General features: G+C 68.3%; 56 protein-coding genes (1 of these 56 running past the window's edge). 39 read left to right on the top strand and 17 right to left on the bottom strand.

Annotated elements, in window-relative coordinates:
- Positions 1–1,339: the 3' portion of a MinD/ParA family ATP-binding protein gene (locus tag ACFXQA_RS12190; protein ID WP_394520108.1), read on the top strand. 404 nt of this gene lie to the left of the window's left edge; only the last 1,339 of its 1,743 coding nucleotides appear in the window; its start codon lies off the left edge, out of view; it ends in the stop codon at positions 1,337–1,339.
- A gap of 2 nt (positions 1,340–1,341) precedes the next feature.
- Complete coding sequence (locus tag ACFXQA_RS12185) at positions 1,342–1,833, top strand: peptide deformylase (protein ID WP_394520107.1); 492 nt, start codon at positions 1,342–1,344, stop codon at positions 1,831–1,833.
- Between the two features lie 28 nt (positions 1,834–1,861).
- Here the strand turns inward: ACFXQA_RS12185 and ACFXQA_RS12180 are convergent, their stop codons facing one another.
- Positions 1,862–3,688 (bottom strand): AMP-dependent synthetase/ligase, encoded by a 1,827-nt coding sequence (locus ACFXQA_RS12180; protein WP_394520106.1) that lies wholly within the window; start codon positions 3,686–3,688, stop codon positions 1,862–1,864.
- A 133-nt stretch (positions 3,689–3,821) separates the two neighbouring features.
- On the opposite strand from ACFXQA_RS12180, the gene ACFXQA_RS12175 reads away from it, so the two are divergent.
- From ACFXQA_RS12175 to ACFXQA_RS12165, 3 genes are read left to right on the top strand one after another with little or no spacing between them, the layout of a single operon-like run.
- Positions 3,822–4,757, top strand: coding sequence for an ROK family glucokinase (locus tag ACFXQA_RS12175; protein WP_394520105.1), 936 nt, complete (start codon positions 3,822–3,824; stop codon positions 4,755–4,757).
- A gap of 2 nt (positions 4,758–4,759) precedes the next feature.
- A complete protein-coding gene (locus tag ACFXQA_RS12170; RefSeq protein WP_394520104.1) occupies positions 4,760–5,473 on the top strand; it encodes a lysophospholipid acyltransferase family protein in 714 nt (237 codons plus the stop codon).
- Between the two features lie 9 nt (positions 5,474–5,482).
- Complete coding sequence (locus ACFXQA_RS12165; RefSeq protein ID WP_394520103.1) at positions 5,483–6,820, top strand: class II 3-deoxy-7-phosphoheptulonate synthase; 1,338 nt, start codon at positions 5,483–5,485, stop codon at positions 6,818–6,820.
- 121 nt (positions 6,821–6,941) lie between these two features.
- Here the strand turns inward: ACFXQA_RS12165 and pknB are convergent, their stop codons facing one another.
- Positions 6,942–8,897: a Stk1 family PASTA domain-containing Ser/Thr kinase gene (gene pknB / locus ACFXQA_RS12160; protein WP_394520102.1), complete on the bottom strand. Its 1,956-nt coding sequence runs from the start codon at positions 8,895–8,897 to the stop codon at positions 6,942–6,944.
- A 98-nt stretch (positions 8,898–8,995) separates the two neighbouring features.
- On the bottom strand, positions 8,996–9,901 hold the full coding sequence (locus ACFXQA_RS12155) for a lytic transglycosylase (RefSeq protein ID WP_394520100.1): 906 nt from the start codon (positions 9,899–9,901) through the stop codon (positions 8,996–8,998).
- A 123-nt stretch (positions 9,902–10,024) separates the two neighbouring features.
- Between ACFXQA_RS12155 and ACFXQA_RS12150 the strand changes: the two genes are divergently transcribed.
- Positions 10,025–10,366, top strand: coding sequence for an Rv2175c family DNA-binding protein (locus ACFXQA_RS12150; protein ID WP_394520099.1), 342 nt, complete (start codon positions 10,025–10,027; stop codon positions 10,364–10,366).
- Positions 10,367–10,396: 30 nt separating this feature from the next.
- On the opposite strand, the gene ACFXQA_RS12145 is transcribed toward ACFXQA_RS12150, so the two are convergent.
- Positions 10,397–11,494 (bottom strand): polyprenyl synthetase family protein, encoded by a 1,098-nt coding sequence (locus ACFXQA_RS12145; protein WP_394520097.1) that lies wholly within the window; start codon positions 11,492–11,494, stop codon positions 10,397–10,399.
- Positions 11,495–11,557: 63 nt separating this feature from the next.
- Here ACFXQA_RS12145 and ACFXQA_RS12140 point away from each other — a divergent pair, with 63 nt between their 5' ends.
- The 10 genes from ACFXQA_RS12140 (at position 11,558) to ACFXQA_RS12095 (ending at position 22,438) form a co-directional block, all read left to right on the top strand.
- Complete coding sequence (locus tag ACFXQA_RS12140; protein ID WP_394520096.1) at positions 11,558–11,941, top strand: DUF3040 domain-containing protein; 384 nt, start codon at positions 11,558–11,560, stop codon at positions 11,939–11,941.
- 284 nt (positions 11,942–12,225) lie between these two features.
- Entirely contained in the window at positions 12,226–12,657 is a 432-nt protein-coding gene (gene mraZ, locus ACFXQA_RS12135; RefSeq protein WP_394520094.1) for a division/cell wall cluster transcriptional repressor MraZ, read from the top strand.
- 103 nt (positions 12,658–12,760) lie between these two features.
- On the top strand, positions 12,761–13,714 hold the full coding sequence (gene rsmH / locus ACFXQA_RS12130; RefSeq protein WP_394520093.1) for a 16S rRNA (cytosine(1402)-N(4))-methyltransferase RsmH: 954 nt from the start codon (positions 12,761–12,763) through the stop codon (positions 13,712–13,714).
- Positions 13,711–14,286 (top strand): cell division protein FtsL, encoded by a 576-nt coding sequence (gene ftsL / locus ACFXQA_RS12125; protein WP_394520092.1) that lies wholly within the window; start codon positions 13,711–13,713, stop codon positions 14,284–14,286. Before rsmH ends, ftsL begins: the two co-directional genes overlap by 4 nt.
- Positions 14,287–14,290: 4 nt before the next feature.
- Complete coding sequence (locus ACFXQA_RS12120; protein WP_394520091.1) at positions 14,291–16,078, top strand: peptidoglycan D,D-transpeptidase FtsI family protein; 1,788 nt, start codon at positions 14,291–14,293, stop codon at positions 16,076–16,078.
- Between the two features lie 20 nt (positions 16,079–16,098).
- Positions 16,099–17,511, top strand: coding sequence for a UDP-N-acetylmuramoyl-tripeptide--D-alanyl-D-alanine ligase (locus tag ACFXQA_RS12115; protein ID WP_394520090.1), 1,413 nt, complete (start codon positions 16,099–16,101; stop codon positions 17,509–17,511).
- Positions 17,508–18,611, top strand: coding sequence for a phospho-N-acetylmuramoyl-pentapeptide-transferase (mraY, locus tag ACFXQA_RS12110; protein ID WP_394520089.1), 1,104 nt, complete (start codon positions 17,508–17,510; stop codon positions 18,609–18,611). The genes ACFXQA_RS12115 and mraY overlap by 4 nt, the downstream gene beginning before the upstream one ends.
- Positions 18,608–20,167 (top strand): UDP-N-acetylmuramoyl-L-alanine--D-glutamate ligase, encoded by a 1,560-nt coding sequence (murD, locus tag ACFXQA_RS12105; protein WP_394520232.1) that lies wholly within the window; start codon positions 18,608–18,610, stop codon positions 20,165–20,167. The genes mraY and murD overlap by 4 nt, the downstream gene beginning before the upstream one ends.
- Positions 20,115–21,320: a putative lipid II flippase FtsW gene (ftsW, locus tag ACFXQA_RS12100; protein WP_394520088.1), complete on the top strand. Its 1,206-nt coding sequence runs from the start codon at positions 20,115–20,117 to the stop codon at positions 21,318–21,320. The genes murD and ftsW overlap by 53 nt, the downstream gene beginning before the upstream one ends.
- A 44-nt stretch (positions 21,321–21,364) precedes the next feature.
- Positions 21,365–22,438, top strand: a complete 1,074-nt coding sequence (locus ACFXQA_RS12095) for a UDP-N-acetylglucosamine--N-acetylmuramyl-(pentapeptide) pyrophosphoryl-undecaprenol N-acetylglucosamine transferase (RefSeq protein WP_394520087.1) — start codon at positions 21,365–21,367, stop codon at positions 22,436–22,438.
- 7 nt (positions 22,439–22,445) lie between these two features.
- Here the strand turns inward: ACFXQA_RS12095 and ACFXQA_RS12090 are convergent, their stop codons facing one another.
- On the bottom strand, positions 22,446–22,817 hold the full coding sequence (locus ACFXQA_RS12090) for a GntR family transcriptional regulator (RefSeq protein ID WP_394520086.1): 372 nt from the start codon (positions 22,815–22,817) through the stop codon (positions 22,446–22,448).
- Positions 22,814–23,761 (bottom strand): hypothetical protein, encoded by a 948-nt coding sequence (locus ACFXQA_RS12085; protein WP_394520085.1) that lies wholly within the window; start codon positions 23,759–23,761, stop codon positions 22,814–22,816. Before ACFXQA_RS12085 ends, ACFXQA_RS12090 begins: the two co-directional genes overlap by 4 nt.
- A gap of 123 nt (positions 23,762–23,884) precedes the next feature.
- Here ACFXQA_RS12085 and murC point away from each other — a divergent pair, with 123 nt between their 5' ends.
- The 10 genes from murC to ACFXQA_RS12035 all read left to right on the top strand — a co-directional run bounded on the left by murC (position 23,885) and on the right by ACFXQA_RS12035 (position 32,218).
- On the top strand, positions 23,885–25,297 hold the full coding sequence (murC, locus tag ACFXQA_RS12080) for a UDP-N-acetylmuramate--L-alanine ligase (RefSeq protein ID WP_394520084.1): 1,413 nt from the start codon (positions 23,885–23,887) through the stop codon (positions 25,295–25,297).
- Positions 25,298–25,302: 5 nt separating this feature from the next.
- Positions 25,303–26,313, top strand: coding sequence for an FtsQ-type POTRA domain-containing protein (locus tag ACFXQA_RS12075; RefSeq protein ID WP_394520083.1), 1,011 nt, complete (start codon positions 25,303–25,305; stop codon positions 26,311–26,313).
- Positions 26,314–26,540: 227 nt separating this feature from the next.
- Positions 26,541–27,698 (top strand): cell division protein FtsZ, encoded by a 1,158-nt coding sequence (gene ftsZ, locus ACFXQA_RS12070; RefSeq protein WP_394520082.1) that lies wholly within the window; start codon positions 26,541–26,543, stop codon positions 27,696–27,698.
- Positions 27,699–27,752: 54 nt separating this feature from the next.
- Positions 27,753–28,442, top strand: coding sequence for a YggS family pyridoxal phosphate-dependent enzyme (locus ACFXQA_RS12065; protein WP_394520081.1), 690 nt, complete (start codon positions 27,753–27,755; stop codon positions 28,440–28,442).
- Between the two features lie 31 nt (positions 28,443–28,473).
- Positions 28,474–28,950, top strand: coding sequence for a cell division protein SepF (locus ACFXQA_RS12060; RefSeq protein ID WP_394520080.1), 477 nt, complete (start codon positions 28,474–28,476; stop codon positions 28,948–28,950).
- Positions 28,951–28,956: 6 nt separating this feature from the next.
- Positions 28,957–29,256 carry a YggT family protein gene (locus ACFXQA_RS12055; RefSeq protein WP_394520079.1) on the top strand — a complete coding sequence of 100 codons (300 nt, stop codon included), beginning with the start codon at positions 28,957–28,959 and terminating at the stop codon, positions 29,254–29,256.
- A 145-nt stretch (positions 29,257–29,401) separates the two neighbouring features.
- The gene (locus ACFXQA_RS12050; protein ID WP_394520078.1) at positions 29,402–30,037 is read left to right on the top strand and encodes a DivIVA domain-containing protein; all 636 of its coding nucleotides are present in this window, start codon (positions 29,402–29,404) and stop codon (positions 30,035–30,037) included.
- Positions 30,038–30,046: 9 nt separating this feature from the next.
- Positions 30,047–30,670: a signal peptidase II gene (gene lspA / locus ACFXQA_RS12045; protein WP_394520077.1), complete on the top strand. Its 624-nt coding sequence runs from the start codon at positions 30,047–30,049 to the stop codon at positions 30,668–30,670.
- Positions 30,671–30,672: 2 nt separating this feature from the next.
- Positions 30,673–31,593 carry an RluA family pseudouridine synthase gene (locus tag ACFXQA_RS12040; protein WP_394520076.1) on the top strand — a complete coding sequence of 307 codons (921 nt, stop codon included), beginning with the start codon at positions 30,673–30,675 and terminating at the stop codon, positions 31,591–31,593.
- Between the two features lie 52 nt (positions 31,594–31,645).
- Complete coding sequence (locus ACFXQA_RS12035; protein ID WP_394520075.1) at positions 31,646–32,218, top strand: GNAT family N-acetyltransferase; 573 nt, start codon at positions 31,646–31,648, stop codon at positions 32,216–32,218.
- On the opposite strand, the gene ACFXQA_RS12030 is transcribed toward ACFXQA_RS12035, so the two are convergent.
- Complete coding sequence (locus ACFXQA_RS12030; RefSeq protein ID WP_394520074.1) at positions 32,215–32,694, bottom strand: NUDIX hydrolase; 480 nt, start codon at positions 32,692–32,694, stop codon at positions 32,215–32,217. The genes ACFXQA_RS12035 and ACFXQA_RS12030 overlap by 4 nt on opposite strands.
- A gap of 105 nt (positions 32,695–32,799) precedes the next feature.
- On the opposite strand from ACFXQA_RS12030, the gene dnaE reads away from it, so the two are divergent.
- The 5 genes from dnaE to ACFXQA_RS12005 all read left to right on the top strand — a co-directional run bounded on the left by dnaE (position 32,800) and on the right by ACFXQA_RS12005 (position 40,443).
- Positions 32,800–36,270 carry a DNA polymerase III subunit alpha gene (gene dnaE / locus ACFXQA_RS12025; protein WP_394520231.1) on the top strand — a complete coding sequence of 1,157 codons (3,471 nt, stop codon included), beginning with the start codon at positions 32,800–32,802 and terminating at the stop codon, positions 36,268–36,270.
- Between the two features lie 143 nt (positions 36,271–36,413).
- Positions 36,414–37,547: a hypothetical protein gene (locus ACFXQA_RS12020; RefSeq protein WP_394520073.1), complete on the top strand. Its 1,134-nt coding sequence runs from the start codon at positions 36,414–36,416 to the stop codon at positions 37,545–37,547.
- Between the two features lie 32 nt (positions 37,548–37,579).
- Complete coding sequence (gene hisD, locus ACFXQA_RS12015) at positions 37,580–38,881, top strand: histidinol dehydrogenase (protein ID WP_394520072.1); 1,302 nt, start codon at positions 37,580–37,582, stop codon at positions 38,879–38,881.
- Between the two features lie 12 nt (positions 38,882–38,893).
- Positions 38,894–39,382, top strand: coding sequence for a transcriptional regulator NrdR (nrdR, locus tag ACFXQA_RS12010; RefSeq protein WP_394520071.1), 489 nt, complete (start codon positions 38,894–38,896; stop codon positions 39,380–39,382).
- Positions 39,383–39,405: 23 nt separating this feature from the next.
- Positions 39,406–40,443: a quinone-dependent dihydroorotate dehydrogenase gene (locus tag ACFXQA_RS12005; RefSeq protein ID WP_394520070.1), complete on the top strand. Its 1,038-nt coding sequence runs from the start codon at positions 39,406–39,408 to the stop codon at positions 40,441–40,443.
- Here the strand turns inward: ACFXQA_RS12005 and ACFXQA_RS12000 are convergent.
- Positions 40,418–40,990, bottom strand: coding sequence for a DUF3043 domain-containing protein (locus ACFXQA_RS12000; protein WP_394520069.1), 573 nt, complete (start codon positions 40,988–40,990; stop codon positions 40,418–40,420). The two genes, ACFXQA_RS12005 and ACFXQA_RS12000, sit on opposite strands and share 26 nt — an antisense overlap.
- Positions 40,991–41,035: 45 nt before the next feature.
- Here ACFXQA_RS12000 and ACFXQA_RS11995 point away from each other — a divergent pair, with 45 nt between their 5' ends.
- From ACFXQA_RS11995 to ACFXQA_RS11970, 6 genes are all read left to right on the top strand, one after another.
- Positions 41,036–42,430, top strand: coding sequence for a dipeptidase (locus ACFXQA_RS11995; protein ID WP_394520068.1), 1,395 nt, complete (start codon positions 41,036–41,038; stop codon positions 42,428–42,430).
- Positions 42,431–42,497: 67 nt separating this feature from the next.
- A complete protein-coding gene (locus tag ACFXQA_RS11990) occupies positions 42,498–42,884 on the top strand; it encodes a HesB/IscA family protein (protein ID WP_394520067.1) in 387 nt (128 codons plus the stop codon).
- Positions 42,885–43,092: 208 nt separating this feature from the next.
- Positions 43,093–44,001 (top strand): aa3-type cytochrome oxidase subunit II, encoded by a 909-nt coding sequence (gene ctaC, locus ACFXQA_RS11985; RefSeq protein ID WP_394520066.1) that lies wholly within the window; start codon positions 43,093–43,095, stop codon positions 43,999–44,001.
- Positions 44,001–45,767 (top strand): aa3-type cytochrome oxidase subunit I, encoded by a 1,767-nt coding sequence (gene ctaD / locus ACFXQA_RS11980; RefSeq protein ID WP_394520065.1) that lies wholly within the window; start codon positions 44,001–44,003, stop codon positions 45,765–45,767. The genes ctaC and ctaD overlap by 1 nt, the downstream gene beginning before the upstream one ends.
- Entirely contained in the window at positions 45,768–46,199 is a 432-nt protein-coding gene (locus ACFXQA_RS11975) for a cytochrome c oxidase subunit 4 (RefSeq protein WP_394520064.1), read from the top strand.
- A 3-nt stretch (positions 46,200–46,202) separates the two neighbouring features.
- On the top strand, positions 46,203–46,991 hold the full coding sequence (locus ACFXQA_RS11970; protein ID WP_394520063.1) for a PP2C family protein-serine/threonine phosphatase: 789 nt from the start codon (positions 46,203–46,205) through the stop codon (positions 46,989–46,991).
- On the opposite strand, the gene ACFXQA_RS11965 is transcribed toward ACFXQA_RS11970, so the two are convergent.
- From ACFXQA_RS11965 to ctaE, 5 genes are all read right to left on the bottom strand, one after another.
- Positions 46,961–47,419, bottom strand: coding sequence for a rhodanese-like domain-containing protein (locus ACFXQA_RS11965; RefSeq protein ID WP_394520062.1), 459 nt, complete (start codon positions 47,417–47,419; stop codon positions 46,961–46,963). The two genes, ACFXQA_RS11970 and ACFXQA_RS11965, sit on opposite strands and share 31 nt — an antisense overlap.
- A 161-nt stretch (positions 47,420–47,580) precedes the next feature.
- A complete protein-coding gene (gene qcrB, locus ACFXQA_RS11960) occupies positions 47,581–49,440 on the bottom strand; it encodes a cytochrome bc1 complex cytochrome b subunit (protein ID WP_394520061.1) in 1,860 nt (619 codons plus the stop codon).
- Positions 49,437–50,516, bottom strand: coding sequence for a cytochrome bc1 complex Rieske iron-sulfur subunit (gene qcrA, locus ACFXQA_RS11955; protein ID WP_394520060.1), 1,080 nt, complete (start codon positions 50,514–50,516; stop codon positions 49,437–49,439). Before qcrA ends, qcrB begins: the two co-directional genes overlap by 4 nt.
- A gap of 44 nt (positions 50,517–50,560) precedes the next feature.
- On the bottom strand, positions 50,561–51,364 hold the full coding sequence (qcrC, locus tag ACFXQA_RS11950) for a cytochrome bc1 complex diheme cytochrome c subunit (protein ID WP_394520059.1): 804 nt from the start codon (positions 51,362–51,364) through the stop codon (positions 50,561–50,563).
- Between the two features lie 19 nt (positions 51,365–51,383).
- Entirely contained in the window at positions 51,384–52,013 is a 630-nt protein-coding gene (ctaE, locus tag ACFXQA_RS11945) for an aa3-type cytochrome oxidase subunit III (protein ID WP_394520058.1), read from the bottom strand.
- 170 nt (positions 52,014–52,183) lie between these two features.
- On the opposite strand from ctaE, the gene trpD reads away from it, so the two are divergent.
- Positions 52,184–53,251, top strand: a complete 1,068-nt coding sequence (gene trpD, locus ACFXQA_RS11940) for an anthranilate phosphoribosyltransferase (RefSeq protein WP_394520057.1) — start codon at positions 52,184–52,186, stop codon at positions 53,249–53,251.
- 17 nt (positions 53,252–53,268) lie between these two features.
- On the top strand, positions 53,269–54,261 hold the full coding sequence (locus tag ACFXQA_RS11935; protein ID WP_394520056.1) for a PHP domain-containing protein: 993 nt from the start codon (positions 53,269–53,271) through the stop codon (positions 54,259–54,261).
- Positions 54,262–54,267: 6 nt separating this feature from the next.
- Here ACFXQA_RS11935 and ACFXQA_RS11930 read toward each other — a convergent pair whose 3' ends face one another.
- The 4 genes from ACFXQA_RS11930 to ACFXQA_RS11915 form a co-directional block, all read right to left on the bottom strand.
- Positions 54,268–55,188, bottom strand: coding sequence for a 5'-3' exonuclease (locus tag ACFXQA_RS11930; RefSeq protein WP_394520055.1), 921 nt, complete (start codon positions 55,186–55,188; stop codon positions 54,268–54,270).
- A 32-nt stretch (positions 55,189–55,220) separates the two neighbouring features.
- Entirely contained in the window at positions 55,221–55,622 is a 402-nt protein-coding gene (locus ACFXQA_RS11925; protein WP_394520054.1) for a DUF4259 domain-containing protein, read from the bottom strand.
- A 78-nt stretch (positions 55,623–55,700) separates the two neighbouring features.
- The gene (locus ACFXQA_RS11920) at positions 55,701–56,474 is read right to left on the bottom strand and encodes a hypothetical protein (RefSeq protein WP_394520053.1); all 774 of its coding nucleotides are present in this window, start codon (positions 56,472–56,474) and stop codon (positions 55,701–55,703) included.
- Positions 56,465–56,998 (bottom strand): hypothetical protein, encoded by a 534-nt coding sequence (locus tag ACFXQA_RS11915; protein WP_394520052.1) that lies wholly within the window; start codon positions 56,996–56,998, stop codon positions 56,465–56,467. Before ACFXQA_RS11915 ends, ACFXQA_RS11920 begins: the two co-directional genes overlap by 10 nt.
- Positions 56,999–57,051 lie beyond the last annotated feature (53 nt).

Raw genomic sequence — 57,051 nt, 5'->3', positions numbered from 1 at the left:
CGCTGACGACCAGCCGGTCGTCGTCGAGGGGCCCGAGGCCGAGTCCAGCGTCGCCGCGGACGCCGCGTCCGAGCCGTCGACCGAGGTCGAGACGCCCGTCGTCGATGCACCCGCAATGGATGCACCCGCGGTCGACGCACCCGACGAAGCGACGGCCGAGCCCGGCAGTATCGCGGAGTCGACAGAGACCGCGCCCGTTACGTCTCCCGCCTCGAACGTTTCGGTGCCCCCCGTCGCCCCGGTCACGAACTCCGTACCGACGACGCGCCGGGAGGCGCACCACACCGGGGCGCACCAGCGCATCGAACGCGACCATGCCGCGGAACGCGTGACGACCCGCGAGCCCGAACTCGTGCTCGCGTCGAAGCGCCTCGGCGAGTTCGACGCCGGCCGCGAAAGCCCCGACCTCCTGACGTCCGACCGCCTGCTCGACCCCGCGCAGCTGACCCGCCCCGAACCCGAGGGTCTCTGGCAGCAGCTCGTCTACTCGGTCTCGGGTCATCGCATCAACCTCGGCGACGGTCCGAAGGCGCGCGCGCGGAAAGAGCTCGACCGCCGGATCGCCGCGCCCCTCTCGGGCGGAGCGCGGTTCGTCCCGGTGCTGTCGCGCAAGGGCGGCGTCGGCAAGACGACCGTCACCGCGCTCCTCGGGATGGCGCTCGCCGATGCGCGCGACGACCGCGTGATCGCCGTCGACGCCAACCCCGACCGCGGTACCCTCGCCGACCGCATCTCGCGGACGAGTTCGCGCACCGTGCGAGACCTGGTTCGCGCGCGCGACGACGTCACCGGGTACGGCGACATCTCGGCGATCGTCGCTCGAGACGAGACCCGACTCGACGTGCTCTCGTCCGATGCCGACCCGCGCGTGTCGGAGGCGTTCAACGACCGCGACTACCGTGACGTGGCGGTTCTCGCCGCGCACTACTACTCGCTCGTTCTCACCGACACGGGCACCGGTATCGTGCACTCGGTGATGGGCGCGACGCTCGACCTGGCCGACCAGCTCGTGATCGTGGCCGGCCTCAGCGTCGACGAGGCTCGTCTGGCCTCCGAGACCCTCACCTGGCTCGAGACCAACGGGTACGCCCGTCAGGCGCGGGAGGCCGTGGTCGTGCTCAACAACGCCCGCCCCGGTGCGCCGTTGGTGCGCGAGAGCGAACTCGAGGCGCACTTCCGTACGCGCGTGCGCTCGGTGGTCCGGGTTCCCTACGACACCGCCATCGGCACCGGGAGCGCGATCGTTTTCCGCGATCTGCAGCCGGCCACGCTGAAGGCCGCACGCGAGCTCGCCGCGGCCGTCATCGCCGGGCTCCGCGCCGCCCCCGAGGCCGCCTGAGCATGCCCGTCCGCCCCATCCGCCTCTTCGGCGACCCCGTACTGCGTGCACCGAGCGCGCCCATCGGCGACATCGACGACGGCGTGCGCGCTCTCGTACGCGACCTCGTCGACAGCGTGGAGGCCCCCGGACGCGCGGGGGTCGCCGCCCCGCAGATCGGTGTCGGGCTGCGCGCCTTCAGCTACAACGTCGACGGGGTCATCGGGTACATCCTGAACCCGGTGCTCGTCGAGACGCGGGGCGAACCCGAACTCGTCGGCGAGGGCTGCCTGTCGATCCCCGGTATCTGGCACGAGGCACTCCGCCACCCGTACGCCAAGGTGACGGGGCTCGACCTGGACGGCGCCGAACTGGTTCTCGAGGGGGAGGGGCTGATGGCGCAGGCGCTCCAGCACGAGACCGATCACCTCGACGGGATGCTGTTCCTCTCGCGCCTGCCGGCGGAAACGCGCCGGCAGGCGATGCGGGAGATCCGCGAGTCCGACTGGTTCTGACGGTCTCGGCGGCGGCGGATGCCTCGCGTCAGCCCAGGGAGATGTTCGTCGTCGATACCGGCACCGTGTAGAGATCTTCGATCTCGTCGGCGAAGTCGGTGACGATGACGTTGCGCTTGATGCTGAGCTTCGGCGTCAGGTGGCCGCTCGCCTCGGTCCACTCCGTGGAGAGGATCGCGAACTTCCGGATCGACTCGGCGCGAGAGACGTTCGCGTTCGCGGCGTCGATGGCGCGCTGCACTTCGGCGTGGACCGCCGGGTTCTTCGCAGCATCCGTCAACGAGAGCTCGGCGGGGAGACCGTTGTTGCGCAGCCACGCGGGCAGCATCTCGGGGTCGAGGGTGACCAGGGCCGAGATGAACGGTTTCTGATCGCCGACGACCACGACCTGGCCGACGATGGGGTTCGCACGGATCGGATCCTCGAGAACGGCCGGCGCGACATTCTTGCCGCCCGCGGTGACGATGATCTCTTTCTTGCGGCCGGTGATGGTCAGGAACCCCTCATCGTCGAAGGCACCGATGTCGCCGGTGCGGAACCAGTCGCCGTCGAACGCCTCAGCGGTGGCCTCGGGGTTGCGCCAGTACTCCTTGAACACGTTGACCCCGCGCACCTGGATCTCGCCGTCGTCCGAGAGCCGCACACCGACGCCCGGGAGCGCGGGCCCCACGGTGCCGATCTTCGAGCGCGTGGCGAGGTTGACCGTCGCGGGGGCTGTCGTCTCGGTCAGGCCGTACCCCTCGAGGATCACCACGCCGAGGCTGTGGAAGAAGTGACCGAGCCGCGGACCGAGGGGGGCCGAGCCGCTGACCGCGTAGACGACCCTGCCGCCCATCGCCTCGCGGAGCTTGCTGTAGACGAGCTTGTCGAACAGGGCGAACTTGATCTTCAATCCCAACGGAATGCGCTTGCCGTCCTGGAGCAGCCGTGAGTGCTCGACGGCTGCCGCTGCGGCGGTGCGGAAGATCTTCCCCTTGCCACCGGCCTCGGCTTTCTGCTCCGCGGAGTTGTAGACCTTCTCGAACACCCGTGGCACGGCGAGGAGATACGTGGGTTTGAACGAGCCGAGCGCCGGGAGGAGCTGCTTCGTATCGGGCTGGTGACCCGTCTTCACACCGGCATGCACGTTCAGTATCGAGATGAAGCGCGCGAACACGTGTGCCGTGGTGATGAAGAGGAGCGTCGATGCCCCGGGGACGTCGACGACCTCGCGCAGTGCCTTGCCGGAGTTGCGCGACAGTTCGACGAAGTTGCTGTGGGTGAGCACGCAGCCTTTGGGTCGACCGGTCGACCCGGAGGTGTAGATGAGGGTCGCGATGTCGCTGCCGACCGCGAGATTGCGTCGACGCTCGATCTCGGCGTCGTCGACCGAAGACCCCTGTGCGACGAGGTCGTCGAGGTCGCCGCCGTGCATCGACCACACGTCGCGCAACAGCGGCAGCTCACCGCGCACCTCGTCGACACGCGAGGAATGCTCCGGGGACTCCACGATGCAGGCGATCGCACCGGAGTCGGACAGGATCCACTGCACCTGCGCGGCAGAGCTGGTCTCGTACACGGGCACCATCACGGCACCGGCGAAGAACAGGGCGAAATCGACCAGGGTCCAGTCGTAGGTGGTTCGGGCGAGGAAGCCCACCTTGTCGCCGGGTTGGATGCCGACCGCGGCGAAGCCCTTGGCCAGGGCGATAACTTGGCGGTGGAATTCCGCGGCGGAGATGTCGCGCCACCCGGTGCCGTCGGGGACGGCGAAGAGGGGACGGTCGGGGCTCGCAGCAACGCGGTCGACCAGCAGATCGCTCACATTGGCCTGCGGGTCTGCGGGGACGACGGGAGGAACATCGAACTGGATCACGGCAACTCCTTCGGTACCGGTCGGGTGGACGATTGGAGTCTATCCGGTGGCCTCTCGGCAACGTTCGGAGGCCGCGCGCCTTGGCTAGACTTCACAGGCCGTCGCGCGGGCGTCGGCCGGAAGGGACAACGAGGTGCTCAACGTCGGAATCGACATCGGCGGAACCAAGATCGCCGGTGGCGTCGTCGACGCCGAGGGTCGCGTCATCGAGAAGCTGCGGGTCGACACACCGGTCGATGCCGAGGCTCTGCTCGACGCGGTCGTCGACATGGCCACCCACCTGCGACGTGCGCACCGCGTCACCGGCATCGGCGTGGCCGCCGCCGGATTCATCGACCGCGCCCGTCGGTCGGTCATCTACGCCCCGAACATCAACTGGCGCGACGAGCCGCTGCGTGCGCGTCTCGAAGCTCGACTCGCGGCCCCCGTCACCATCGAGAACGACGCGAACGCGGCGGGCTGGGGCGAATTCCGCTTCGGCGCGGGTCGCGGTGTCTCCGACATGGTGATGCTCACGATGGGTACGGGCGTCGGCGGCGCCATCGTCGCCGAGGGCAATCTCTACCGCGGCGGCAACGGCATCGCCGCCGAACTCGGTCACATGCGCTTCATCCGCGGCGGGCTGCCGTGCGGATGCGGCCAGAGCGGATGCTTGGAGCAATACGCCTCCGGACGCGCCCTGCAGCGCGAGGCACTGGCGATCGCCGACGACGACGCCATCGGTGCCGGGCTCGCCGCCCTCCGCGACGAGCGGGGCACGATCGAAGGGCCGGCGATCTCCCGGCTCGTCCTCGCCGGAGACCCCGGCGCCGTCGAGGCGTTGCGGCGGGTCGCCACGGCACTCGGCGAGGCCTGCGGCGGGTTCCAAGCCGTGCTCGACCCCGAGCTGTTCGTCATCGGCGGGGGAGTCGCCCAGCTCGGCGACGATCTTCTGACGCCGGTGCGCCTCGCCTACGAGACGTCGCTCCCCGGCTTCGGCGACCGGCCGGTGGCCGACTTCACCATCGCGCGCCTCGGTAACGACGCCGGGCTCATCGGGGTCGCCGACCTCGCCGGAAGGGACCGCTGACGATGTTCTACTGGCTCATGAAGTACATCGTGATCGGGCCCGTCCTGAAAGCGATCTTCCGGCCGTGGATCGTGGGTCGTCGCAACATCCCCACCGACGGTCCGGCGATCCTCGCGAGCAACCATCTGTCGTTCGCCGACTCGATCTTCCTGCCGCTCATGATCGACCGGCCGATGGCCTTCCTCGCGAAGAGCGACTACTTCACCGGTAAGGGCATCAAGGGCTGGGCGACCCGCATCTTCTTCAAGGCGACAGGGCAGATCCCTATCGACCGTTCCGGCGGAAAAGCGTCGGAGGCGTCTCTGAACACCGGACTCGCGGTGCTCGGTCGCGGCGACCTCCTCGGCATCTACCCCGAGGGCACCCGCAGCCCGAGCGGAAAGCTGTACCGGGGACGCACCGGCCTCGCGCGCATGGCGCTCGAGGCGAGGGTTCCCGTGGTTCCGGTCGTGATGGTCGACACCGACACGATCCAGCCCATCGGTCAGCGCATTCCTCGCATCGGTCGCGTGGGCATCGTCATCGGCGAGCCGCTCGACTTCTCGCGGTTCGCCGGTATGGAGGGCGACAGATACATCCTGCGCTCGGTGACCGACGAGATCATGGTCGCGCTTCAGCGCCTCGGCGAGCAGGAATACGAAGACGTCTACGCGTCGACCGTGAAAGACCGGATCGCCGCCGCACAGGCCGCGGCCCCGCCCGTCTCGGCTCGCTAGACTTCAGGGATGCTCACTCAGCCCGACGCACTCGACCACTGGCGCTCACTGCCGATCAAGCAGCAGCCGCAGTGGTATGACGCCGACGCGGTGACCGCAGCATCCGACGAACTCGCGATCCTTCCCCCGCTCGTCTTCGCGGGCGAGGTCGACCAACTGCGTGAGCGCCTCGCGCGCGCCGCATCGGGTCGCGCCTTCCTGCTGCAGGGCGGCGACTGCGCCGAGACCTTCGCCGGTGCGACGGCCGAGCAGATCCGCAACCGCATCAAGACGGTGCTGCAGATGGCGGTCGTCCTGACCTACGGCGCTTCGATGCCCGTGGTGAAGATGGGACGCATGGCCGGGCAGTTCGCGAAGCCCCGCTCGAGCGACACCGAGACGCGCGGCGACGTCACCCTGCCCGCGTACCGCGGCGACATCGTCAACGGCTACGACTTCACCGAGGCCTCCCGCCGCGCCGACCCCGCTCGGCTGCTCAAGGGGTACCACACGGCAGCATCCACCATCAATCTGATCCGGGCGTTCACGCAGGGCGGGTTCGCCGACCTCCGTGAGGTGCACAGCTGGAACCAGGGGTTCGCGAAGAACCCCGCGAACCAGCAGTACGAGCGCCTCGCCGGCGAGATCGACCGCGCCATCAAGTTCATGGAGGCGGCGGGCGCCGACTTCGAAGAGCTCAAGCGCGTGGAGTTCTACACAGGTCACGAGGGCTTGCTGATGGACTACGAGCGGCCCATGACGCGGATCGACTCGCGCACCGGCACGCCGTACAACACCTCGGCGCACTTCGTCTGGATCGGTGAGCGCACGCGCGACCTCGACGGCGCGCACGTCGACTACTTCTCGAAGATCCGTAACCCCATCGGCGTCAAGCTCGGCCCGTCGACGACGCCCGAGACGGCGCTCGCGCTGATCGACAAGCTCGACCCCGACCGCGAACCAGGACGCCTGACGTTCATCACGCGCATGGGCGCGGGCAAGATCCGCGACGCCCTGCCGCCGCTCCTCGAGGCCGTGCGCGATTCCGGGGCGACCCCGCTCTGGGTCACTGATCCCATGCACGGCAACGGCATCACGACGCCGACCGGGTACAAGACGCGTCGCTTCGACGACGTCGTCGACGAGGTTCGCGGCTTCTTCGAGGCGCACCGGGCGTCCGGCACGTTCCCCGGCGGCATCCACGTCGAGCTCACCGGCGACGACGTGACCGAGTGCCTGGGCGGGTCGGAGCACATCGACGAGGCCTCCCTCGCGACGCGTTACGAGAGCCTGTGCGACCCGCGTCTGAACCACATGCAGAGCCTCGAGCTCGCGTTCCTGGTGGCTGAGGAGCTCGAGAAGCTCTGACCCACGGCTCCGACACAGGAGCATCGCCGAGGACGGGTCGATTCCGCGCGGATCGCGTTGTTCTCGGCGATCGTCCTGTACTCGGGAGATGCCGCGGGTCAGAGGAGCCGATGCTGCGGCGTCAGCCAGTGACGGTGAGCTGCAGGTATACGTTGGTGCCCGCGACGCGCTGCGATCCGGCGGCGGGATCTTGGCTCGTCACCTTGGTCAGACCGTCGGGGGCGGCGTTCCAGAACAGAGCCCAGTCCGCGGTGAAGCCGTCGGCTTCGAGGGCAGCCTTCGCGGCGTCGCGGGTCATCCCGACGACATCGGTCACGGGGAACAGGGGCGGACCGAGCGAGACGATCAACGTCACGGTGTCACCGGGGCGCCAGTTGGCGCCGTCGTCGCGCTCGACCATTCCGAGCACAACGCCCGCCGCCGCGTCATCGTCGTAGACCTCGCGCGAGTCGTCGGAGACGATGAGGTCGACGTTCGAGAGAGTGCGCCTCGCCTCGCCCTCGCCCATTCCTCGAACGCCCGGAACGGGGCCGTTCGAGACGGCGAACGAGATGGTGTCGCCCTCGAATGATGCGCAGCCGTTGGTGCAGTCGACGGCATCGCCGCCGCCGCGGGGGGTCAACGACGCGTAGATGACGCTGTCGGCGTCGGCCTCGGTGAATTCGCGGGGCACGTCGTCGGAGACATTCAGATTGAGGGCGTCGACGATGCCGCGGGCTTCGTCGATATTCGCTCCCGCCAAAGAGGGGATCTGCTGAGGCCTCGGTCCGCTGGAGACCAGCACGGTGACCGCCGAGTCGCGTTCCACGCGTTCACCGGGGCCGGGGCTCGTGTCGACGACGACACCCGCCGGAACGCTGAAGTCGGGCACGTCTTCTTGCACGGCGATGAGTGAATCCTCGAGGAGGCGGGACTGCGCCTCCGCGAACGTCACACCCTCGACCGCCGGCACCCCGACGAGAGAGCCCGGGCCCGAGCCGAACCACCAGCCGGCGCCGGCCGCGAGGCCGGTGAGGAGGATCACGAGGGTGAAGAGCCAGGCCCCGCGTGCCGCGCGACGACGCGTCGCGATCCGCAGCTGGGCGGCGTTGTCGGTTTCGTCGATGGTCGCAGTCGGACCCGTCGGCGCAGCGGGGCCGGCCGGCAGCACCTTCGTGTATCCGCCCGAGTCGAACGACTCGTCTTCGACGGCGGTGCCCACCGCGACGGCCCGCGCGACCTGCGGTGCGACGCCGAGATCGCGTTCGATGTCTCGGAGGCGCTGCAGCATCACCGAGGCGTCGATGGGGCGGTCGTCGGGCACCTTCTCGGTCGACCACAGCACGAGCTCGTCGAGCTGCTCGGGGACGCTGGGGTTCTTCGCACTGGGGCGCGGCACCGAGTCGGTCGCGTGCTGGAAGGCGATCTGCATCGGCTGCTCGCCCTTGTAGGGCTGCTCACCGACGAGCATCTCGTAGAGCAGGATGCCGAGGGAGTAGATGTCGCTCCGGGCATCGGCGGTTCCGCGGGTGACCAGTTCGGGAGCGAGATACGCGATGGTTCCCATCAGCATCGCGCCGCTCGCCGTGTTGGCGGTCGTGGCGCGAGCGAGGCCGAAGTCGCCGATCTTGATGCGTCCGTCTTCGGCCAGAAGGATGTTCTCGGGCTTCACGTCGCGGTGGACGATGCCGGCGCGGTGCGCGGCGGCGAGGCCCGAGAGCACGGCATCCATGATCGTGATGGTCTGCGGGACGCTCAATCGCTTCTGCTCGCGCATCAGCTCGCGCAACGTGATGCCGGGCAGGTACTCCATGACGAGATAGGCCATCTCGCCGTCCTGGCCCTGATCGAACACGTTGACGACGTGCGGGTCGGCCAGACGTGCGGCGGAGCGGGCCTCCTGGATGAACCGGCTCTGGAACACGGTGTCATCGCTGAGGTGCCCGTGCATGACCTTCAGAGCGACCCTGCGCTCGAGTCGCATGTCGGTGGCCACGTATACGGTCGCCATACCGCCGCGCGCGATGCGCGCGCGCACCCGGTATCGGCCGTCTACGAGACGGCCGATCAGCGGGTCGGTCTGCTGACTCGTGCTCACGCTCAGAGTCTACGGAGCGGCCCCTGTGAGCCGGGGGAGCGGCTCACCGCCGTTATCCACCTGTGCCCGAAGCCGGGCCCGACGTTCTGGCCGAGCCGTCACCGCAGCGCGGCGAGCCAGAGGGCAGCGGGGGCCTCCCACTGCGCGTAGCGCTCGGGGTAGGCCGAGATCTGCACCGCCTGCGCCGCATCGGCGTAACTCATCGCCTCCCAGCCCGAAATGTCGAGGAGTCCCCGCGTGCGGGAACCGTTCGGATCCGAGGGACCCCCGTAGAACGCGCGCACCGATCGGGTGGGGTCGCTGACCTCCGCCGCCGTTCCCCATCCCGCGACCGGCCGCTGCTGGAACAGTCCGAGCGAGTCGCGGTCGCCCCAGTCGAGGTTCCGCAGCCACGATTCCTGCATGGCCGTGCCGAGTGCGACCGCGATGCCGCGGTCGGGAACGCCGAGCTCGCGACCGACGCGCACGATGAGCTGCGCGTTCGCGACCTGCTCGGCATCGAGACCGTCGATGACGGGCGGTGCGGATACGGCAGCGCCCGCGGGCACGCTGATGACCTGGCCCGGGTAGATGATCGACGCCCGATCGAGGCCGTTCGCTGCGAGAACCGCGTCGGTCGTGAGGCCGTGGGCGCGCGCGATTCCGCTGATCGTGTCGCCGGCGCGGATCGTATAGGCGGCGGCGGAGGAGGGTGCCGGCGCAGCCGGAGCCGAGACCGGCGGGGTGGGAGCCGCCTCCGTGCCGGCGAGGTGCAGCTTCTGGCCCGGCATGATCACGGAGGACCATCCGAGCCCGTTGCTCTGGAGCACATCGGCGGTTCTCAGCCCGTGGCGCGCGGCGATGGAACTCACCGTGTCGCCCGGGGCGACGGTATACGCCGCATCCGCGGCGTGGGCTGCATCGGGGGCGACCGATAGGGCGATCGCTCCGACGATGGCGACGGGCAGGCCGGTGCGGGCGCTCGTCATGGACTTCTGGGCATGGCTGACGACGTGTCGACGCATGGGGGGGACATCCGTTCTTCCGACTCCGGGTACCGTGTCACGGATGTCTACGTGTGTCAACGGAAGTGGCGTGTGGGGCGCATGTGAAAGCGGACCCGCCCTGCCGGGTGAGATAGTGGCATCGTGACCGGCGCGACCTTCGAAACCACATGGCTCTCCCTTCCCGACCTGGTGGAGGCGACGGGCGAGCCTCTCAGCCGCATCCGCCGCCTGCTCGACGAGCGCCAGCTCATCGGCTCGCGTCGAGAGGGCTCGCTGAAAGTACCCGCCGCTTTCCTCGTCGAGGGCGAGCCGCTGGGCTCGCTTCGTGGCACGGTCATCGTGCTCCACGACAGGGGATTCACCGACGACGAGGCCATCGACTGGCTCCTCGCGCCGGAGGACTCCATCGGAATGCCGCCCCTCGAGGCTCTGCGTGCAGGCCGTAAGAGCGAGGTGCGCCGGGTGGCGCAGTCGTTGGGTTGACTCGCGGACGGTGAGGCTCTCGCGCTCGGCTCAGGCTGACCTGGTCGTCGCCGCGCGGGCGAGGTCGCGCAGTTCGCCCCTGGCCTCGTCGCCGAGCCTCGCCCCCGACAGGGCTCTGTCGGCGGTGCGGGCGTAGTCGACGATGAGCTCTTCGACGCGTCCGAGCGCTCCGGTGTCGACGATCGTCGACTGCAGCGACGCGATCTGGGCGTCGTCGAGCGTGGGGTCGCCGATGAGTTCATCGAAGACGCGTCGCGAGCTCGCGGGCAGAGCCTCGCGCGCGAAGGCGACGAGAACCGTGCGCTTGCCCTCGCGCAGATCGTCGCCCGACGGCTTGCCGGTCACGGCGGCGTCGCCGAAAACTCCCAGCACGTCGTCGCGCAGTTGGAAGGCCATTCCCACCGGGTGACCGAACGCGGACAGAGCCTCGTGCTGCGCGTCGTCGGCATCGGCGAGAGCCGCCCCGATGAGGAGCGGCTGCTGGATGCTGTAGCGGGCCGATTTCAGCGACGCGACGCGCAGGGCACGCTCGGCGTGCTCGTCGTCGGGCTGGGTGACGAAGGCGGATTCCTCGGCGATGTCGAGGAACTGACCCACGGTGACGTCGCGGCGCATGCGTGCGTACTCCGCCCGTGCGGCCGATGCGGTGGCCTGCGGCCTCGTGACCAGACCCTCCTCGAGGAGGTCGTCGCTCCAGGCGACGAGGAGGTCGCCGAGCAGGATCGCGCTGGAGCGACCGAACGCGCCGGCGTCGCCGTGCCAGTGCGACTCGCGGTGCACGGCTTCGAGCGCGCGGTGGGTGGCGGGCCGCCCGCGGCGGGTGTCGGAGTTGTCGATGAGGTCATCGTGGACGAGTGCCGCGGCGTGGAAGACCTCCAGGGCCGCTGCGGCGGCGATCACCCCTTCGGGGGCGGATGCTGCGGGGCGTCCGCCCGCCTCGGCCACCGCGCGCCAACCCGTCAGGCAGAACCGGGCGCGAAGCCGCTTGCCCCCGCGGAGCGCGTCGGCCGCGACCGCGGTGAACCGTTCGGCTTCGTCGCCCATGGCTTTCGCCGAGAGGGTCTGCGAGCCGACGAAAGTGTCGAGTCGCTGGGAAACAGCCTCGATGGGATCCGGGGAGGGCAGCACGGGCCTAGCCTAGTGATCAGCCGCCCGCGTAGAATCGTCGGCACGAGTCATAGAGGGGGATGCATGCCACTGTCAGAGCAGGAGCAGCGTCTGCTGGACGAGATGGAACGCCATCTCATGAGAAACGACGCCGACGTCGTGACGGCACCGCAGCGTGCGCCCAGCTACCGCAACATCGTCTACGGAACGATCCTCGTCTTGGTGGGCATCGGCGCCCTCATCGCGGGCGTCGCCATCAACATCCCGACCCTCGGCATCGTCGTCGGCGTGATCGGATTCGCGATCATGCTCGGCGGTGTGATCCTCGCTGTCACCCCGTTGCGGGGTTCCGCACCGACGGTGACGTCGCCGACTGCGGCGTCGGCACGGCCTACGCCGCCCGCCGCCGGGTCGTCGTTCATGGATCGTATGAACGACCGATGGGACCGACGGAACGATCCGTCCTGACGCACTGCGCCTGACCCACCTCGCCTGATCGGGCTCTCCCGATCTCGCTCGAAGTCCCGAAAGCCCCGACTCCACGGAGTCGGGGCTTTTTTCGTTCCCCGGGCTGATCGGTGCGGGCGAGACGCCCCACTTCGCTCCACGCGGTCGGCATTTCCGGCGACGACGCGGGAATGTGCCGCATTTCGCCGTTCCCGGGGGGAATAAACGGCGCGGGGATAGTGAAGTGGAGCAGAGTGGAGTAAAGTGGGGGGTACTTCGCACGCCGGACGAAGGGGGGAGAGCGGATGCTGCTCGGCACGCACACCCCCAAGCTCGACGACAAAGGGCGGGTCATCCTCCCGGCGAAGTTTCGCGACGACCTCAGCGGTGGCGTCGTCGTGACCCGTGGGCAGGAACGCTGCCTCTACGTGTTCAGCGAAGCCGAGTTCGAGCGGGTTCACGAGCGCATCCGCGAGGCGCCGCTGAGCAACAAGCAGGCGCGCGACTTCTTGCGCATGTTCCTGTCGGGCGCGAGCGCCGAGAAGCCCGACAGCCAGAACCGCATCACCGTGCCGCCGGCGTTGCGCTCCTATGCCGGTCTCGAGCGCGAGCTCGTGATCACCGGAGTCGGTGCGCACGCCGAGATCTGGAACGCCGAAGCGTGGAACGCGTACGCCGAAGCCAACGAAGACACGTACTCCGAGATGGAGCAGGAGGTGATTCCGGGACTCTTCTGATCTTTGGCCGTGATGCCCCGCCGCTCGCCCTGACACACTTCCCCGGTGCCAGGTCGTCGCGGAGGGGGATCAGGGCCCAGGATCCTCGAAATCCCCCGTCATCATGAACGCTCGCGACCTCCACACCCCCGTACTCCTCGACCGCTGTGTCGAACTCCTCGCTCCCGCGCTCGAAAGACCCGGCGCCGTCTTCGTCGACGCGACGCTCGGCATGGGCGGCCACTCCGAGGCGTTCCTCGAGCGTTTCGACGCCGTGAAGCTCATCGGCCTCGACCGCGACACCGACGCGCTGCGTATCGCCGGCGATCGTCTCGCGCCGTTCGGCGACCGGGTCGCGCTGGTGCACACCGTCTACGACGGCATCGCCGAAGCCATCGCGTCTGCCGGAGTCGACCGTGTCGACGGCATCCTCTTCGACCTCGGTGTTTCATCGCTGCAGCTCGATGTCGCCGACCGCGGATTCGCCTACGCGCAGGACGCCCCTCTCGACATGCGTATGGACCAGAGCAAGGGCGTCACGGCCGCCGAGATCCTCGACACCTACGGTGAAGGCGCCCTGCGGCGGATCTTCGAGCGCTACGGCGAAGAGAAGCTCTCCGGTCGGTACGCCCGGGCGATCATCGCCGCGCGGGAGCAGGAGCCGATCCTCCGCTCCGGCCGGCTCGTCTCGATCCTCCACGACGCCACGCCCGCAGCCCTGCTGCACTCGGGTCACCCTGCGAAGCGCGTGTTCCAGGCGTTGCGCATCGAGGTCAACCAGGAGCTCGCCGTGCTCGAGCGTGCACTTCCCGCGGCTCTCGACGCGCTGCGCGTCGGTGGGCGGATCGTCGTCATGGCCTACCAGTCGCTCGAAGACCGGTTGGTCAAGCACGTGTTGGCGGACGCATCGGCCTCGACCGCTCCGCGCGGCCTCCCCATCGAACTGCCCGAGCACGCACCGCGTTTCCGCCTGCTGGTGAAGGGCGCGGAGCTCGCCGGCGAAGAAGAACGCGCGGAGAACCCGCGCGCGACCCCGGTGCGACTGCGCGCCGCCGAACGAGTGAAGGAGGCCGCATGAGCGATCTCGCCTACGAGCTGTTCCCGGCCTCCCCGCGCCGGGATGATTCGCCCGCGCGGCGGCTCCGACCCGTCGAGGCGCCGGCGCACCGACGTCCGAAGCTCGCCTACGGCATCATCGCCGTGGCGGGTGCGGTCGCCATCGCCCTGGCACAGATGGTCCTGTCGATCCTCACGACCCAGGGCTCGTTCGAAGTCGCGAACCTGACGCAGGAGCAGCGCTCCCTCAGCTACGAGAAGCAGATGCTGTACGACGAAGTCGCGGGCCTCGGTTCGCCCCAGTACCTCGCCGCCAACGCGTCTGCGCTCGGCATGGTCGTCGCCGACACCCCCTCCTACCTCCGGCTCAGCGACGGCGCGCTCATCGGGGCGGGTCAACCGGCCCCCGACGCGTCGTCGGTGGATGCGATCGGTCGCGGGGCGGTGCAGAACGCACTCATCGCCGACACACCGCTCGTGACGGCGCCCGACGCCACGATTCAAGGAGCGCCGATGGCCGAAGAAACAGCGACCGCCGATTCGACGACACCCCCGCCGATCGCCGACGGTTTGCCGACTCCGGCGACACGCTAGCTCCATGACGACGCGCAGCACTCGAAGCCCCCGCCGTCGCACGGTCGTCGCCCTCGCGGTGGTGCTGGCCATCCTCTCCGCCTTCGTGGTGCGCCTGGTCGACATCCAGGTGGTGAACGCCCGCGAGCACATCGACGACTCTCTCGCGCTCGGGTTCGCCGGAGCCCAGACCCTCTACGGTGCCCGGGGAGCGATCGTCGATGAGAACGGCGCGACACTCGCCGGCAGCATCCTTCTCTACGACGCCCAGCTCGACCCCATGCTCGCGAAAGACGGCGTGACGCGCACCGGCGACGACGGAGAACGCATCGAGGTCTCCTGGGCCGATCTCGCTTCCCAGATGGCACAGGTCACCGGGCAGACCGCCGAAGAGGTGGAGAAGGTCGTCACCGACGCCCTGGCTGAGAACCCCGGATCACGGTTCGCCTATCTCAAACGGGGCATCACGACCGAGCAGTTCCGCGCGCTCGCCGACCTCGGGGTGCCGTTTCTGACGTTCGTGCCGCACCCCGCCCGTACGTATCCCGACGGCGCCGTCGGGGGGAACCTCGTCGGCTTCGTCGGCACCGACGGCGCGCCGCTCGCCGGGCTCGAGAAGGCGCAGAACGATTGCCTCTCCTCCACCAACGGCACGCGCACCTATCAGCGCGGGAAAGACGGCGTCATCCTTCCCGGCACCCAGGTCGACGAACCCGCGGTCGACGGCGGCACCCTGCAGCTGACCGTGAACCGCGACCTGACCTGGTACTTGACTCAGCTGATCGCCGAACAGGCGCAGAACGTCGGAGCGAAGTCGGGCACGATCACCGTCGTCGAGGCCAAGACGGGCAAAGTGCGCGCCGCCGCGGAGTGGCCGACGGTCGACCCCAACAACTTCGAAGCCTCGATCTCGGACGACCGGTACAGCCGCATCTTCTCGGGATCGTTCGAACCCGGATCCACCTTCAAGGCGCTCACCGCCGCGATCGCCATCGACGCGGGCGGGAAGAACCCCGGGTCGACCGTCACCGCCGCCTCCAGGGAGACGTTCCCCAACGGGGCCACCGTGCGCGACCCCTCGGCGCACCCGACCAACAACTACACCCTGACCGGTGTCTTGATCGACTCGTCGAACGTCGGCATCTCGAAGTTCGGCGAAAGCGTGTCGGCTCAGACGCGATACGACTACTTGAAGAAGTTCGGCATCAGCCAGGGTGAGAACTTCGGCCTGGGCTCCGCCGTCGGCGAGCTGCGCACGCCCGACCAGTGGGACAACCAGACCTTCTACAACACGAACTTCGGGCAGGGCCTCACCACCACCGTGCCCGAACTCGTCGGGGCATATCAGACCATCGCCAACGGCGGCCTGCGCATGCCGCTGTCGATCGTCGAGGGGTGCACCGCGTCCGACGGCACCGTGTCCGAGACGCCCGACTCGGCGGGGGAGCAGGTCGTCGCAGAGAAGACCGCCGACGACGTGTCGCTCATGCTCGAGAACGTCGCCACGCAGGGCGGACTCGCGAAGTCGATCGCGATCCCCGGCTACCGTCTTGCCGTGAAGACCGGTACCGGTGAGAAACCCGATCTCGTGAACGGCGGCTACAAGTCCGGCGCGTTCTTCACCACCATGATCGGCTTCGCCCCCGCGGAGGACCCCCAGTACATCGTCGCCGTCACCCTCGACGAGCCCGTCACGGTAAAGTCGTCTGCGGCCAACGCGCCCGCATTCCAGAAAGCCATGACACAGGTTCTGAAGACCTACCGCGTCATGCCGTCGGAATCCGGAACCCCCGAGCTCCCCAAGTTCGGCTGACCGCAGAGCGGCCCGCACCTATGATCCCCCTCACTCTTTCGCAGCTCGCCGACGCCGTCGCGGGCGATCTCCGTCTTCACGGTCTCGATACGCCCGAGACCGTCGTCTCGGGCGCCGTCGACACCGACTCGCGCGCGATCGGCGAGGGCGGTGTCTTCGTCGCCAAACCCGGTGAGCACACCGACGGGCACCGGTTCGTCGATGCGGCCGTGGCCGCGGGCGCAGCGGTCGCCATCGTCGAACACCCGGTCGAAGCATCCGTCACCCAGATCGTCGTCGCCGATGCCGTCGGCTCGCTCGCCGATCTCGCCCGCGTCGTCGTCGCCCGCGTCCGCGATCGCGGAGATCTGCGCATCGTCGGGATCACCGGCTCCAACGGCAAGACGACCACGAAGAACCTTCTCGCGCGCATCCTCGAGGCCGAGGGCGAGACCGTCGCACCGCGCGCGTCGCTGAACAACGAGGTCGGTGCGCCGCTCACCATGCTGCGCGTGACCGAGACCAGCCGATTCCTCGTGAGCGAGTTCGGCGCCAGCGGCCCCGGCGAGATCGCTCGTCTCGCGGGCCTCGTGACCCCCGACATCGGCGTGGTGCTGATGGTCGGAATGGCGCACGCCGGCGGCTTCGGCGGCATCGAAGCGACCTTCGCCGCGAAGTCCGAGCTCGTCCGCGCCGTGCGCCCGGGAGGCCTCGCGGTCTTGAACGCCGACGACCCCCGTGTCGCGGCCATGGCACCGATCGCCGCCGAGAACGTCGTCGACGTCCGGTGGTTCGGACGAGGGGATGCTGCGGACGTCCGGGCGGTCGACGTGGAGGTCACCGCCTCCGGCACGCGCGCCGAGCTGATCGTCGACGGTGCTCCCTTCACCCTGCATCTCCGAGTCCTCGGCGAACACCACGTCATGAACGCCCTCGCGGCGATCGCAGCGGCCACGGCGCTCGGAGTCGACCCCGCCTCGGCCGTCGCGCAGCTCGAGACCGTCGAGCTCGCGGAGCGGTGGCGCATGCAACCGCTCGGTTCGGAGCGGGTGCGCATCATCAACGACGCGTACAACGCCAGCCCCGACTCGATGGCGGCAGCTCTGCGCACCCTCGCCCAGATCACCGCACCGGGCCAGCGCACGGTCGCCGTCCTCGGCGCCATGAACGAGCTCGGCGAGTTCACGGGGGAGGAGCACGACCGCGTCGGGCTGCTCGCCGTGCGTCTCGGCATCCAGCGCATCGTCGTCGTGGGCGATGACGCCCGCCGCATGTATCTCGAAGCGATCTCGCAGGGCTCGTGGGACAGCGAAGCGGTCTTCTTCTCGACCGCCGACGAGGCTTACGACTACCTCATGTCAGAGCTCCGCGACGGCGACCGCGTGCTGGTCAAGTCGTCGAACTCGGCGGGGCTCAGGTTGCTCGGCGACCGTCTGGGAGAATCGTTCTCGTGAGATCTCTCCTGACCGCGGCGGCGATCTCGCTGGCATTCACGCTCTTCCTGACGCCCGCCTTCTTGCGGTTGTTCCGCAAGTGGGGCTGGGGCCAGGTCATCCGCACCCCCGAGAACATCCACAACCCCTCGCACGGCGCCAAGCGCGGCACGCCGACCATGGGCGGCACGATCTTCATCGCCGGCACGATCGTGGGGTACTTCGTCGGGTCGTTCACGGGCAACAACCCGCCCACCATCTCGGGCATCCTCGTCCTGTGGATGATGGTCGGATTCGGTGCTGTCGGGTTCATCGACGACTACATGAAGCTTCGTCGGCAGCGCAGCCTGGGTCTCGAGGGGTGGCCGAAGGTCATCGGTCAGGTCCTCGTCACGGTTCCGTTCGCGATCGTCGCCCTCAACCTTCCGAACTCGGTCGGCCAGACGCCCGCGTCGGCCTACATCTCGGTCTTCCGCGACGTGCCGGGCCTGTGGTTCATGGCGCTCGGGCCGATCATCGGATGGCTGCTCTACCTCGCCTGGATCTCGCTCATCGGCGTCGCCTCGTCGAACTCGGTCAACGTCACGGACGGTCTCGACGGCCTCGCGGCCGGGTCGGGCATCTTCGTCATCGGGGCCTACAGCCTCATCGCCTTCTGGCAGGTGCAGCAGGTCTGCACCAACGTCGCCTCGGCCGTGCAGTCCGCCTGCTACGGCACCCGTGACCCGTTCGATCTCGCGATCATCTCGGCATCTTTCGTCGGGGCGCTCGTCGGATTCCTCTGGTGGAACGCCCCGAAGGCCAAGGTCTTCATGGGTGATGTCGGCTCGATGGCCATCGGCGGCGTCATCGCCGCGATGGCGATCCTCACCCGCACCGAGCTGCTCCTCGTGCTGGTCGCCGGCGTCTACGTCATCGCGTCAGGATCGGTCATCTTGCAGCGCCTGTACTTCAAGATCACGCGCGGCAAGCGCCTGTTCCTGATGAGTCCGTTGCACCACCACCTCGAGATGCGCGGCTGGTCCGAGATCACGATCGTCGTCCGCATGTGGATCATCGCCGGCCTCCTCGCCGTGTCGGGCGTCGGGTTCTTCTACGTCGAGTGGCTCTCCCGCGCATGACCGCGGAGCGGCTCGATTCGCTGACGAGCTGGCGCGCCGACTGGCGGGGCCTGCGCGTCGCGGTGCTCGGCCTGTCGGTCACGGGGTTCTCGGTCGCCGACACGCTGGCCGAACTCGGAGCCGATGTCCTCGTCGTCACGGAATCCGCCGACGAGGAGTATGCCCGACTGCTGCCGGTCATCGGGGCAGGGCTCCACGTCGGCCCGCTGGACGCGGTGCCGGCCGCGCTGATCGAGTTCGCGCCGGATGTCGTGGTGGCTTCGCCGGGTTTCTCGCCGCAGCATCCGGTCATCTCGTGGGCACAGCAGTCCGGCATCGCGCTGTGGGGCGACGTCGAGCTCGCTTGGCGCGTGCGCGACAAGGTCGTCCGCGCCGACGGCCGCCCGGCCGAGTGGGTGCTCGTCACGGGAACGAACGGCAAGACGACGACCACCCGCCTCGCCGCGACGATGATGCAGCGAGGAGGGCTGCGCGCAGCGCCTTGCGGCAACATCGGGGTGCCCGTCCTCGACGCGGTGCGTGATCCGGCGGGCTTCGACGTGCTCGTGGTCGAGCTCTCGAGCCACCAGCTCTGGTATCTCGGTCTGCAATCCGGGCCCGATCCGCTCTCACCTCATGCCTCGGTCTGTCTGAACCTCGCCGACGACCACCTCGAGTGGCACGGGTCGTTCGCGGCCTACCGTGACGCCAAAGCAGTCGTGTACCAGCACACGCGCGTGGCGTGCGTCTACAACAAGTCGGATGCCGCCACCCGTCTGATGGTCGAAGAGGCCGAGGTCGTCGACGGCGCGCGCGCGATCGGATTCGACCTGGGCGTGCCCGGGCAGAGCGACATGGGCCTCGTCGACGGCATTCTCGTCGATCGCGCCTTCCTCGAGGAGCGGAGCACTTCGGCGCTCGAGATCACCACGGTCGCCGATCTCGCCGCACAGGGCCTCGCCGCACCCCACGTCGTGTCGAACATCCTCGCCGCGTCAGCGCTCGCCCGCTCGCTCGGCGTCGAACCCCACGACATCCGCGCGGCCTTGAGCGATTTCGCCCTCGACCCGCACCGCATCCAGATCGTCGCCGTCGCCGAAGGGGTGACCTGGGTGGACGACTCGAAGGCGACGAACCCGCATGCGGCGGCGTCGTCGCTCGCGGCCTACCCCGGAGCGGTCTGGATCGTGGGCGGGCTGCTCAAGGGCGTCGACATCGGCGCGCTGGTCGCCGCTCGTGGCGCGGTCGCCAAGGCGGCCATCGTGATCGGCGTGGAGCGCACCGAGATCGTCGCGGCGTTCGCGCGACACGCCCCGGGGGTCCCGCTGTTCGAGGTCGACCACGCCGAGACTGAAGACGTCATGGCACGGGTCGTCGAACTGGCGGCAGACGTCGCCGGGGACGGAGACGTCGTGCTTCTCGCCCCCGCGTCGGCGTCGTTCGATCAGTTCACCTCCTACGCAGACCGCGGCCGGCGTTTCGCCCAGGCCGTGACCGATCGGATCGAGAACGGGAAGGCGCCGCGTGACCGCGATCATCCCGCCGAAGACGCCCCCGGCCAGCCAGGAACCGTCTGACCCACGCCGTCGAGGACTCGCCGCGCGCGTCTCGCTGGGCAAGGTGTTCGCTCCCGTGCCGAGCGAGTTCCTCCTCATCGCATCGACAGCGTTGCTCCTGACCGGCTTCGGGCTCGTCATGGTGCTCTCCGCCACGTCGGCCCTCAACGGGGGAGCGGACCCGTACGAACACGTGATCAAGCAGGGCGTCTTCGCGCTGCTCGGCGTGCCCCTCATGTTCATCGCCAGCCGCATGCCCGTGAGCTTCTGGCGCAAGATCGCCTGGCTCGCCCTGATCGGCGCGACCGCCTTCCAGCTGCTCGTCTTCGTTCCCGGCCTGGGTGTCGAGTCGTACGGAAACCGCAACTGGGTCGTCATCGCCGGGTTCCAGTTCCAGCCCGCGGAGTTCCTCAAGATCGCCCTGGCCCTCTGGATGGGTGCCGTGCTGTTCCGCAAGCGCACGCTGCTGACATCGTGGAGCCACGTGTTCATCCCGATCGTGCCCGTCGGCATCATGGTCATCGCGACGGTGCTGGCCGGACGCGACCTCGGAACGGCGATGATCCTGGCGCTCATCGTGCTCGCCGCCCTGTTCTTCTCCGGGGTGAAGCTGCGCATCTTCATCCTGCCGGCCATCGCCGCGCTCGGAGCCGTCGCATACTTCGCGGTCAGCAGCCCCAACCGCCTGGCCCGCATCATGAGCTTCCTCAACGCGGGCACGCTCGACTGCTACTACAACGACTGCTATCAGGCGCTCCACGGCGTGTGGGGCCTCGCGGGCGGTGGAGTGTTCGGCCTGGGCCTGGGCAACTCGCGCGAGAAGTACGACTGGCTGCCGGCGGCGGCGAACGACTACATCTTCGCCATCGTCGGAGAAGAGCTCGGCCTGATCGGCTGCGCGGTGGTTCTCGCGCTGTTCGCCCTCTTCGCCGTCGGCGCGTTCCACATCATCCGCAAGACCGACGACCCGTTCGTCCGCATCGTCGCCGGTGCCATCACGATCTGGATCGTGGGCCAGGCGCTGATCAACATCGGCGTCGTGCTGCGGGTCCTGCCCGTGCTCGGCGTGCCGCTGCCGTTCATGTCGCAGGGCGGCACCTCCTTGCTCTCGGTTCTGGTCGCTTGCGGGGTACTGCTGTCGTTCGCGCGCTCGCTGCCCGCCCGCGCGCTCTGATCGCGCGGCCGGGTTCGCCTCACGGCGGCGGTTAGGGTCGAAGGGTGACGACGTACCTTCTCGCCGGCGGTGGCACGGCCGGCCACGTGAACCCCCTGCTCGCCGTCGCCGATGGGCTCCGTGCTCGCGACCCCGACGCCATCGTGCTCGTCCTCGGCACGAAAGAGGGGCTCGAGGCACGCCTCGTCCCGCAACGCGGCTACGAGCTGCTCATGGTCGACAAGGTGCCCTTTCCCCGACGGCTGGATGCGGCGGCCGCGGCCTTCCCGAATCGGTTTCGGCGCGCTGTCGCCCAGGTGCGCGAGCACCTTCGCGGCCGGGGCGTCGACGTCGTGGTGGGATTCGGCGGATACGCCTCGGCCCCCGCGTACGTCGCCGCCCGCCGGCGCGGGGTTCCGTTCGTCGTGCACGAAGCCAACGCGAAGCCGGGTCTGGCGAATGTGCTCGGCGCGCGCGCTGCCGCCGGCGTCGGCGTCGCATTCGAGGGCACGTCGCTCCGCCGCTCGAGCGTGGTCGGCATGCCGCTGCGGCGCGAGATCGTGGATCTCGACCGCGAAGCCCTCCGGGCCGAAGCCGCGACCCATTTCGGGCTCGACCCCGCCCAGAAGACCCTGCTCGTCTTCGGCGGCTCGCTCGGTGCGCTCCGGCTCAACGAGGCGTTCGGCGGGGCGTGGCGAGATGTGCTCGACGCGGGATGGCAGCTGCTGCACGTGACCGGCGAACGCTCCGAACTGCCCGATCCCGGAGTCACCGGCTACGTCGTCCGCCGGTATGTCGACCGCATGGACCTCGCCTTCGCCCTGGCCGACCTCATCGTCTCGAGGTCGGGGGCCGCCACCGTGAGCGAGATCAGCGCGCTCGGGATTCCGGCCGTGTACGTGCCCTACGCGGTCGGGAACGGGGAGCAGAGCCTCAACGCCGCTTCCGCCGTGCGCGCGGGCGCGGCATCCCTGATTCCGGACGGCGAGTTCACCCCCGATCGTGTGCGCTCCGAGGTCGTGCCGCTTCTGGCGAACACCTCGCGGCTGACGGCGATGCGCGATGCCGCAGCATCCGTCGGCACACGTACCGGCACAGAGAGCGTGATCGCGATGATCGACCGCGCGGTGGCGCGCTGACGCGCCGTCAGACCGCGGTGGGCGAACCGCCGTTCAGCGCGGACGTGGCGAGCGCGATGGCCTGATCGGTGCTCACGCGCAACGCGCGCATCTGCTCGGCGAACGTCGCGGCGGCGCGCTGAGCCTGCTCGAGCGCCGGGTCGCCCGAGAACGCGACGAAGGTGCCGTTTCGTCCGCGGGTCTCGATGATGCCGGATGCTTCGAGCTCGCGGTACGCCCGAGCGACCGTGCCGGGTGCGAGGCCGAGATCTTCGGCGAGGCGACGGACGGTCGGGAGCCGCGAACCCGCGGCGAGGTCGCCCGAAGAGACGTCGGCCACCAGGCCGGCTCGCAGCTGCTCGAACGGGGGGACGGGGGAGCGGGGGTCGATGACGATCATGCGAGAGCTGTTCCTTCGTGGCGCTGCACCGCGGGGTGGGTGAGGTGGGCGGGGTAGAGCGCGGCGGGGAGACGCTCCGAGGCCGCGGTGAACAAGAACGGGAGCAGGAACATCCCCCACCACACAGGGAAGGCCGGCAGCGAAGTGGCGCCCCGGGGCCACGATGCGTCGAGCCACAGCGACGCGGTGCAGGTGATCACGAGCGCGGTTCCCAGGGTCATTCCCAGGCGCAGATTGTTCAGCGCATCCGCGCGGAAGAGGTCGTCCCACGCTAGCTCGAGCGAGTCGGCGGCGGGCTGAGGCTGCGCGAGCACCCTGTGCTCCGCCCACCGGCCCGCAGCCGAGACGATCACGGCGAACACCGCGGCCGCCGCGACGAGCGCGAGCCCCGTCGGTGCGAATCCACGCGTCGGGGCCGTCGCGAAGATCGCCACGACGCTCGCCAGCCCGACCCCGAGCAAGACCCAGGGGATGAAGCGACGCCACGGACCGACGTAGTCCGACCGGCGGAGCGGGTGGGTGCGCGCGATACGGGGTGCGGTCGGGGCGGGGGAGAAGAGACGCTCCCGCACGGTGACGATCGCCGTCGACGCCGTGAGCGATCCCCACACGATCAGCATGGCCGCGAACCCGACGGAAGACCCGTCCAGGCCGAGCGGAACGAGGAGGATCCCCGACGCCACGACGGCGATGGCGATCAGGCTGCCCCAGAGGTTGGCGCGGAAGATCGATCGTGCCCGCGCCGCCACGTTGCGTGCGGTCTCGTCGGAGCCGAAGGGGAGTTTCGCTCGCACCGAGATCCGGTGCGCGCGTCCTGCACCCCAGTCGCGCTGACGCGTGACGCCCAGCAGCGTGACGGGGATGAGGGAGAACGCCACCATGACGACGGCGAGGAACACCTCGGTGGGGATGGTCGTCACTTCGGAGGGGGCGGCCGACAGCATGGGACGATCGTGTCAGCTCTGTACCAACGTGTCAACACAATCCGCGACTCTAGGTCGCCCCGCGTGACTACCCCGCGTGCCGCCGGTCCGCTCTCAGGAGGGCCGACTTAGGATTGACGCGCCATGATCAGACCCGACCTCAGCCTGCCCATCCCCGAGAGCATCGAGGCGGCCCATTTCATCGGGATCGGCGGCTCCGGCATGTCGGGTCTGGCGCGCATGTTCCTCGCCCGGGGCATCCGGGTATCGGGTTCCGACCGCGCCGACAGCCCCGCGCTGCGCGAGCTGGCGGCCCTCGGTGCCCGCGTCTTCGTCGGCCACGACGCAGCGCACCTGGGTGACGCCGACACGGTCGTGCACACCGGCGCCATCTGGCCCCAGAACCCCGAGTTCGCCGTGGCCAAAGAGCGCGGCCTGGCGGTCATCCACCGCTCGCAGGCCCTGCACTGGCTGATCGGGGGAGGGCGCCTCGTCTCGGTCGCCGGTGCACACGGCAAGACGACCTCCACCGGCATGCTCGTGACCGCATTGCGGCACCTCGATGCCGACCCGACCTTCGTGAACGGCGGCGTCATCGCGGATCTCGGCGTTTCGAGCGGCACGGGCTCCGATGAACTGTTCGTCATCGAGGCCGACGAGTCCGACGGAACGTTCGAGCTCTACGACACGTCGATCGCGCTGATCACGAACGTCGACCCCGACCACCTCGACCACTACGGCTCCGACGACGCCTTCTACGACGCGTTCACCCGCTTCGCCGATGCGGCGAGCGAGGGTGTGGTCATCTCGTCCGACGACGCCGGAGCCCGACGCGTGCGGGAGGGGATGCAGCATCCGCACGTCCTCTCCTTCGGAGAATCGGATGCCGCGGATCTTCGCGTGGGCGGGATCGAGACCGACGGTCCGGTCACGTTCTCGCTGACCTACCGGGGAGTCACCGTCTCGGCCGCACTCCGCGTTCCCGGAGCGCACAACGCGATCAACGCGGCGGGCGCCGTCGGTGTGCTGCTGCAGCTCGGCTTCGACCTCGAACCCGCGGTGCGCGCGGTCGAACTCTTCGGCGGCACCGCCCGCCGGTTCGAGCTGCACGGCGTCGAGCGCGGGGTGAGCGTCTACGACGACTACGCCCACCACCCGACAGAGGTCGCCGCCGCCCTCTCTGCCGCGCGCACCGTCGTCCGCGCGGGGCGGATCATCGCCCTCCATCAGCCCCACACCTACTCCCGCACCGCGGCGATGTACCGAGAATTCGCCCAGGTGCTCGAGTCGCACGCCGATCACACGGTCGTTCTCGACGTCTACGGGGCACGCGAAGATCCGGTGCCGGGCGTGACGGGCGAGCTCGTCAGCAACGCCTTCGCCGACGCCTCGCACGTGCACTACGTCGCGGATTGGCAGGCTGCCGCGGACTATGCCGCTGCGGCCGCCCGCGACGGCGACTACATCGTCACCCTCGGCTGCGGAAACGTGAACCTCATCATTCCGCAGGTCATCGAGGCGCTCAGCAGGATCGAACCCGCCGACAGCGAGAGCTGACCCGCGTGCGACGGCCACCCCCGCTTCCCCCGCCCCCGGAGCCGCGCACGCCGGCGGAGCCGCCCCCTCCGTCGATCGACCCGTCGTTGATCAACCCGATGTTGCTCGACCCGTCACGGAGCGACCCCTCGTCTCCCGGCGACCGGGAGAGCGACACCGGCGCCGTTCTTCCCTTCGCCCCGATGCAGCGGCGGCCGGCGCCCATCGATCCGTCGCTGCTCACTCCGCCGATCGAGACGACGGATGCTGCCGACCTCGGCCTCCGTGACGTGTGGCGCGCATCGCGCGCGCGTCGCCGGGCCCTCCGCGCCGAGGTCCGTCGGTTCACGGTGCGCCAACGCCGCCGCCGTATGGTGTGGCTCGGTGTGCTGGGCGCCCTCGTCCTCCTGGTCGCCGGAACCGTGGCGGCGGCGTACAGCCCGCTGTTCGCCGTGCAGCGGATCGAGGTCATCGGAACGACGACGCTTGACCCGAACGCCGTCGCCGACGCGCTCGCCGATCAGCTGGGCACGCCGCTGCCGTTGATCGACGACAGCGAAGTGAAGGCCGCGCTGGTGACGTTTCCGCTGGTCGAGTCGTACTCGCTCGAGGCTCGGCCGCCGAACGACCTCGTGGTGCGGATCGTGGAGCGACTCCCCGTCGGCGTGCTGCAGTCGCCCGCCGGTTTCACGGTCGTCGACGCCGCCGGCGTCGCGCTGTCGACGAGCGCGGAGGCGCCGGCCGGTCTTCCGGTCTTCGACATCCGCGGGGGTGTCGACTCCGATGCGTTCCGTGCTGCGGGGCAGGTCATGCGGTCGCTGCCCGACTCGATCCGAAGCCAGGTGACCGCCGTCACCGCGTCGACCCCCGACGATGTCGCCTTCACTCTGGGTGGCACGAACACGCAGGTCGTCTGGGGAAGTGCGGAGCAGTCCGCGCTCAAGGCGGTCGTGCTCGAGAAGCAGATGATCGGCCGGCCTGCCGATGGCGTGCGTCTTTACGACGTGTCGACTCCGGCCGCGGTCGTCGTCAGCTGACCTTCCCCGCGCGAGAACGCGCTCTGAGAGTCTCCGACCCGCTGTTCGGTGCGGCCGAAGCGTCCGCCCGGCGGCTTCATTTCTCGGATTTGTCGCGACACGCCCGCCGCCTGACCGGCCCTCGACGGAGGCGCGCATACCTTCAAGAAAAGGAATTGCATACCGGGCAATTCTTTAACCCTTTAGCTCAGGTTTAGGGTTTCGGGTTCGACACAACGGAGGCCGGCATGAGCCAGAACCAGAACTACCTCGCCGTGATCAAGGTCGTCGGCGTGGGCGGCGGCGGCGTCAACGCGGTCAACCGCATGATCGACCTCGGCCTGCGCGGTGTCGAGTTCATCGCGATCAACACCGACGCGCAGGCGCTGCTCATGAGCGACGCCGATGTCAAGCTCGACGTGGGTCGCGAGCTCACTCGCGGACTCGGCGCCGGCGCCGACCCCGAGGTGGGTCGCCGTGCGGCTGAAGACCACGCCGAAGAGATCGAAGAGGCGCTCTCCGGTGCCGACATGGTCTTCGTCACCGCCGGCGAGGGCGGCGGAACGGGCACGGGCGGCGCCCCGGTCGTGGCGCGCATCGCGAAGTCGATCGGCGCGCTCACCATCGGTGTCGTCACGAAGCCCTTCTCGTTCGAGGGTCGCCGTCGCCAGAGCCAGGCCGAGGCGGGTGTGACGAAGCTCAAAGAAGAGGTCGACACCCTCATCGTCGTGCCGAACGACCGTCTGCTCGAGATCAGCGACCGCGGCATCTCGATGATCGAGGCCTTCGCGACGGCCGACCAGGTGCTGCTCGCCGGTGTCCAAGGCATCACCGACCTGATCACGACCCCGGGGCTCATCAACCTCGACTTCGCCGACGTCAAGTCGGTGATGCAGGGCGCGGGATCTGCTCTGATGGGCATCGGCTCGGCGCGCGGCGCCGACCGTGCCATCAAGGCCGCTGAACTGGCTGTCGAGTCGCCGCTGCTCGAAGCATCCATCGAGGGCGCGCACGGTGTGCTGCTGTCGATCCAGGGCGGGTCCAACCTCGGAATCTTCGAGATCAACGACGCTGCCCAGTTGGTGAAAGAAGCGGCGCACCCCGAGGCGAACATCATCTTCGGGACCGTCATCGACGACACCCTCGGCGACGAGGTGCGCGTGACGGTGATCGCCGCGGGCTTCGACGGGGGCGGCCCGTCGCTGCGGCTCGACCCGGTCATCGAGCAGCAGCGCACTCCGGTACCGCCCGCGCTCCCGGCCGTGGCGGCAGAAGACGCGTCGCGCGATCGTGACAGCGTCCCCGAAGAGAAGCAGCCCGTTCCCGTGGCCGCGAAGGTGTCGGAGCCGGCGTACGACTCGGCCTTCGGCGACGACGACCTCGACATCCCCGACTTCCTGAAGTGATCCCGGTGTGCGGGCCGTCCGACGAGGGCGCCCCGCACGGCCAGATGGAGTGACGTGGACGATCAGCTCGCCGAACGACTCGCGTCCGTCGATGCGCGCATCGCGGAGGCGGCGCGCGCGGCGGGGCGTGAGCCGAGTGAGATCACGCGCATCGTCGTGACGAAGTTCCACCCCGCGTCCCTCGTCGAGGCGCTGCATGCCCTCGGTGTCCGCGACGTCGGTGAGAACCGACAGCAGGAACTGACGGCGAAGACGAGCGAGGTCGGGAGTCTCGAGGGACTCGCGTGGCACTTCATCGGTCAAGCGCAGACCAATAAGGCGCGCGCGGTGAGGGAGGCGGCTTCGGTGGTGCACTCCCTCGACCGGGCGCGGCTCGCCGATGCTCTGGATGCTGCAGAGCATCCCGAATCCGATGTGCTCGACGTCCTCGTGCAGATCAACCTCACCGACGACACCGGTCGCGGGGGAGTGGCCCTCGACGGCGTCAGCGCCCTCGCCGAGCACGTCGCCGGTCGTCCGTCGTTGCGACTGCGCGGCGTCATGGCCGTCGCGCCGCTCGATGAAGAGCCCGCCCGCGCCTTCGAGCGGCTCGCGAAAGCGAGCGAGGACGTGCTCGCGGTCGCGCCCGACGCCGGGTGGATCTCGGCCGGTATGACCGGAGATTTTCCCGAGGCGATTTCGATGGGTGCGACACACCTGCGGATCGGCTCGGCAATAACGGGTCCGCGCCCTACTCGCGGATAGCCTCATAACAGACGAGCGAACGGAGGATGCGATGTCGAACCCGCTCAAGAAAACCATGGTGTACCTGGGCCTCGCCGACGAGGAGGAGACGTTCGATGAGCCGGCACCGCAGCCCACGAACCGCAAGCAGCAGCCCCATGCGGTCGAAAAGACCGCGCCGGTGACGCCGCTTCACCGTCCGACCGTCGTGCGCCAGCCGACCGCCGGGCCGATCAGTGAGATCCTGACCGTCCACCCCAAGCAGTACCGCGACGCGCAGACGATCGCCGAGAGCTTCCGCGACGGCATTCCGGTGATCATCAACCTCTCGCAGATGTCAGACGCCGACGCGCGCCGCCTCATCGACTTCGCGAGCGGACTGTCGCTGGGCCTGTACGGGCGCATCGAGCGGGTCACCAGCAAGGTGTTCCTGCTCTCGCCCGAGAACGTGGCGGTTTCCGGCGAAGGTGCTCTGGCTCAGGCTGATCCTGAGGCGACGCCGTTCGCGCAGACCTCGTTCACCGCGTAGTCGACAGTGCAAGTAGTCGGCTTCGTCGCCTCGATTCTCAACGTGCTGTTGTTCGGGTACGTTCTCGTGCTGCTGGCGAGACTCGTGCTCGAATACATCCCGATGTTCAACCGGACATGGCGACCGACCGGTGCGGGACTCGTCGCGGCGGAGTTGGTGTACACGGTCACCGATCCGCCGATCAAGCTCTTCCGCCGCTTCATCCCGCCCCTGCGGATCGGTCCGGTTGCGATCGACTTCGCGTTCATGCTGACGATGCTGCTGTGCTTCGTCCTGCTGAGCGTCACCCGCGCCCTCGCGGCCTGACACCGAGCCTGCCGGCTCGCCGGCCCCACGTCGCACGCTTCGACATGCCGTTGAGGCTGAGACTATGCTGGTCCGAAGCGGCACGCGGAGGTGTGCCACCCCCGACATCGGCCCCGCGATCAGATCTCTCGAAAGAGGAACCACCATGGCATTGACACCCGATGACGTCGTCACCAAGCAGTTTCAGCACGTCCGCTTCAAAGAGGGTTTCGACCCCGACGAGGTCGATGACTTCCTCGACGAGATCGTCGTGGAATGGCGCAAGACGATCGCTGAGAACGACGAGCTGAAGGCGAAGCTGGCCGCGTTCGAGTCCGGCGAATCGGCGCCCGTCGCGGCGATCGACAGCGTTCCCGAGGCTGACGGTCACTCCGGTGCCGAAAACGTCGTCGAAGCCGACGTCGTCGAAGAGGTTCCCGCACCGACCCCCGCTGCTGCTCCGAGCGAAGCGCCGGCCGCAGCATCCGCCGGCATCATCGAACTGGCCCAGCGCCTGCACGACGAGCACGTCGCCGACGGTCGCGCCCAGCGCGACCAGCTCATCTCCGACGCCCAGTCGCAGGCCGCCAGCATCGTCGCCGAGGCCGAGGCCAAGGGTCGCGACGAGATGGCGCGCCTCGACCGTGAGCGCGCCACCCTCGAAGCGCGTATCACCGAGCTCCGCACCTTCGAGCGGGACTACCGCACCCAGCTGCGCAGCTACATCGAGGGCAAGCTCCGCGACCTCGACACGACCGCTACGCCGTCGGGTTCGACCCCGGTATCGGCGATCGGCCTCTAGGCCGGCTCGGTGCCACACCGAGCTCCTCTGCGTAAGGCGGCGGCCGGTGCCATCATCGCGATTCTCGCGGTGCTGGTGCTGGCCGCCGACCAGTTCGCGAAGTACGCCGCCATCGAGAACCTGCCGCCCGAGCGTGCGGTTCCGGTCCTCGGCGACTTCTTGCAGTTCTACCTGATCCGAAACCCCGGTGCGGCGTTCTCGCTCGGCGAGGGCGTGACCTGGATCTTCACGATCGCGCTGGCGGCCGTCGCCGTCGCCATCGTCTGGATCGCCGCGACGCGACTACGCTCCCGCGCGTGGGCCATCGTCCTCGGCCTGCTGCTCGGTGGCGTGCTGGGCAACCTCACCGACCGCCTGTTCCGCGAGCCGGGGTTCGCTGTCGGTCACGTCGTCGACTACATCTCGACCCCGTGGATGATGCCGGCGATCTACAACATCGCCGACATGTTCATCGTCACGATGATGATCGCCGTCGCGATCATCGTGCTCGTCGGTCTTCGGTTCGACGGTACGCGCGAGCCCCGTAAGGGGTCTGACGCTACGGCTGAAGCGGAGGGCTCCGACACGGAGTCCGCGGCGCCGGTCAGCGGCGACGACAGGCTCGTCGATCCCGACGCGACGACCGGGCGCTGAGCGTGGAGTCTCGCGCGCTCCCCGTTCCTGACGGGCTGGACGGTACACGCGTCGATGCCGCGCTCGCGAAGATGCTCGGCTTCTCACGCACTTTCGCGGCCGAAGTCGCCGATGCCGGCGGTGTGGCGCAAGACGGGCGCACGGTCGGGCGATCGGACCGACTGCGCGCCGGTTCGTGGGTGAGCGTGGAGTGGACGCCCCGTCGCGAACCCGAGATCGTCCCGACCGCGGTCCCCGATCTCGGCATCGTCTACGACGACGACGACATCGTGGTGGTCGACAAACCTTCGGGTGTCGCCGCGCATCCGTCGGTCGGATGGGAGGGGCCGACCGTGCTCGGCGCCCTCGCCGCCGCCGGGTTCAGGATCGCGACGACCGGCGCCGCGGAGCGTCAGGGCGTGGTGCACCGCCTCGATGTCGGCACCAGCGGACTCATGGTCGTCGCCAAGAGCGAGCACGCCTATACGGTGCTCAAGCGCGCGTTCAAAGAACGCGAGGTCGAGAAGATCTATCACGCCGTGGTGCAGGGCCACCCCGACCCGCTCGCCGGCACGATCGATGCACCGATCGGTCGGCACCCCACCCACTCGTGGAAGTTCGCCGTCACGCCGTCGGGCAAAGACTCCGTCACGCACTACGAGACGATCGAGGCGTTCCCCGGCGCCTCCCTCCTCGAGATCCACCTCGAGACCGGGCGGACCCATCAGATCCGCGTCCACATGGCCGCCCACAGGCACCCGTGCGTCGGGGATCCGTTGTACGGGGCTGATCCCACCCTGTCGGCGAGGCTCGGACTCGTCCGCCAGTGGCTGCACGCGCGACAACTGGCCTTCGCCCACCCCGCCACCGGCGAATGGTCGACCTTCAGGTCGGATTACCCCGAAGACCTCTCCCGCGCGCTGGAGATCTTGCGCGCCGACTGAGCCGTTCCGATGACCGATGGCCGGATGCTGCGAGGTCGGGCATTCTGGGGTCATGTCGATCGATGTTCGGCCCGCGCGTTCTGTGGCCGACATGCGCACCATGGTGGGTCCGAAACGCGCGGACGCGAACGTGTGCTGGTGCCTGAGCTACCGCATCCCTGCGAAGCAGAACCGAGAGCTGGTGGGGCCGCTGCGCGGGGAGTTCGTCGCAGAGCTGTGCCGGCAGCCGGTCGCCCCGGGCGTATTCGCGTACGACGGCGACGAGGTCGTCGGCTGGGCGGCCGTGGCGCCCCGAGCTGATACCTCTTTCGCGCGCAGCACGAAGATCCCGCACATCGACGACATCGACGTGTGGGCGATCTGGTGTATCCGCGTCCGGCCGGGTCACCGTGGGCAGGGGATCTCCCACGCTCTTCTCGAGGGTGCCGTCACCTTCGCCCGCGACCAGGGCGCGCCCGCGGTCGAGGGCTATCCCGTCGACAACCGCGGCGCCAAGGTCGATCTCACGATGGCGTACGTGGGAACGAAGAACCTCTTCGTGAAAGCCGGTTTTGCACAGGCGGCCGAGACATCGTCGGTGCTCGCGGGTTTCCCGCGCGTGCTCATGCGCCGCGATCTGAGCTAGTCGCGCTGTTCGAAGCGTGCTTCGCCGCGCTCGTCGAGAGCCGAGGCGATGCGTGCCCGCATGTCGTCGTCGACGCCGGCCGACCCGATATCGGACAGCGGGTACCAGCCCACCTCGGTCATCTCTGCGTCGACGGGGAACGGGTCGCCCGACACCCACGAGCAGCGGAACGTGAGGTCGAGGTAGTCGCTCTGGTCGCCGTTGTCGTACGTGACGCGCGGGATCTGGTGCACCCACGTGAGGCGGGCGGCGCGGACGACGAGGCCCGCTTCTTCGAGCGCCTCGCGGCACGCCGCATCCGCCGGCTCCTCACCCGGGTCGACGATCCCTGTGACAGGCGTCAGCGCTCCGTTGTCGGAGCGGCGTCCGAGAAGCACGTCGTCGCCGCGGATGATCACGGCGGTGACACCGACGAGCGGAAGCGGGCGGGTCCCGACGAGTTCGCGGAGTTCGAGGATGAAATCGGGAGTGGGCATGCGGCCACGCTACCGGTGCACCGAGCTCGTGTCGGAGCTCGAACGTAGACTCGGGACGTGGCAGCCGACTCCTTCGTTCACCTTCACGTGCACAGCGAATACTCCATGCTCGACGGGGCCGCGCGCATCGCTCCGATGGTGCAAGAGGCGGCGCGTCTCGACATGCCCGCCATCGCCGTCACCGACCACGGCAACACGTTCGCCGCGTACGAGTTCTACAAGACGGCCAAAGATGCGGGCATCAAGCCCATCATCGGCATCGAGGCGTATGTGACTCCCGGCACGCACCGGGCCGACAAGGCGCGGGTGCGGTGGGGAACGCCCGAGCAGCAGAGCGACGATGTCTCCGGTTCCGGTGCGTACACCCATATGACCCTGTTGGCCGAGACCACCGAGGGCATGCACAACCTCTTCCGGTTGTCGTCCAAGGCCAGCATGGAGGGCTACTACTTCAAGCCGCGCATGGACCGCGAGCTGCTGCAGAGATACTCCAAGGGCCTCATCGCGACGACGGGCTGTCCGTCGGGCGAGGTGCAGACGCGCCTCCGGCTCGGGCAGTACGACGCCGCGAAGGCGGCGGCCGCCGAATTCCAAGACATCTTCGGCAAAGAGAACTACTTCGTCGAATTGATGGACCACGGGCTCTCGATCGAGCGTCGCGTGATCGGCGACCTCCTCAAGCTCTCGAAAGAGCTCAACATCCCGCTCGTCGGCACGAACGACCTCCACTACACCCACCAGCACGACGCCACGAGCCATGCGGCACTGCTGTGCGTGCAGTCGGGTTCGACCCTCGACGACCCGAAGCGGTTCAAATTCGACGGCGACGGGTACTACGTCAAGTCGGCCGCAGAGATGCGCCAGGTCTTCCGCGACCAGCCTGAGGCCTGCGACAACACCCTGCTCATCGCCGAGCGGTGCGACGTCGAGTTCAACACGTCGGCGAACTACATGCCGCGCTTCCCGGTGCCCGACGGCGAGACCGAGCAGTCGTGGTTCGTGAAAGAGGTCGAGAAGGGGCTCGAGTTCCGTTACCCGAGCGGCATCTCGAGCGAGGTACGGGCTCAGGCCGAGTACGAGACCGAGGTCATCGTGCAGATGGGCTTCCCCGGCTACTTCCTCGTCGTCGCCGACTTCATCAACTGGGCCAAGAAGAACGGCATCCGCGTCGGTCCCGGCCGTGGCTCGGGTGCCGGCTCCATGGCCGCGTACGCAATGGGAATCACCGACCTCGATCCGCTGCAGCACGGGCTGATCTTCGAGCGGTTCCTCAACCCCGACCGCGTCTCGATGCCCGACTTCGACGTCGACTTCGACGACCGCCGCCGTGGCGAGGTCATCCAGTACGTCACCGAGAAGTACGGCAGTGAGCGTGTCGCGCAGATCGTCACCTACGGAACGATCAAGGCGAAGCAGGCGCTGAAAGACGCCGGACGCGTGCTCGGATTCCCCTTCAGCATGGGGGAGCGGCTCACGAAGGCGATGCCGCCGGCGGTCATGGGTAAAGATATGCCGCTGGGCGGCATGTTCGACAAAGACCACCCGCGCTTCAAAGAGGCCGCGGAGTTCCGCACCCTCATCGAGACCGACCCCGAGGCCAAGACCGTGTTCGACACGGCGGTGGGGCTCGAGAATCTGAAGCGCCAGTGGGGCGTGCACGCGGCGGGCGTGATCATGTCGAGCGAACCGCTCGAAGACATCATCCCCATCATGAAGCGCGAGCAAGACGGCCAGATCGTCACCCAGTTCGACTACCCCGCGTGCGAGGCGCTCGGGTTGATCAAGATGGACTTCCTGGGGCTCCGCAACCTCACGATCATCAATGACGCGCTCGACAACATCGAGGCGAACCGGGGCCACCCGCTCGTTCTCGAAGAGCTGCCGCTCGACGACCGCGGCGCGTACGACCTCCTGACGCGCGGCGACTCGCTCGGCGTGTTCCAGCTCGACGGCGGCCCGCTCCGAAGCCTCATGCGTCTCATGCGTCCCGACAACTTCGAAGACATCTCGGCGCTCATCGCGCTCTACCGCCCCGGCCCGATGGGTGCGAACTCGCACATCAACTACGCGCTGCGCAAGACGGGACAACAAGAGGTCACGCCGATCCATCCCGAGCTCGAAGAGCCGCTGGCCGACATCCTCGGCACGAGCTACGGCCTGATCATCTACCAGGAGCAGGTGATGGCGATCGCCCAGCGGGTGGCCGGATTCACCCTGGGCGAGGCCGACATCCTCCGGCGTGCGATGGGCAAGAAGAAGAAGTCCGAGCTCGACAAGCAGTACGCGGGCTTCGAAGGCGGCATGAAGAAGAACGGCTTCAGCGAGGCTGCCGTCAAGACGCTGTGGGACATCCTGCTGCCCTTCTCGGACTACGCCTTCAACAAGGCGCACTCGGCCGCCTACGGCATGATCTCGTACTGGACCGCCTACCTGAAGGCGCACTATCCCGCCGAGTACATGGCCGCACTGCTCACGAGCGTCGGCGACTCGAAAGACAAGATGGCGGTCTACCTCAACGAGTGCCGCCGCATGGGCATCAAGGTGCTGCCGCCCGACGTCGGGCAGTCGATCCGTTACTTCGCGGCCGTCGGCGAAGACATCCGTTTCGGCCTGGGCGCCGTGCGCAACGTCGGGGCGAACGTGGTCGACGGCATCGTCGCCGCCCGTGCCGACGGCGCGTTCACCTCGTTCCACGACTTCCTGACCAAGGTCCCGGGGCCCGCGGCGAACAAGCGCACGGTCGAGTCGCTGATCAAAGCGGGTGCGTTCGATTCGCTCGGTGCAACGCGACGGGCTCTTCACGAGATCCACGAAGACGCGACCGAGGCCGCCGTCGACATCAAGCGCAAAGAAGCGACCGGGGCGATCGGCTTCGACTTCGACAGCCTGTACGACGCCGCCGAAGAGGCGGTGCCCGCGAAGGTGCCCGATCGTCCGGAATGGACGAAGAAAGACAAGCTGGCCTTCGAACGCGAGATGCTCGGCCTCTACGTCTCGGATCACCCGCTCGCGGGTCTCGAGATGCCTCTCGCCAAGCACGCGTCGATCAGCATCCACGACCTGCTCGCCTCCGACGACGTCGAGGACGGCGATCAGGTGACCGTGGCCGGACTCGTCACGAGCGTGCAGCACCGCGTCGCCAAGGCGAGTGGTAATCCCTACGGCATGATCACGGTCGAAGACTTCGACGGGGAGGTCACCGTGATGTTCATGGGAAAGACCTACCAGGAGTTTTCGCCGGTGCTGGTGCAAGACTCGATCCTCGTCGTCCGCGGACGCGTGTCCCGACGCGACGACGGACTCAACCTCCACGCCCAGACGGCATTCTCGCCCGATCTGGGTGCGGTCGACGCCTCGGGCCCGTTGGTGCTCCTCATGCCCGAGCAGCGCGCGACCGAGGCGCTGGTCACCGACCTCGCCGAGGTGCTTCAGCGCCATCGCGGCGAGACCGAGGTCACGCTCCGGCTGCATCGCGGGTCTGCCGCGAAGGTCTTCGAGGTGCCGATGCCCGTGCGGGTGACCGCTGACCTGTACGGCGAACTCAAGGGGCTGCTCGGGCCGAATTGCCTCGGCTGACCGGTGAGCGCGGTCATTGCCGCGCCATCGCGACGGCTGTGGTCTCGTGCGACGCGCGGAGTCGCGTTGACACGGGCTTCGTAGGACGCCACCGCTAGGATCGGACGGCGCGCACCCCCGGCGCGTCAGGGGAGAGGACCATCGTGACCGACGAGAATCTGGACGACAGGACACTGGCCGACACGACCGCGGAAGAAACCGCGGCCGAGGTCACCGACGAACCCGGTACGGAGGCGCCGCCGCAGTACGGCGTCGGACCGTTCTCCATCCGCGAGGTCGCCCTCGGCGGCGTGTGGCTCATCGCCTTCGTCGTGTCGTTCTTCCCCGTCAACCTGATCGTCGGCCCGGCCGCGGCCCTCATCGGCGGCGCGAACGTCTGGGTGTCCGGCCTGTCATGGATCCTCGCCATCGGCGTTCCGACGGTGGCGGTGTTCCTCGTCATCTTGCGTCGACTGTCGCCGCAGGGCATCCCGCGCGTCGGTTCGCTCGGCATCGACCAGTTCGCCTCCGTCGCCTTCTCGGTCGCGGCGATCTTCTGGCTGCAGCTGGTCTGGGAGACCGTCGCCATCTCGGTCGAGACCGGTGCGTGGGTTCGTTCCTGGGTCATCTGGGTCGAGCTGTTCGTGATGCTCGCCGGTGTCGTCCTCACCGTCTTCGCCCCCTTCCTGCCGGCGCTCGAGCAAGACTTCCAGGACCGCCGCGAGATCCCCGCACACCGCAACGCGCGCCCGATCCGCCCCGTCGTCGCTCGCCCGAAGGCCCCGCGCCCCGCCCGTCCCGAGCCCGCACCCGTCGCCGCCGCGCCGGCCGGTGAGTACTCCCCGCAGCCGTACGACTCGGGCGTCGTCCACGACCCCTCTGCTGCGCCGGCTCCCGCCGCGGAGCACGAGACCGGGTCGTACGACATGGGTTCGTACGGAGCCTCGCCCTCCGACACCGGTGCGCAGGTGAGCCCCACGGCAGACACCGGTTCGTACGGCACCGACGTCTTCGCGCCGCTCGACAACTCCGAGCCGCAGACCGCGACCGAGGAGTGGGCCCCCGCGTCCGACGACACCGTACGGACGACGCAGATCCCGGCGCAGTCGCAGCAGGCTTTCTGGGCTCTCGCTCCGGTCGAGCGCGACATCGTCGACGACTACGGCTCGCCCTTGTTCCGCATCGGACCCACAGCCTGGGCGCTCGTGATCGAGGACCGCGGCGAGGCCTTCGTCGTCCGTCACGAAGACGGCCGGGTCGGCTTCCTGCACGATCTCACCGGCGTCACGCGCGGCTGAGGCGGGGCCGGGGCAGCCGGTACCCTGGAAGGATGCTTCGCACCATCGATCTGCGCGGTCGGAGTCTCTCCGCCGCCGAGTTCCTCGCCGCTGTTCCGCGTGCCGCCGCCGCCCGTGACGAGGCGTTGACGGTCGCCGCGGCGATCGTGGTCGACGTCGCCGAACGCGGAGACGCCGCCCTTCGTGAGCAGGCCTCGACGTTCGACGGTGTCACCGACCACGCGATCCGGGTTCCGGCCTCGCACCTCGTCGAGGCCCTCGCGCAACTCGCCCCCGAGGTGCGCGCGGCCCTGGAGGAGGCGATCGTCCGAGTGCGGATGGGTTCGGCGGCGCAGGTGCCGGCACCCGTCGTCACCGAGATCGCGCCGGGCGCGCGCGTGGCCCAGCGGTGGCAGCCGGTACGGCGTGTCGGGGTCTACGTCCCCGGCGGCAAGGCCGTCTACCCCTCGAGCGTCGTCATGAACGTCGTCCCCGCCCAGGTGGCGGGCGTCTCCGAAGTGGCGCTGGCCTCCCCGCCGCAGCGCGAGTTCGGTGGTCGGGTGCACCCGACGATCCTCGCCGCAGCCCATCTCCTCGGCGTGACCGAGGTGTACGCGATGGGGGGAGCGGGCGCCATCGGCGCCCTGGCGCACGGCGTCGCGTCGATCGGCCTCGAGCCGGTCGACGTCGTGACCGGGCCCGGGAACAACTTCGTCGCCGCGGCAAAACGGGCGGTCGCCGGTCGCGTGGGCATCGACTCCGAGGCGGGTGCGACCGAGATCCTCGTCGTCGCCGACGCTGCGGCCGATCCCGCGCTGGTCGCCGCCGATCTGGTCAGCCAGGCCGAGCACGACGAACAGGCCTCCGCCGTCCTGGTCACAGATGCGCCCGACCTCGCGCGCGCCGTCTCCGACGCGGTCGACGCGCGCGCGGCGACCACCCGCCACAGCGCACGTGTGCAGGCAGCCCTTACGGGCCCGCAGTCGGCGATCGTCCTCGTCGACGACATCGCTGCTGCCACCGCCTTCAGCAACGCGTACGCGCCCGAGCACCTCGAGCTGCAGTTGGTCGACCCTCGCCCCGAAGACTACGTGCACGCCGGTGCGATCTTCGTGGGCCCGCACACGCCCGTGAGCTTGGGGGACTACCTCGCCGGAAGCAACCACGTGCTTCCGACCGGCGGCCAGGCGCGTTTTCAGCCCGGTCTGTCGGCGGCGACGTTCCTCCGCCCGCAGCAGGTCGTCGAGTACGACCGCGCCGCGCTGGCAGCGGTCCGCGACGGCATCGTCGCCCTGGCCGAGGCGGAGGCGCTGCCGGCGCACGGCGAGGCCGTCGTGGCCCGTTTCGAGGCGTAGTCTTTCGGTGCCATGCACTGCCCCTTCTGTCGTCACCCCGACTCCCGCGTCATCGACTCCCGCACGAGCGATGACGGCCTCAGCATCCGCCGGCGCCGTCAATGCCCCGAGTGCGGGGGCCGTTTCTCGACGGTCGAGACGGCGAGTCTGAACGTCGTCAAACGCTCGGGTGTCATCGAGCCCTTCAGCCGCGAGAAAGTGATGTCGGGCGTGCGAAAGGCCTGTCAGGGGCGCCCCGTGACCGACGCCGACTTGGCGATGCTGGCGCAGTCGGTCGAAGAAGCGGTCCGTCAGACGGGGTCTTCGCAGATCGACGCGAACGAGATCGGGCTGGCCATCCTCCGGCCGCTGCGCGAACTCGACGAGGTCGCGTTCCTTCGCTTCGCCAGCGTCTACCAGGGGTTCGAATCGCTCGAAGACTTCGAAGCGGCGATCGAACAGCTGCGCGTGGATCACCGTGACCGGCTCGCGGCTCCGGCCTCGTCGGCGCGGGTCGACTAGTACCGTCCAGTAATCTGGCGGGGATGTATCCCCTCCTCTTCCGGCACGTGCTGTCGCGCCTCGACCCCGAGCGCGCACACCATCTGGCGATCCCCGTGATCCGGCTGCTCGGTGTGCCCCCGTTCTCGTGGATCGCACGGAGAGCCGCAGCGCCCGCCCCGCAGTTGCGTACGCGGGCCTTCGGGCTCGACTTCGACTCGCCGTTCGGTGTCGCCGCGGGCTTCGACAAAGACGTGCGCATGGTGCGGGGGCTTCGGGCCCTCGGCTTCGGCCACGTCGAGGTCGGTACGCTCACCGCGGTCGCCCAACCCGGCAACGCCCGGCCGCGACTCTTCCGGCTCGTCGCCGATCGCGCCGTGATCAACCGCATGGGTTTCAACAACCAGGGCGCCGAGGCGGCCGCGCGTCGGCTGGGCCGACTCCGCACGCGCAGAGATCTTCCGGTCGTCGGGGTCAACATCGGCAAGAGCCGATCCGTTGATGTCGCCGAAGCATCCGCCGACTACGTGCACAGCACGCGACTGCTCGCGCCCCTCGCCGATTACCTCGTCGTGAACGTCTCGTCGCCGAACACCCCGGGGCTCCGCGGGCTGCAGGCGGTCGAAACGCTGCGTCCGCTTCTCGAGGCGGTGCGGGATGCTGCGGGGTCGACGCCCCTTCTCGTGAAGATCGCGCCCGACCTCGGCGACGACGAGGTGCGCGATATCGCCCGTCTCGCGGTCGACCTTGGGCTGGCGGGGATCATCGCGACGAACACCACGCTCTCGCGTGCGGGTCTTCGCACCGCCGCGGCCGACGTCGTCGCGGCGGGGGACGGCGGATTGTCCGGTGCTCCCCTCAAAGCACGCGCTCTCGACGTCCTCCGGCTCGTGCGCGAGGTCGTCCCCGCGGAGTTCGCGGTGATTTCGGCCGGCGGCATCGACAATGCAGCAGACGTGCGGGAGCGCCTCGATGCGGGAGCCACTCTGGTTCAGGGCTACACGGCGTTCTTGTACCGCGGCCCACTGTGGGCGCGGCAGATCAACCGCGGCCTGGTCAGACCGGGTAACCGCCGCGCTTGACCTGCGGCTTGGGCAGACGCATGAACCGCATCTGCACGGTGCGCATCGCGGAGTAGAAGCCGAGCCCCTTCTCGACGCGTGCCTCGCCGAACTTCTTGCGGGCCTCCTTTTTGATGCGACGTGCGGTCAGCAGCATGTCGCCGACGACGAGCAGGACGAACACCATCAAGACCGGGTAGGCGCCGTACTGGATGTACACGTTGGGGACGAGCGTGAGGAGGATTACGAGGATGGCCATCGGCATGAGCGCCTCGCCGAGGTGCCAGCCGGCGTCGACCCAGTCGCGAGCGAAACGACGCTGCGGACCCTTGTCGCGCAAGGGAAGGAACTTGTCTTCGCCGGCCGCCATACCGGCGCGGGCGCGTTCGCGTGCGACGGCGAGCTCAGCCCGGGCGCGTGCTCGAGCCTCTTTGGTGTCGGCTACCAGGGGGCGCTTGCGAGCGGCCTCCTGCTCGGCACGGCTCGGGGTCGCCCGGCCTTTGCCGCCACCGGGCACGAGAGCCTCTTCGGGGGCTTCGTTCGATGCGGGAGCGGGTGTCTTGGCCACGGTGAACCTCTGAAACGTCGTTGCGGGAGCCTTAAGATTACCCGCATGACCCCCGAAACTTCCCGACAGGACGCTGTACGCCTCGCCGCGACCGACGGCGTCCCCGCCGCTCTGGCCGATCTGGGCGCCCTGGTGCGGATCCCCTCCATCGCCTGGCCCGCATTCGATCAGGCCGAGGTCCAGCGCAGCGCCGAGGCGGTTGCCGACCTCGCTCGCGGAATCGGCGTCTTCGACAGCGTCGAAATCGCCCGCGCCGACATCCCCGAAACCGACGAGCAGGGCCAGCCGGCCGTTCTCGCGGTGCGACGTGCGCGCAACGGTCGTCCGACCGTGCTGCTGTACGCCCACCACGACGTGCAGCCTCCGGGAGACGAGGCGCTCTGGGAGTCGCCGCCCTTCGAGCCGACCGTTCGCGGTGGACGCCTCTACGGACGCGGTGCGGCCGACGACAAAGCAGGCGTCATGGCGCACCTCGCCGCGCTTCGCGCCGTGAAGGCGGCGCTCGGCGACGACTTCGATCTCGGTGTCGCGCTCTTCATCGAGGGGGAGGAGGAGTACGGCTCGCGGTCGTTCGCCACCTTCCTCACCGACCACGCCGACGTTCTGCGCTCCGATGTCATCGTCGTGGCCGACTCGGGCAACTGGGATGAGCGCACCCCCGCGCTCACGGTGTCGCTGCGGGGGAACGCGCGATTCACCCTCCGGGTGCGCACGCTCGACCACGCCTCTCATTCCGGAATGTTCGGGGGTGCGGTGCCCGATGCGATGCTGGCGACCGTCAAGCTCCTCGCGACGCTGTGGGATGACGACGGCGCCGTCGCTGTCGCCGGAATGCACGACCGGGATGCGGAGACCCCCGACTACACCGAAGAGACGCTGCGCTCCGAGACCGGTCTGCTCGACGGCGTCTCGCCGATCGGCACCGGCTCGTTCCTCGGCCGGATCTGGAACAAGCCGTCGATCACGATCACGGGCATCGACGCGACGAGCGTCGAAGCCGCCTCGAACACCCTCGCCCCCGAGACCACGGTCGTCATCAGCGCACGCGTGGCTCCGGGCCAGCGGGCCGAAGAGGCGTACGCGGCGGTGGAGGCGCACCTTCGTGCCCACGCACCTTTCGGGGCGCAGCTCGAGTTCACCGACGTCGACTGCGGCGACGCGTTCCTGGTCGACACGAGCGGCTGGGCCGTCGACGACGTGCGCGACGCGTTCCGCGAGGGGTACGGCGTCGAGTCCGTCGACGTCGGTGTGGGCGGCTCGATCCCGTTCATCGCCGATCTCGTGCGCGAGAACCCCGGTGCACAGATCCTCGTGACGGGTGTCGAAGACCCGCACTCCCGCGCACACAGCCCGAACGAATCGCTGCACCTCGACACGTTCCGCAAGGCCGTGCTGTCAGAGGCGCTGCTGCTCGAGAAGCTCGACGCGCGCACGGTGTGAACGGCCCCCGTTCCGTCGCTGCGGCGTACTATTGCAGCATCCGTCCGCCCCACACTCGAGGAGAGTCATGACCGATACCACAGTGTTGTCGTCCGACATCACGTCGTCGACCGACCAGATCGTCCGTGACCACGGTGTGTCGCTGACGAACACCGCCGCCGAGAAGGTCAAGAGCCTGCTCGGCCAAGAAGGCCGTGACGACCTTCGGCTGCGCGTCGCTGTCCAGCCCGGCGGCTGCTCGGGCCTCATCTACCAGCTCTACTTCGACGAGCGTTTCCTCGACGGCGACAAGGCCGTCGATTTCGACGGCGTCGAGGTCATCATCGACGACATGAGCGTTCCGTACCTCGATGGCGCGACCATCGATTTCAAGGACACGATCTCGGAGCAGGGCTTCACGATCGACAACCCCAACGCGGCCGGTAGCTGCGCCTGCGGCGACTCGTTCCACTGACCCCACCCGTTCTCGGGCAGGCCGTTCGACATCGAGAGACCTGCTGCCCTTCCATCTCTCCGCTCGGCCCGCACAGACCCGCGGAAATCACCGGAAATCCGGTGGCTTCCGCGGGTCTTCTGCGTTCGGGGCTGAACGCTTGGCCTGAGAATGCTAAGAGCTTGCTCTAGACTGAGACAGCAATATTCTCGACCCGGAAAGGTGCACTGTGCCCTTGAAAACAGCGCCCTCCAGACGACGCCTCCGCTGGGCGGCCCTTCCTGTCGGGATCGCCGCGGCCCTCGTGCTGGCCGGCTGCTCGACGAGCGAGCTCCACGGATTCCTCCCCGGCTTCACCGACGACGGTGTGCCGGCCACGAACCGCACCGACATGGTTGCGGGGCTCTGGGTCAACTCCTGGATCGTCCTCCTCGCCGTCGGCGTCGTGACGTGGGCCCTCATGCTGTGGGCGGTCATCGCCTACCGTCGCCGTAAGGGTCAGACCGGCCTCCCGGTGCAGCTGCGCTACAACATGCCGATCGAGATCTTCTACACGATCGTCCCGCTCATCCTCGTGGTCGGTCTCTTCTCGTTCACGGCCCGCGACCAGACGATCCTCGAGACGCAGTACGACGACCCCGACGTCTCGATCACCGCGTTCGGCAAGCAGTGGGCCTGGGACTTCCAGTACAACGGCGAAGAGGACGACAACTCCGACGCCGTCTGGACGATGGGCGTGCAGGTCGAGGACACCGGCACCATCGAGCGGAACGCCGAGTCGCTGCCGACCCTGTACCTCCCCGTCAACAAGACCGTCAAGATCGAGCTGCAGTCCCGCGACGTCATCCACTCCTTCTGGATCATCGACTTCCTCTACAAGAAGGACATGTACCAGGGGCGAGAGAACTTCTGGTCGTTCACGCCGACGCGCGAAGGCGAGTACGCGGGCAAGTGCGCCGAGCTCTGCGGCGAGTATCACTCCAACATGCTGTTCAACGTCAAGGTCGTGAGCGAGGCGGAGTACGAGAACTACCTCGACACGCTCCGCGACGAGGGCCAGACCGGCGACATCGACGAGGCCTACGACCGGTTGCAGAACAACACCGGTTTCGGCACAGCCGTGGAAGGTAATGACTGATGACGACCACGCTTCCCCCCACAGAGACGACCGGTCCCTCGCGGCCGACGACGCTCCCTCCCCGGCAGGCGGCGCTACTGACGTCGTCGCGTGTCGAGAACAAGGGCAACATCGTCGTCAAGTGGATCACCTCCACCGACCACAAGACGATCGGGTACATGTACCTGATCGCCTCGGTCATCTTCTTCTGCCTCGGCGGCGTCATGGCGCTGATCATCCGTGCCGAGCTCTTCGAGCCCGGCATGCAGATCGTCCCGACGAAAGAGCAGTACAACCAGCTCTTCACCATGCACGGCACGATCATGCTGCTCATGTTCGCGACCCCGCTCTTCGCCGGCTTCGCCAACGCGATCCTGCCCCTGCAGATCGGTGCACCCGATGTCGCGTTCCCGCGACTGAACGCGTTCGCGTTCTGGCTCTTCCTCTTCGGCTCGACCATCGCCGTCGCCGGCTTCCTGACGCCCGCCGGTGCGGCCGGCTTCGGTTGGTTCGCGTACCAGCCGCTGGCCAACGCGAGCTTCTCGCCGGGTGTCGGCGGTAACCTCTGGATGCTCGGGCTCGGCATGAGCGGTTTCGGCACCATCCTCGGCGCCGTGAACTTCATCACGACGATCCTGACGATGCGCGCCCCCGGCATGACGATGTGGCGTATGCCGATCTTCACGTGGAACACGCTGATCACCAGCATCCTGATCCTGCTGGCCTTCCCGGTGCTCGCCGCCGCGATCTTCGCCGCCGCGGCCGACCGCGTGCTCGGCGCACACATCTATGACCCGCAGAACGGTGGAGTGCTGCTGTGGCAGCACCTGTTCTGGTTCTTCGGGCACCCCGAGGTGTACATCATCGCGCTGCCGTTCTTCGGCATCGTGTCGGAGATCTTCCCGGTCTTCAGCCGCAAGCCGATCTTCGGGTACAAGACGCTGGTGTACGCGACCATTGCGATCGCCGCGCTCTCGGTCGCGGTCTGGGCTCACCACATGTACGTGACCGGAGCGGTGCTGCTGCCGTTCTTCGCGCTCATGACCATGTTGATCGCCGTTCCGACGGGTGTGAAGATCTTCAACTGGATCGGAACGTTGTGGCGGGGGTCTGTGACCTTCGAGACGCCCATGGTCTTCGCCCTCGGCTTCTTGATCACGTTCGTCTTCGGTGGACTGACCGGCGTCATCCTCGCTTCGCCGCCGCTGGACTTCCACCTCTCCGACTCCTACTTCGTCGTCGCCCACTTCCACTACGTGGTGTTCGGCACCGTGGTGTTCGCGATGTTCGCCGGGTTCTACTTCTGGTGGCCGAAGTGGACAGGGCGGATGCTGAACGAGCGCCTCGGCTTCGTGCACTTCTGGCTGCTGTTCATCGGCTTCCACATGACGTTCCTCATCCAGCACTGGCTGGGTGTCGACGGTATGGTGCGTCGCTACGCCGACTACTCGGCCGCGGACGGATGGACCTGGCAGAACCAGGTGTCGACGGTCGGCGCGATGATCCTCGGTGCGTCGATGATCCCGTTCTTCTTGAACGTGTGGATCACCTCGCGCAAGGCGCCGAAGATCACGGTGAATGATCCTTGGGGCTACGGCGCATCGCTCGAGTGGGCGACCTCGTGCCCGCCGCCGCGTCACAACTTCACCTCGATCCCGCGCATCCGCAGCGAGCGTCCCGCGTTCGACCTCAACCACCCCGAAGCCGGAGTTCCCGTCGGCGTGGGTCCTGCGAAGGACGCGCCGGATGCCCCGGTTGTCGACGCCGACCAGGGAAAGGTGAAGTAGGTGCGCACCAACTTCAGCCTGTGGTGGCTGCTGTCGATCTTCTTCCTGGTCATCGCCGTCACCTACACGGTGTGGTCGATCCTGTTCTACGAAGGACCCTTCCTCCAGCGCATCGAGTGGGTCGGATCGACCGCCCTGCTGTTCACCTCGATCATGGCTGCCCTCATCGCGTTCTACGTTCAGCACGTGCACCGCGCGCAGGGCGGCGAGCTGCCCGAAGACACCCTGACGGCCGACATCGATGACGGCGATCCCGAGCTCGGCGAATTCAGCCCGTGGTCGTGGTGGCCGCTGGTCCTGGCCGGATCCGCCGCTTTCGCGATCCTCGGACTCGCGGTCGGAACGTGGCTGATGCCGATCGGCCTCGCGCTGTTCGCCGTCGCGATCGTCGGCTGGGTGTTCGAGTACTACCGCGGGTACTTCGCGCGCTGATCCGTGCCTATTCGGCTGAAAGCGGCCGCCGTCTCAGACGTCGGCGTGCACCGCGATACGAATCAGGACGCGGCGTTCACCGCGCCCTGGGGAGCCGCGGTCGCCGACGGTGTCGGCGGAGGACCCTCGGGTGACCTCGCGTCCGCGGCCCTCGTCCACCGTCTGGTCGCCGAAGGAGCGATGATCCCGGATCCCGAGACACTGGTGATCCGCATCCGCGAAGCGAACTGGGACATCCGAGCTCACGTCGAGCGCGATCCCGCCCTCCGGGGTATGGCAACCACTTTCACCGGTCTCTTCCTGGGGGCCTCCGGCGACCTGCTGGTCGCACACACCGGTGACTCGCGCGCCTACCTGCTGCGTGACGGCTGGTTCACCCGGGAAACCCGCGACGACTCCTATGTGCAAGCGCTCGTCGACCACGGGTTGCTCGCCCCCGAAGCCGCCGCGACCCATCCGCGCCGGAATATCATCACCGCCTCGCTCGGTGGCGGTGAAGACGACACCATCTCGGTACAAGAACGTCAGCCGCTCGTCGGTGACCGGTGGTTGCTGTGCAGCGACGGATTGACCGACTACGTGCCCGAACTCGACATCGTCGAGCTGCTGCGTCGTGCCGACACGTCAGCAGACGCGGCTGCTGACATCGTCGCCCTCGCGCTCGAGGCGGGTACGCGCGACAACGTCACCGCCGTCGTGTGCGACATCGTCGATGACCCGTCGTCCGCCGAGTCACCCGTGTTCTACGGGTCCGCCGGTCGCTACTTCACCGAAGACGTCGAAACGGCGTGAGCCGCGTCGTCGGCATCTGAGCCGCGCTCGCGCACGATCATCACCAGCGGATCGAACATCCGGGGGAGTGGCCCTTCGTCGTTCTCCGTCGGTTGTCCTTCCCTCACCCAATACTCGTAGCCGCCGATCATCTCCTTCACGTCGTAGCCCAGCTGGGAGAACGCGAGGGCTCCTCGGACGCCGCCGTTGCAGCCGGGGCTCCAGCAGTAGACGACGACCGGTACGTTCGGATCGAGCTCCTGCGCCGCACGCGAGGCGATCTCACCGTGGGGGAGATGCACCGCGCCGCTGATGCGCCCTTGCCGCCACGCATCCGTGTTGCGAACGTCGACGAGAACGAAACGTTCGCCCGCCTTCTGGGCGGCGTAGACATCGGCGGGGTCGGTCTCGTGGGCGAGGCGGGCGGCGAAGTAATCGGGGTCGGTCATAGTGCCCACCGTATGGCCGGCGGAGCGGTGGAGACGAGGGGTGCGGATGCCGCGAATCGTGCGATTTCGGACACTTCCCCTCCCGCCGGCAGACCGCAGAATGATGAATGCCCCGGTTCGTCCCTCGTGGTGAGGTCGAACCGGGGCATTCGTGCGGAGGGCTACTTCTTCTCGTCGTCCTCATCCGCGGGGGGAGGAGTGGCGGAGTTCGTCTCGTCGAGGATCTTCGGCGCACGCATCTCGACGTCGGCGCGCTGATCGTGCGGTGCCATCACCGGGCGGTCGTCCGCCTCGGCACGCTCGTGCGCTCCCTCGATCTCACGCGTTTCCTCGGTCTCGAGGTGGTCGATCTCGTGGTGCTGGTGAGCCGCCGCTGCTTCGATCTCCGCGTGGGTGAGCGGAGCAAGACGGTCTTCGAAGAACCAGCGCGAGAAGCCGGAACGCAGGTTCTCGTGCCACGGAATCTGACCCTTGGCGTTGGGTCGTACGACCAACGGAGCGTAGCCCTCGTTGTCGACGAGCTTCCAGCGATCGTATTCGTCGACCGGCTGGTGGACCTCGATGTACTCGCCGCCCGGGAGTCGCACGATGCGTCCGGACTCGTACCCGTGGAGCACGATCTCGCGGTCCTTCTTCTGCAGCGCGAGGCAGATGCGCTTGGTGACGAAGTAGGCGATGATCGGGCCGACGATCAGGAGAGCCTGAAGGGTGTGGATGACACCCTCCATCGTCACCCAGAAGTGGGTCGCGATGATGTCCGACGATGCCGCCGCCCACAGCACCGCGTAGAACGTGACGCCAGCGGCGCCGATCGCGGTGCGGGTCGCCGCGTTGCGCGGGCGCTGGGCGAGGTGGTGCTCACGCTTGTCGCCCGTGATCCACGCCTCGATGAAGGGGTAGACCATGACGAGAACGATGAACAGACCCAGGATTCCCAGCGGGAGGAGGATGTTCCACGAGAACGTGTGGTCGAACAGCACGGTCTCGAGGTGCGGCGGGACGAGACGCAGGGCGCCGTCGGCGAAACCGATGTACCAGTCGGGCTGGGTACCCGCCGACACCGGAGACGGGTCGTACGGACCGTAGTTCCAAATCGGGTTGATGGTGAACAACGCCGCGATCGTGACGATGACACCGAAGACGATGAAGAAGAAGCCACCCATCTTGGTCGCGTACACCGGCAGGATCGGGTAACCCACGACATTGCTGTTGGTGCGCGCGGGGCCCGCGAACTGCGTGTGTTTGTTCACGATCATCAACATGAGGTGAAGGGCGAGCAGGGCGACCAGGATCGCCGGCAGCAGCAGGATGTGCAGCGTGTAGAGGCGTCCGACGATCGCCGTGCCGGGGAACTCCCCTCCGAAGAGGAGGAACGAGATCCACGTGCCGATCAGCGGGATGCCCTTGACCATGCCGTCGATGATGCGGAGGCCGTTGCCCGAGAGGAGGTCGTCGGGCAGCGAGTAGCCGGTGAAACCCTCGGCCATCGCGAGGATGAAGAGGATGAAGCCGATGACCCAGTTGAGCTCGCGCGGCTTGCGGAATGCACCGGTGAAGAAGACGCGCAGCATGTGCACGCCGATACCGGCGATGAACGTCAGCGCCGCCCAGTGGTGGATCTGACGGACGAGGAGCCCGCCGCGCATGTCGAACGAGATGTGGAGCGACGAGTCCATGGCGGCCGACATCGCGATGCCGCGCATCGGCTCATACGCGCCGTCGTAGTGCGTCTCGACCATGGAGGCCTGGAAGAAGAAGGTCAGGAAGGTTCCCGAGATCAAGACGACGACGAAGCTCCAGAGAGCGACCTCGCCGAGCATGAACGACCAGTGGTCGGGGAAGATCTTGCGACCGAGCTCTTTGACGAGGCCGGAGATGCTGGTGCGCTCGTCGAGGTAGTTCGCGGCGGCGCCGACGAAGCGACCGCCGAGCGGTTTGCCGTCGCGCCCCGCATCCGCGGGCTCGTCAGAGACCGCGGGTTCGAGGGTGACGTTCTCGGTGGGGTGAGATCCGGTACTCAATGACGCTCCCAGAAGCTCGGTCCAACGGGTTCGGTGAAGTCGCTGCGAGCGACGAGGTAGCCCTCGTCGTCGACGGTGATGGGCAGCTGCGGCAGCGGGCGCGCCGCCGGGCCGAAGATGACCTTGGCGCCGTCCGCCACGTCGAACTGCGACTGGTGGCAGGGGCACAGGAGGTGGTGGGTCTGCTGCTCGTACAGGGCGACGGGGCAGCCGACGTGCGTGCAGACCTTGGAGTAGGCCACGATGCCGTCGTACGACCAGTCTTTCTTGTCGTCCGCCTCGGTGATCTGCTCCGGAAGCATCCGCATCAGAAGCACGATCGCTTTGGCCTTCTCCTCGAGGTACCCCTCGTCGTGTCCGAGTTCCGAGAGCTCCTCGGGGATCACGTGGAAGGCGGAGCCGAGGGTGACGTCTGCGGCCCGGATGCGGCGACCCGACGGGTCGTGGGCGAGGTGCGAGCCCTCTTTCCACATCGTGTGGCTGAGGAGCGCCACCGGGTTGCCCGCGATCGGGTTCTCGGGGGAGTTCTCGGGCGCCAGGCCGCGGAACAGCGTGATGCCGGGGATGACCGAGGCCGCCAGGGCGGCGAAGAGCGAGTTGCGGATGACCTCGCGCCGACCGAAGCCCGACTCGGCGTCGGCCGCGACGAAGACGTTGATCGCGCCCTCACGGGTCGTGTCGCGTCCTCGCGTGGCGTGACGGGGCTCGATGTACTCCTTGTCGGACATGACGGCTTTTGACCAGTGGATCGCACCGATGCCGATGGCCAGCAGCGCAAAGCCGATGCCGAGTCCGATGAAGAGGTTGTTGTTGCGGATGTCGATCATCTCGCCCGATTCGATCGGGAAGATCATGTAGGCGATGCTCGCCCAGAGGCTTGCGGCGACCGACAGGTAGAACAGCGTGTAGACCGTGCGGACCGCGCGGCGCATGGCCTTGGGGTCCTGGTCGGTCATGCGCTGACGGTGCGGTGGCAGTTCCGGGCCCTGCACGGGATCGGGCACCGCGACTGCGAGCCCGGCGGACGGCTTCCATGAAGCCCTCTCGTGCTCGAGCGCGTCTTCCTCGTGTGCCATGTTGCTCCTCGTGCGTGTGATGTGTCGTGCGGGCGTCGGTCGAACTAGTTCGACTTCGCCGTGATCCAGACGGTGAGAGCGATCAGCGAACCGATGCCGAACACCCAGATGAACAGACCCTCAGAAACGGGGCCGAGTGAACCGAGGTCGAACCCGCCGGGCGACGGGCTCTCTTGCAGGTACATCAGGTACGAGATGATGTCCCGCTTGTCTTCCATGGTCAGGTTCAGGTCGTTGAACACCGGCATGTTCTGCGGTCCGGTGACCATGGCCGCGTACATGTTGACGGGCGACGTGTCGTGCAGGGCGGGCGCGTACTTTCCCTCGGTGAGCGCACCGCCGGCTCCGGCGACGTTGTGGCACATGGCGCAGTTGATGCGGAACAGTTCGGCACCGTGAGCCAGTTCGCCGTCTCCGTCGAGAACCTCGTCGGCGGGGAATGAGGGGCCGGGCGACGTCGACTGGATGTAGCGGCCGAGAGCGTCGATCTGCTCTTCGGTGAACTGCACCGGCTTCTCGGGGGCCTGGGGAGCCTGCGCCTGCAGCGGCATGCGACCGGTCGAGACCTGGAAGTGCACCGACAGCTCACCGACGCCGTACAGCGACGGACCGGCGTCGGAGCCCTCGAGGTCCATGCCGTGGCAGGTCGCGCAGTTCGCCTGGAACAGCTTCTGACCGTCTTCGACGGTGAGGGTGGATGCTGCGGAGGAGGAATCCTCTGTCGCGGCCATCGCCGCGGACGCACCGGCGTAGATGCCGCCGGTGAGGAGCAGGCCGATGCCGATCAGCGCGGCCGCTGCCAGGGGGCTCCGGCGGCCGGTCGAGCGACGCTTCTTCTCTCGTGCCATGTCGGGGTGCAGCTCCGCTCTATTTCAGGAAGTAGATGACAGCGAACAGGGCGATCCACACGACGTCGACGAAGTGCCAGTAGTACGACACGACGATGGCGGTGGTCATCTCTTTGCGCCCGAAGTTCTTCACGGCGTAGGCACGGCCGATCACGAGGAGGAAGGCGATGAGGCCGCCCGTCACGTGGAGGGCGTGGAAGCCGGTGGTCAGGTAGAAGGCCGATGCGTAGGCGTTGGCCTGGATCGGCATGCCCTCGGCGACGAGCTGGGCGTACTCCCACACCTGGCCGGAGACGAAGATCGCGCCGAGCGCGAAGGTGAGGAAGAACCACTCGACCATTCCCCAACCGAGGATGCCGCGCTTCTTCGTCGAGTACGGCTGGTACCGCTCGGCGGCGAACACGCCCATCTGGCACGTCACCGACGACAGCACCAGAATGATCGTGTTGACCAACGCGTAGGGCACGTTGAGCAGCTGGCTCTCTTCGGCCCAAAGGTCGGAGGAGGTGCTGCGGAGCGTGAAGTAGATGGCGAAAAGACCGGCGAAGAACATGACTTCGCTGCCCAGCCAGACGATGGTGCCCACGGCTACCGGATCCGGGCGCTTCACAGAGCGCAGAGCCTGGTTGTATGTCGCTGTGGTCGTCACTCGTCCATTATGAACGATTTCAGCGTCATAGTTTCGCACCGCCGACCCAACAAACCCCTTCGTCGAACTAAGCAATCCCTAAGAATCACCTCCGAGTTCACTCGACGGCGACGCCCACCTCGTGGGCACCGACGCGCAGCCGGGCGGGGCGTCGTCGCTAGGATCAGACCATGGCGGAGCGGTATTCCTGGCCCGAAATTCTCACGATGCTCCTCGAGGGGCACGACCTCAGCGTGTCGGAGTCGACCTGGGCGATGCAGCAGGTGATGGCCGGCGACGCCACACCCTCGCAGCTGGCGGCGTTCCTCGTCGCGCTCCGTGCCAAGGGTGAGACGGTCGACGAGATCGTCGGCTTCCGCGACGCCATCCTCGAGGCCGCGGTGGCACTGCCCGTGAAGGCCGAGGTGCTCGACATCGTCGGCACCGGCGGCGACCGTCACCGCACGGTGAACGTCTCGACGATGTCGGCGATCGTGGCGGCTGCCTCCGGGATTCCGGTCGTCAAGCACGGCAACCGGGCCGCGAGTTCGTCGTCGGGGTCATCCGACGTGCTGCGCGAGTTGGGTATCGACCTCACGCTGTCGCCCGAGGCCGTCGCCGAGACGCTCCACCGCACGGGGCTCACCTTCGCTTTCGCCACGGCCTTCCATCCCGGGTTCCGTCACGCCGGTCCGACCCGCGCCGAGCTCGGCATTCCGACCGTGTTCAACTTCCTGGGTCCTCTCTGCAACCCCGCTCGTGCCGAGGCCAACGCCGTGGGCGTGGCGCACCTCGACCGGGTGCCGCTGATCACCGGCGTCTTCCGCACGCGCGGGGCGACAGCCCTGGTCTTCCGCGGTGACGACGGCCTCGATGAACTCACCACGACCGGGCACAGCCGGGTGTGGGAAGTCAGCCGCGGCGACATCCACGAACACGACCTCGACCCGCGCGATCTCGGCATCCGCTTCGCTGATCTCGACGACCTGCGCGGCGGCTCGCCCGCAGACAATGCCCGAGTGGTGCGCCGGGTGCTCGATGGCGAGCCGGGCCCCGTTCGCGACATCGTGGTGCTCAACACCGCCGCGGGCATCGTCGCCTTCCGGCTGTTCCAAGATCCGACCGAAGTGCAGCGCCCCATTCTGGAGCGCATGGCTGAGGGCATGCAGGCGGCGGCCGCGGCGATCGACAGCGGCAGCGCGGCGACGAAGCTCGACGACTGGATCGCCACGACCCGCTCCCTCGCGGTCGCAGGCTAGCCCGGTGGGGTGACGACATGGACCCGCTCGACGCGCTGAACGAGATCGCGTACCTCCTCGAGCGGGAGCGGTCGTCGCGGTACAAGTCGAAGGCGTTCCGCACGGCTGCCGTGACCATCGCCGATCTCGACGATGCCACCCGGCGCGATCCGGGCCTGCGTCGACGCAAGGGCATCGGCGACTCCACCTTCGCCGTCATCTCGCAAGCGCTGGAGGGCCGGGTTCCCGACTACCTCGCCGACCTTCGGGACAAGACCGAGGCTGCGGCAGGGTCCGCCCTCCGAGGCATGCTCAAGGGTGACCTGCACAGTCACAGCGAGTGGTCGGACGGTCTGACACCCATAGATCTCATGGCGGATGCTGCGCGCCGCCTCGGACACGAATACCTCGCCCTCACCGACCACTCGCCCAGACTGCGCGTGGCCAACGGGCTGTCGCCCGAGAGGTTGCGGGAACAGATCGCGCAGGTCGGCGGGTTCAGCGGAGACGGATTCACCCTGCTCACCGGCATCGAGGTCGACATTCTCGACGAGGGTGCGCTCGACCAGGAAGACGCCCTCCTCGACGAACTCGATGTCGTCGTCGCATCCGCTCATTCCCAACTGCGCATGGATAAGGGGCCCATGACGCGTCGGCTCCTAGCCGCGGTGTCCAACGCGCGGGTCGATGTACTCGGGCACGTCACCGGCCGGCTCGTCGAGGGCGCGCGCGGGACGCGACCGCCCTCGACGTTCGACGCTCGGGCGGTCTTCGACGCGGCGGCGGCGCACGGCGTCGCAGTCGAGATCAACTCGCGACCGGAACGCCAGGATCCGCCCGACGACCTCATCGCTGTCGCGCTCGACGCCGGGTGCCTGTTCTCGATCGACTCGGATGCCCACGCGCCGGGGCAGCTCTCGCTCATCGACTACGGCGCGGCCCGTGCCGAACAGGCGGGCGTGCCACCCGAACGGATCGTGACGACCTGGCCGCTCGATCGGCTGCGGGAGTGGCTCGGGCGCGCGCGCTGAGCGCGGTCAGCGTGCGAGGGCGGCGATGGCGCGGCCCATGGGCCCGCCGAGGTTCCACTTCTCGGCGAGCGCTTCGGCAGCATCCGTCTGCTTCGGGTCGAGCGGCTCGATCTTCGTCTCACCCAGGGGCAGGTCGAGGTCGCGGACGACCTCGACGACCGTGGGTGCCACCTCGATGTAGGCGAGAGCTGCGAGGATCTTCGCCTGCTGGCCCGCCGGCATGCCCCCGCCGGCTTTCGCCGCTGCGACGATCCCGTCGAGATCGCCGTGCGCCGCGAGCAGCGTGGCCGCCGACTTGTCGCCGATGCCCTTGACGCCCGGAAGGCCGTCGGACGAATCGCCTCGCATCGCGGCGAAGTCGGCGTACTGCCGCGCGTGCACCCCGTACTTGGCGAAGACGACTTCGTCGGTCAGGACCTCGAGGTTGCTCATGCCGCGGGCGGTGTAGACCACCCTCACGTCGCGGTCGTCATCGATCAGCTGGAACAGGTCGCGGTCGCCGGTGACGATGTCGACGGGCATCGCGGCGGTGGTCGCGAGGGTGCCGATGACGTCGTCGGCTTCGTGTTCGGCCGCGCCGACGATGGCGATTCCCAGCGCGGTGAGGGTTTCGCGGATCACCGGCACCTGCGATTCGAGGGGGTCGGGGACCACCTCGACGTCGGGGGCATCGTCGACGGGCTGTGCGACGCGATGCGTCTTGTAGCTCGGAATGAGGTCGACCCGCCACTGTGGGCGCCAGTCGTCGTCCCAGCAGGCGACGATGTGCGTCGGCTCGTACAGGGTGACGAGCTTCGCGATGATGTCGAGAAACCCGCGCACCGCGTTGACGGGGGTTCCGTCGGGGGCCTTCACCGTGTCGGGTACGCCGTAGAACGCGCGGAAGTACAGCGAGGCGGAATCGAGGAGCATCAACCGGTCGGACACGCGCTCATCCTCGCACGCGGCCTGTCGCGGGGTCAGCCCCGGAGCGCAAGCGAAAGGCGGTCGGTCGCCTCGCGCCACGCATCGGGACCGCACGATTGCCACACGCGTCCGAGCGAGCCCGAGGGGTCGCCCGCGCGTTCGATCGCCGCGTGGGCGAGTCGGACCAGGTCGGGGTCGGGGGCGGGAACGCGTGAGACGAACGCGGCGACGTCTTCGATGTAGGCGTCGTCCTGCGTCGGGCGTCCCAATCCGCGGGCGACGACCTCGGCCGCGGCGAGGGCGATCGTGGCGGTGTCTTCGTCGAGGGGGGCCTCGGGTGAGGCGGCACGTTCGAGAGCCGCGTGCACACCGCGCCAGTCGTGGGCAGACTCGAGTTCCCACGCCCACTCGGTGGCCAGTTCGTTTCCGAAGGGTTCGCCGCTCCATGCGCCCATGTCACGACGCTAGTGAGGGCCCATCGGCATCGGGTGACCGTCGGGTGTCTATTTCGCGTCGTGCGGGCGAAGGTCTCGTCAGCAACCCGGGCCGGAGGGGTTTTCGGCGCACGTCTTGTCGACGAGCGCGGTGCGCGCCTCGTAGACGTCGACCGTCTGACCACCCGCGGTGGCGGTGACGATCCCGTTGACCGGGCGCCAGCCCGCGCCGAAGTTGACGGCCGCCGCGTATTCGACCGATACGGACGAGACGTACCTGCCGCGGGACGCGTAGGCGTGGCTGGTCGGGGTGGCCGAGAACTGCGGTTGGCCGAGGGTCGTCCACGCGGTGCCGCCCGATGTCGAGCGCGCGGAGGCGCCGTCGCCGTACGCGAAGACGTACGCCGCGGGGGTGAACCGCACCGTGACCGGAAGCTCGAACAGGGTGCCGGTCATCGTCTGTTCCGAGGCGCCGGCGACGAAGTTCGTCGGCATTCCGACGAGGCCGACGCCGCCCGGTTCGGAGGTGAAGGACGGCTTCGCGGGAACGAACGACACGAGATCGGATGCTGTCACCTCGCCGATCACCTCGACGGTGTAGCCGTCGCGGCACAGCACGTCAGCGGGTCCGCAGTCTTCGGGTTCGGCGGTTTCGTCGTCACCGGGTGGCGGACCGTCACCGTCGGGGGAGTCGTTCCCGCCGCCCGGCCCGGGGGGTTCCCGCGTGCCGGTCACGTCGACCTGCGTGCCGTCGGAGTCGGCGTCGCAAGTGCTCCCCCAGGTCCCGACATCGTCGCACTGGCCGCTCGCGGCGGGCAGCGCGGCGGGAAGCAGAGAAAGTGAAGCTAGCAACAGCAAGGGGATTAAACGCATTGAGGTGCTCCCTCGCGACCCGAGATTGAGCCAACCCTGAAGCTTGGTTCTGCGGCCTCGGTACGTTTCAACGAGACGAGCAGGCTCTGAACTGCGACCCTATCGGGGTCCACTAGAGCCTGACCGTCGCTCGATGTGAGGGCGATTGTGGACACGTCGAGACACACGGCGAACGTGACCACTCCGGCTTCCAAGTCCGCAGTCTTTCGCTCGAGGAGGGACAGTTTGGAGACCCCCGAGAGCGATACTTCGTCGGCGTGGTATGCCGTGAGGCCTTTTCTGTCCGAACTGTGGAGGTCGCCCGTCGTCAGCGCGAACACGGGCTCGAAGGTTTCGGGGTCGCTGAGGTCGACCTGGTTGAGCGCGTCGACGTAGGCGCGGTAGGTCTGTTCAGCGGCGGCGAAGGCCTCTTCTTCGGTGGCGAAGGTGGGGGTGGGCTCAGCCGGTTCGGGTGGGGCGGCGCATCCGCTCACGGACACGGCGACGGCCACGAGGACGGCAGCGGCGACGTGGCGGGCGTTCACGGGACCCAGGCTACGAGGAGGGGAAGTTCGGTGCCGAGGTTTTCCACAGCGGG

It is taken from the genome of Microbacterium shimangi, from assembly GCF_043556445.1.
Taxonomy (GTDB): Bacteria; Actinomycetota; Actinomycetes; order Actinomycetales; family Microbacteriaceae; genus Microbacterium.
The sequence above is the reverse complement of the archived record's forward strand: the minus strand, read 5'-3'. Positions and strand labels throughout refer to the sequence as shown.

Coding starts and splice junctions, on each gene's coding strand:
- ACFXQA_RS12185 (WP_394520107.1), top strand. CDS start 1,342: ATGCCCGTCCGCCCCATCCGCCTCTTCGGCGACCCCGTACTGCGTGCA.
- ACFXQA_RS12170 (WP_394520104.1), top strand. CDS start 4,760: ATGTTCTACTGGCTCATGAAGTACATCGTGATCGGGCCCGTCCTGAAA.
- ACFXQA_RS12165 (WP_394520103.1), top strand. CDS start 5,483: ATGCTCACTCAGCCCGACGCACTCGACCACTGGCGCTCACTGCCGATC.
- ACFXQA_RS12155 (WP_394520100.1), bottom strand. CDS start 9,901: ATGCGTCGACACGTCGTCAGCCATGCCCAGAAGTCCATGACGAGCGCC.
- ACFXQA_RS12140 (WP_394520096.1), top strand. CDS start 11,558: ATGCCACTGTCAGAGCAGGAGCAGCGTCTGCTGGACGAGATGGAACGC.
- mraZ (WP_394520094.1), top strand. CDS start 12,226: ATGCTGCTCGGCACGCACACCCCCAAGCTCGACGACAAAGGGCGGGTC.
- rsmH (WP_394520093.1), top strand. CDS start 12,761: ATGAACGCTCGCGACCTCCACACCCCCGTACTCCTCGACCGCTGTGTC.
- ftsL (WP_394520092.1), top strand. CDS start 13,711: ATGAGCGATCTCGCCTACGAGCTGTTCCCGGCCTCCCCGCGCCGGGAT.
- ACFXQA_RS12120 (WP_394520091.1), top strand. CDS start 14,291: ATGACGACGCGCAGCACTCGAAGCCCCCGCCGTCGCACGGTCGTCGCC.
- ACFXQA_RS12115 (WP_394520090.1), top strand. CDS start 16,099: ATGATCCCCCTCACTCTTTCGCAGCTCGCCGACGCCGTCGCGGGCGAT.
- murD (WP_394520232.1), top strand. CDS start 18,608: ATGACCGCGGAGCGGCTCGATTCGCTGACGAGCTGGCGCGCCGACTGG.
- ACFXQA_RS12090 (WP_394520086.1), bottom strand. CDS start 22,817: ATGATCGTCATCGACCCCCGCTCCCCCGTCCCCCCGTTCGAGCAGCTG.
- ACFXQA_RS12085 (WP_394520085.1), bottom strand. CDS start 23,761: ATGCTGTCGGCCGCCCCCTCCGAAGTGACGACCATCCCCACCGAGGTG.
- murC (WP_394520084.1), top strand. CDS start 23,885: ATGATCAGACCCGACCTCAGCCTGCCCATCCCCGAGAGCATCGAGGCG.
- ftsZ (WP_394520082.1), top strand. CDS start 26,541: ATGAGCCAGAACCAGAACTACCTCGCCGTGATCAAGGTCGTCGGCGTG.
- ACFXQA_RS12060 (WP_394520080.1), top strand. CDS start 28,474: ATGTCGAACCCGCTCAAGAAAACCATGGTGTACCTGGGCCTCGCCGAC.
- ACFXQA_RS12050 (WP_394520078.1), top strand. CDS start 29,402: ATGGCATTGACACCCGATGACGTCGTCACCAAGCAGTTTCAGCACGTC.
- ACFXQA_RS12035 (WP_394520075.1), top strand. CDS start 31,646: ATGTCGATCGATGTTCGGCCCGCGCGTTCTGTGGCCGACATGCGCACC.
- ACFXQA_RS12030 (WP_394520074.1), bottom strand. CDS start 32,694: ATGCCCACTCCCGATTTCATCCTCGAACTCCGCGAACTCGTCGGGACC.
- dnaE (WP_394520231.1), top strand. CDS start 32,800: ATGCTCGACGGGGCCGCGCGCATCGCTCCGATGGTGCAAGAGGCGGCG.
- hisD (WP_394520072.1), top strand. CDS start 37,580: ATGCTTCGCACCATCGATCTGCGCGGTCGGAGTCTCTCCGCCGCCGAG.
- nrdR (WP_394520071.1), top strand. CDS start 38,894: ATGCACTGCCCCTTCTGTCGTCACCCCGACTCCCGCGTCATCGACTCC.
- ACFXQA_RS12005 (WP_394520070.1), top strand. CDS start 39,406: ATGTATCCCCTCCTCTTCCGGCACGTGCTGTCGCGCCTCGACCCCGAG.
- ACFXQA_RS11995 (WP_394520068.1), top strand. CDS start 41,036: ATGACCCCCGAAACTTCCCGACAGGACGCTGTACGCCTCGCCGCGACC.
- ACFXQA_RS11990 (WP_394520067.1), top strand. CDS start 42,498: ATGACCGATACCACAGTGTTGTCGTCCGACATCACGTCGTCGACCGAC.
- ctaD (WP_394520065.1), top strand. CDS start 44,001: ATGACGACCACGCTTCCCCCCACAGAGACGACCGGTCCCTCGCGGCCG.
- ACFXQA_RS11965 (WP_394520062.1), bottom strand. CDS start 47,419: ATGACCGACCCCGATTACTTCGCCGCCCGCCTCGCCCACGAGACCGAC.
- qcrA (WP_394520060.1), bottom strand. CDS start 50,516: ATGGCACACGAGGAAGACGCGCTCGAGCACGAGAGGGCTTCATGGAAG.
- qcrC (WP_394520059.1), bottom strand. CDS start 51,364: ATGGCACGAGAGAAGAAGCGTCGCTCGACCGGCCGCCGGAGCCCCCTG.
- trpD (WP_394520057.1), top strand. CDS start 52,184: ATGGCGGAGCGGTATTCCTGGCCCGAAATTCTCACGATGCTCCTCGAG.
- ACFXQA_RS11935 (WP_394520056.1), top strand. CDS start 53,269: ATGGACCCGCTCGACGCGCTGAACGAGATCGCGTACCTCCTCGAGCGG.
- ACFXQA_RS11925 (WP_394520054.1), bottom strand. CDS start 55,622: ATGGGCGCATGGAGCGGCGAACCCTTCGGAAACGAACTGGCCACCGAG.
- ACFXQA_RS11920 (WP_394520053.1), bottom strand. CDS start 56,474: ATGCGTTTAATCCCCTTGCTGTTGCTAGCTTCACTTTCTCTGCTTCCC.